Origin of the sequence: Cohnella fermenti (genome assembly GCF_004801405.1) — a bacterium.
Taxonomy (GTDB): domain Bacteria; phylum Bacillota; class Bacilli; order Paenibacillales; family Paenibacillaceae; genus Cohnella; species Cohnella fermenti.
On the sequence record NZ_SSOB01000018.1, the window covers coordinates 115344 to 157688 of the forward strand.

Below are 42345 nucleotides of genomic sequence, written 5' to 3' on the forward strand. Positions count from 1 at the left end.
ATCTTGACCTCGCCGGATGGTTCGAGAATCATGCCCCCCGGGAAAATAACATCGTTGCGGAAGCCGCCGCTCGTCTCATAAGAAGCTTCCGGCGCAAGCAGCGGCGCCTCCGCCTTGCCGACGATCCGGCTCGGATCGGCCAGATCCAGCAGCATGATGCCGGACGTATACCGCTTCTTCCAACTGTCTTCCCAGCCGTTCTTGCCTCGGCTCCGGTCGATGTCCACGGCATGGAACAGCGTCAGCCAGCCCTTGTCCGTTCGGACGGGCGGAGCGCCCGGGCCGACCTTGTCATTGGCATAGGCGACATCCTCGACCGCCAGCAGCAGCCGGGAATTGCCCCAGTAGCTCAGGTCGGGCGAGTCGCTTATCCACATGTCGAAGCGATCCCTGCCGCCCCGGCTGTACACGGGCATCGGGCGCTCCAGCCGGACGTACTTGCCCCCGATCCGCTCCGGGAACAACACCATGTTGCGGTTGTCCGGCAGCGACAGGCTCAGCACCTCGAACGAGCGGAAGTCCTCGGTAACGGCGATGCCGCCGCGCAGCCCATGCTTGGTGTCCACCGCGAAGCACATGCAGCACCGCCCGCCGATGACCGTAAGTCTCGGGTCGTACACGCGGATGACCTCCTCGTCCTGCCAGGACCAGATCGGCTCCGGCTGCACCTCCCACCGGATGCCGTCGTCGCTGAAGGCCAGACCGAGGTTGGTCGTATGATGAGGGGCAACGATCCCTTTGTGTTCATCGCCGTAGTCATTGCGGAAGACCATCACGTATTTGCCGTTGAACTTGGTTACCCCGGCATTGAACACCATGGCCGGGCCGTAAGGCACATCGCCCGGAGACAGAATCGGATTCGCGGAATGCCGGGCAACGACCGGACTGGAGAACAACGGACCTGCTGTAAAGTCGCTCATCTTCTCAATGCTCCTTTTCCACCAAAGCTTATCAATCGAATTACCCTTTAATCGAACCCGCCGTCATCTGAATAAACGTCTTGTTCGCCGCAATATAAACGAGCAGCATCGGCACAATGGACAGGCAGGCGCCCGCCATCATCAAGTGGATCTGCATGGCCGCGGAGGAGCCGTAACGGAGATTCGCCAGCCCGACGGCAAGCGTCTGCAGCTTCGGATTCGTCATCGTGAACACGAGCGGCAGAATGTATTCGTTCCAGGCATGGCGGAAGGCGAACAGCCCGGCCACGCCCAGCCCCGGCGTCAGGAGCGGCAGAATGATCCGGAAGAACGTTCGAACGAACCCGGAGCCGTCCACCATGGCCGCCTCGTCAAGCTCGCGGGGAATCGCCTTGAAGAAGCCGATCAGCATAAAGAATGTGCTCGAATGGGCGCTGATCAGAATCAGGATCACACCCCACAGCGTCGTATTCAGGTTCAGCACGACCATCAGATCGAATTGCGGGCGCAATACGATGGCGCCGACGGAGATAAACATCATCGAGGCCTGAGTCGTCACATACAGCGACTTGCCGAGGAATTGGCGCCGGTCCACGACATAAGCCGCCATGGCCGCGACCAGCAAGGTTCCCGCCGTCACCATGATGCTGACGAACGCGCTGTTCCACGTATAGCGGGCGAAGTTGGCCTGCTTCCAGGCTTCGGCGTAATTCGCGAACTGCGCCCTGGCCGGAAGCAGGCTGCCGCCGGTCATCATCTCGGCGCCGGTCTTGAGCGAACCGGACAGTGTCATGAGCAGAGGGAATAAAGTCAGCAGCGCCGTTATCAACAGAAACAGCCACATGACCGTGCGGCTCGCGATTGCCTTCATTGGCAGAACCTCCTTCAACGCCGTTAATCCAGCTTGTTCATTCTGCGGCTCAACAAGAAGTACAAGCCGGTAATCGTTCCGACAATAACCGCGGTCGCGAAGCCCACGGCGCTGCCGTAGCCAAGCTGCTGCTCTACAGGCGAGCCCGTGGACACGGGGAACAGCAGCTTGTACAGATAGAGATACATGACCTCGGTCTTGCCGATCGGTCCGCCCTCCGTGATGAGCATAATGCTCTCGTAGCCCTTCAGGGAGGCGATAATCGCGAGCATGACGACCAGTTGGGCCACCGGAGCCAGCATCGGAAGCGTAATGTTCCAGAACCGCCTCCCCGCGTTCGCGCCGTCGATCGCCGCACTCTCGTACAGATCGTTCGGAATGCTCTGCAAGCCGGCCAGGAACAGCAGCATATAGTTGCCGACCGCGCCCCATACCGCCACGAGAACGACGGTCAGCATCGCATGCTTCGGTCCGAGCCAGTCGATCGGCTGCGAGACGAGGTGCAGCTTCATCAAGGCGGCGTTAACCATGCCGTTGTAGGAATTGAAGATCGTATAGAACACGACGGAGATGACAGCGGTGCTAATAATAGTCGGCATAAAATAAATCCCGCGAAGCAGATTGCCGCCCCGCAGCTTGCCGTTCAGAAGCACCGCCAGCAGCAGCGACAACGGCAGCGTCAGCAGCAGCTTGCCCCCGGCGTAGATAAACGTATTGCCGACCGACTCCCAGAACAGCGTGTCGCGCAGCAGCCGCCGGAAGTTATCGAGGCCAACGAACAGCGGGCTGCCGTAGCCGGCATAATCGTAGAACATGTAGCGCAGCATCCAGATCAACGGGTAGACGCCCAAGGCCGCCGTCAATACGATGCTCGGGGACAGGAACAGCGTGTTCTCCCCCAGCCGCTTCCATCGCAATCTCATGATCCGTTCCTCCTTCGCACGCGGGCAAGACAAAGGGCTGCCGCCCTAAGAAGCGCGCGGCAGCCCTGTTTATGCCCGTTGCAGTCCCTGTTGCTATTCTTGTTGCCATCCTGCTGCTATCCCTGAGGATTCGCGGGGTCGAAGGCCGGGTTCGGCGTTACCGCAACCTCGCCCTTCTCCACCGCTTGGGACAGTGCGGCGTTGTACCTGGCGTTCAAGTCCTGCGTAATCGCCGCGAGATCGCCGCCGGCAAGCATGTACTTGAAGAAGGCGTCGCCATAGTTGGCTCCTTCCGGCGTAACGCTCGGCGAGACGGGCCAGAGGGAGTCGTGTTCCCCGACCAGGAAGCCTTCCATTCCGTTGATCTCCGGATTGCCGGCCTGCTCCACAATGCTCGGCACAACGGCAAGCCCGAAGCCCTTCTCATGGTAGGTCTTCAGAATCTCGTCGCCGTACATGTACTTCATGAACGTCCAGGCCGCTTCCTTATTGGCCGATTGCGCGCTGATGCCGAGCCACGTTCCGGCGGACACGATCTCGGAAGTGCCCTTGATCTGACCGTCCAGCGTCGGCGCCAGGGCGCCGGCCCAGTCGATGTCCGTCGGGAATTGATCCTGGTAGACGCCCGGCTCCGTCGAGAAGGAGAGGTACATCCCGATCTTGCCTGCGGCGAATTGCGCGCGCAGCGGGTCGATGTCCAACGATTCCGCGCCGGGCAGAATGCTGCCGTCCTCATACATCGTCTTGAAGTATTCGATGACCTGCGAGTACGGCGCGAAGTCGAATTGTCCGGTCTTCAGATCGAAGCCGAGGCCCTGGTATCCGCTCAAGGAGAGAATCTCCCGGATGGAACGGTCGAATGCCGACTTCGGGCTTTTGAAGTTCAGAGCGAAGCCGTAGATTCCGTCGGCCTTGCCGACCTCGGTGATCTTCTTGGCGTCGTCGACCATCTCCTGCAGCGATGCCGGAGGGTTCGCGATGCCCGCCTTGGCGAAGATGTCCTTGTTGTAGACCAGGCGCAGCGTATTGCCGGTGTTGGCCAAGCTGTATACCTTGCCGTCAAACCGGTTCACATCGTCGAGGATCAGCTTGCCGAACTCCGCCTTGATGTCGTCGGTAAGGAACCCGTCGATCGGCTCCAGATACCCCTTCTTGACGAACCCTGCCGTGTTGCCGCTCTTCAAGCGAAGCACGTCCGGCGCCTGCTTGCTGGAGAAGGCGATATCGACGCTCTGCGTGTAATTCTCGGACATGACCGTCAATTCCACCTGAATGTTGTCTTCGTTCGTCTCGTTGAACTTGTTGATCATGTCCTTGATGTATTCCTGATCGTGGCGGTCGTCCGTCCAGTACTTCAACTGCACGGGCGGTTTGTTCGACTCTGCCGGGGGAGTTGTCGTGTTCTCTGCAGACTGCCCGTTCGTCGCGCCGCTGTTGCTGCTGCCGCTGTTGTTGTCGTTGCCGCCGCAGCCTGCAAGTCCGATGGCCACTGCGAGGCTTAGACCGATCCCTGCCCATTTTCTCCGCATGCGTTCTACCCCTTCAATTAACATTTGTATTGGTGAGCTCATGTTTATCATAGGCCCTCGGGCTTGGAAAAGGAGTGCGGCAAGTTCACTCTTCAGGGTCGGTAATCAACGGTGTTGCGCCGCTCACGCCTCCGGCCGGTCCGCATGGTAGCCCGCCCGGAACTCCGACGGCGTCTGGCCGGTTATCTTCTTGAACATCTCGCTGAAGTATCTGCGCTCCTCGTACCCTACGGCCGACGCCACCTCCTGCACCTGCGCCCCCTCCACCAGCAGCAGCTTCGCTCGCTGGATGCGTTCCGAGGTCACATGCTGCGTAACCGTCATCCCCGTCACCTGCTTAAACAGGCTGGCGAAGTAGCTGGCGCTCAGATGCACATGGGCGGCGCATTCGCCGACAGTAATATCCTCGGACAAGCGCCCCTTGATATAGTCGATTGCTCTGTAAATCACCTTCTGCCCCTCGGACAAGCTGTTGCGGCGTACCAGCGCAGCTCCCTCCGTGCACAGCTCGAGCAGTTGACGCTGCAGGGAAGCGAGCGGCAGCCCCGCCGTCCCTTGCGCCGCCCGGAACCTCCGAATGAGCGGCTGGATGTCCGAATACGGGACCATCTCGTAGAAGGAGCGGATCGCCGATGCGGCCAGCTCGTCGTACAAGCTGAGCAGATAATCCGGATTCTGCCGGGAGACGAGCGGCTGCAGCGCTTCCGAGATCGCGGCCAGAATCGCCTCCGTCCGGCCGACGTTGCCGGAGCGAAGGGCCAGCAGCAGCTCGTCCTTGTGCTCCAACGCAAGCGGCTCCTGGCTGCCGCTCTGGCGAATGTCGTCAACCATAATCGCCGCGTTGCCTTCGGTGAACAGATGATGGGAGAGCGCCCGCTGCGCCTGGCGGTAAGAATCCGGCAGCTCGCTGATCTCTTCCACTCGGCCGCCGCCCCCGATCGATACCGTGAATTTGGTATAGCGTTCAATATTCCGGCAGCACCGCTCGGCAATATCGATCGGACGGGTCGACCCCGGATCGTTCAAGACGGCCATATACTGATCGTGCCCGGTACGGAAAACAACGCTGCGAGCGTAGTCGGCAAGCGTCTCCTGAATAATATTGAGCAGCGAGAAGCGGATCAGCTCCATCTCCCGGACGGACGGTTCGGCGGTCGGCTCGGCAGTCGGTTCCCGGAACGGATCGATCTCCATCAGCATCACGACGAAGCCTCTCGGCTCAAGCTCGATATTCAGGAATTCCCATCGCTTGGCCGCCTCCTCCCATGAGGTTCGGTGGCTTACGAGCAACGCGAAGTATTCCTGCCGCAGCGCCGGCATGCTCTCTCGCAGCTTATTCTCCATCTCCCGCACGCTCAGCAGCTTGATCCTCTCTTCCACAATCTCCGCCTTCGCCCGCAGCGCCGCAGCCATGATCTCCTCCTCCGAGAAGGGCTTCACGACAAAGTCGAACGCTCCAAGCTGCACCGCCTTCTGCGCGTATTCGAAGTCGGCATACCCGCTGATCAGAATGACCTTGCAGCCATGGTTCTCTTCCAGAATCGCACGCAGCATGCTCAGCCCGTCCATTCTCGGCATCCGGATATCCGTAATGACCAGATCCGGCCGCAGCTCGCCGATCAACTGCAGACCCTCTTCGCCGTTGCTCGCCGTGCCCGCGACCCGAATTCCCTGCTCCTCCCAGTTCATCGCGGTCAGCCCGTCCACCACGCTGCGAATATCGTCGATAATGCACAGACGGATCGCCTCAAGCTTGTTCATCCGAATGCCCCCCTTGCTTGGGTAAAGAAATCCGTATCTCGGTTCCGCGCTCCGGCGCGCTGTCCGCCTGGAGTTCCGCGTCATCCCCGTAATAAAGCTGAAGCCTGCGAAGCAGATTGGACACCGCGTACCCCTTCTTCGATTCCAGCCGGAAGAGCGTGCGCACCTGATCCTCGTCCATGCCGCAGCCGTTATCGCGCACCGCAATCGTCCAGCGTTCCCCGTCTCCGGCAACCTCGATCTCGATGCGGCCGCCGTCCTTCAGATCGCGGAAGCCGTGCAGAATGCTGTTCTCCGCCAGCGGCTGCAGGAGAATGCGCGGAATCGACAGCGCGGACAGCGCCGGGTCGCGCACCCGGATCTCGTATGAGAACAGGCCTTCGTAGCAGCTCGATTGCAGCTCCAGATACTGGCGCACATGCTCCAGCTCTTGCGCCAGCGTCGTAATCTCCCGGCCGTTGTTCAGCCCAAGCTGGAACAGACGGGAGAGCGACAGGACCATCTGCTGCGACGGCTCGATCTGCTTCAGCTTCAGCTTCCAGTAGATTGTATTTAACGTATTGTATAGGAAGTGCGGGTCCATCTGCGCCGACAGCGCCTTGATCTCCGCGGTCCGCTTATGCGTCTGCGCTTCCGTGACCTCGTCGATCAACACCACAATCTGCTCCAGCATCCGGTTAAACCGCAACCCCACCTGCCCCAGCTCGTCTCCGCTGCGGCTCTCGAAGCGGGCGGTCAGATCGTTGCTCTCGACCCGCTTCATCACCTTCAGCAGCCCTTGCAACGGCTTCAGCAAGTAGCGCGCGAAGGCGCCCGAGATAAGCGAAGTGACCGCGAAGGCGACCAGAGCGACCGCGACGATCAGCCACTTGACGACCACCAGATCCTTCAGCACGCCGGCCCGGGACTGGATCGTCGTCATCGTCCAATCCGCAATGCCCAGATGGGCGTAGTTGAGCAGGTAGGTTCTGCCGTTCATCTCAAACGAATGACTGCCATTAGGGCCGTTCATCATGCCCTGCAGCTTGCCCGTGTCCACCGCCTGGCGGACCAGCGACTGCTTCGCAGGGTAGACCGTCTCGCCTGCGGCGTTCAGCAGGAAGTTCGCCGCTTCCTCCCCGGCGTCCCCCTGCACCAGCTTGCGGAAGCCGTCCTCGCGAATATTCACGACAATGTAGACGCCGCTGACCGGCGTGTCGAAGATCGGCTCCAGAATAAGCGAGAGAACTCGCTCCTTGCCGGAGAACAGCCTATCCTCATGCCCCTCCACCCACAGGTTCTTCCGCTCCCGTTCAACGCGCTCGTACAACGAGGTATCCTCGAATGCGGTAAGCCGGTTGCGGTTCATCGACGAAGGATAGAATTCGCCGATCGGCGTATACACATAGATCGAGTGGATCAGCGGCTCGGCAATCCGCGCCTGCGAGAAAACATTGTCCAGATCGTTCAGATGCGTGTAATACCGGCTGGCGTCCCCGGAGACGACATCCTTCAGCATATCGTGGAAGGGCTGGCTGATCATGAACGTCATCATAATGAGCATCAGCTTGTTCAGCTTCTCGTCGACAATCTCCGCGGAACGGGCTACCGTGTCCTGCGTAAGCTTCAGTGCATTCTTCTCCAGGGTGACGGCCGAGATGTAATAAGACAGCCCGCCGGTCATCAGCACGGAGAGCACGATAACGGCCAGGAACGCGACCTTGAGTTTGTTGCGGAACGATTGCCTGCGAAGGGAGTCCAAGCTATTCACGCCTTCCGTTAAATATACCTACCCTGTGATTATGGCATAAAAATCAAAGCTGCCCCAACAGCCGATTCATGGCCAAGGGGCAGCTCCTTCTTATGCGCGCAGGCCGAAGTCAGGTAGAAGACAGAACGAGAGCGTCATCGAAGGCTGCGCCCGCCGAAGTGGTCCTGAATCCGATCTTCCCCGCCGTCAATTCGGTTGCGGGATTGGTCCATTCCGTCTTTAGAACGTCGTCCACATAACCTTTGATAGCGTTGCCTTTAACGGATGCCCTGATCGTGTACCACTGGTTCGCCTGGGCCGCGAAGGACGCGCTGGACACCAGCGTCAATTGTCCGCTCACGGACTTGTACAGCTCCAGCTTCTGATTCGCAGCGTTGATACGATACATGTAATAATTGTTCGCGTCCTGAACCCGGAACACAATGCCCGCATTGGCATTCACGATAGGCAGCTTCACCCTCGCTTCATACGTATAATCCGTCCAGGAGCTGCCCGCCGCAATAAGCGCAGCAGCCGTCTGACTCTGGGTCAGAACCTTCATGCCTGTCGTTGCTACGCCCCAGGAGCCCGAAGCGGAGGTCCACCCTGCCGTGTTGCCGTCCTCGAAGTCGTCGCTGAACCGGATGAGCGGAGTCACCCTGACATCGTCATAATGGACGCCTGCCGAGGTGGTGCGCAGTCCGACTCCTCCCGTCGTCAATTGCGTCACGGGGTTGGTCCATTCCAGCTTCAGCTCTCCATCCACATAACAGCTGATCTTGTTCCCCTCGGCAACCGCCTTGACCGTGTACGATTGCTTCTCCAAGGAGGTGAACGGAGTGCTGGCAACAAGCGTCAGCTGCCCGCCCACGGACTTGTACAGCTCCAGCTTCTGGTTCGAGCCGTTGATTCGATACATGTAATAATTGTTCGCATCCTGGACTCGGAACACAATGCCGGCATTGGCATCGGTAATCGGCATGCGTACTTTGGCTTGGTATGCGTAGTCCGCCCACGAGCCGCCGGCATTGGCGGTCATCAGAGAGGTCGTTGTCTGGCTGCCGCTGGACAGCACATGGTTCGTGTCGACAGTCGGCACGGTCCAGTTGCCCGTAACGGACGTCCAGCCCGCCGTATCTCCGTCTTCGAAGTCGTCGCTGAACATCAGCTTGGAATTGGCGAAGCGGACGCCGTCCACATTGCTGTTAACCGTCAGCTTCAAGTCGCTCAGACTCGTTGCAAGCTTGCCCTTGACATACACATCCGAGAACACGACGCCGTTCACCATTCCGCCCTTGGCCGCATTGCCGGAGATTCTGGAGTTGTTGCCTCCGAGCTGGCGAATATTGATATTTTTTAACACAACATTGCTGACATCGCCGGAGGTGCTGGTCGACACCCCAAGCCAATAATTCCCGAATTGATTGATCTCGACCCGCTCGATATCGATGTTCTCGAACGTAATATTTTGCGCATAGCCCTCCTCCGGAAGCGTGTTGTATTGGTAACCATGATCAATCAGCAGAGCCCGGTCACTTTGGAAAATATACGAGTTCCGAACGGTCACCCCAATCTGCGGTTGAGCGACTCCCATGCCAATCTTGAACGCCGCGGCTCTTGTCCAGGCCAAAGCGTCGTCGAAGACGACATTCTCCAGATGCTCCAGCGCCCCCGGCCAATCCTTGGACATCCCCGTCTGCAGCCAGGTTTTCGTCGAATAGGTGTCATCGTCCGAGATCGCGATCGCATGTTTAACCAGCACGTCCTGACTCTCGTTAATATCGATAACATCGTCCTCGATCTTGTATAAGTCCTGGAAGCCCTTCAGATTGGTTATGGTCACATGATCGGACCGAACGACCATAAACGACCAGAACCCGGCATCCCGCATAATCAACCCGTCAAACGTGAAGTTCGAGGTGGCGATCGGGACCAGCAGGTTGTTCAGGAACCCTTCGCTCTTGTTCGGCGCCGGCATGATTCGTTCCCGCATCTCGATGCCCTTGCCGTCGATCGTTCCCCGTCCCCGTATCGTGATGTTGCTGGAATCCGTGGCCGTGCGAATGAAGTACGTCCCATCCGCATTGCGCGAGTCCTTCCGGAAGTCATTCGTGTAATCCTCCCCCTTGCCGGTGCCGACAATGACGGCTCCTCCGGCCACGTAGAAGGTCACATTGCTCTTCAGGGTCAGGTTCCCGCTCTTGTACACGCCGGCAGGAACGAACACCGTGCCGCCGCCGGCTTGATAGGCATCATCGATCGCCTGCTGGATCGCGCCCGATGCCATCGCTGTCCCCGTGTTATCCGCGCTGTACGGCGCCTGAGTCACATTGTAGATCCCGGCACCCGAGGAAGGAGGAATATTCGTCTCCAAGGGATCTGCTGCGATAACAATCTTTTTCTTCAGGTCGTTGATTTTCACGATCACATAGGTGGAAGAAGCAAGCGTGAAGGTCAGCTTGTTCCCGTTCACCGTTCCCTCGATGTTCTTGGCCGCCGGGCTGATGGAATACGAGGTAATCGGAACATTCGCGGTAACTTCGATGCTGACAGTGCCGGCAAAAGAAAACTCGGCGTAGTCATAATCATCCTTGTAGCTGATCACGGGAATCGATTGGGTGTCCGCCTTCAATGTGTAGACGCTGGATGCGGTGTAGATGGACGGCATCGGGTAATTCTGAATTGTGGCCGGTGCCGCTTCGGCCGCTCTGGGCCCCAATCCGGCGAACATAACGACAAGCATGGCAAGCACAACGAACGGACTTACGATTTTCCTTGTCAGAGTATGCATAATTACCTCCTCCATAAGGGTTCAAGACTGGGAGTGAAGCTGGGTCAGAGCTGGGGGAAAGCTGGTTCAAAGCTGAGCAAAGCTGGTTCAAAGCTGAGGCAAAGCTGGGTCAGAGCTGGGTCGGAGCTGGGATCAACTTGGCCGAACTGTTTGTAAGCGTTAACATTTTTCCTGTCAACATGGATTATAATCCCTCCCCCGCCGGAAGGGAGTGGGGCAGGCTCACTCTTCAGGGGGACAAATTGACGGTTCTCCCTTCTTCTGACACGGCTATCACAGAAACACTTCATGCTCATTCGCTCGGTCCGGGTGCAGATCGCGAATTATAGTCGAAATTTCATGCTTATTCGCTCGGTCTGGCTGCAGATCGCGAATTATAGTCGAAATTTCATGCTTATTCGCTCGATCTGGCTGCAGATCGCGAATTATAGTCGAAATTTCATGCTTATTCGCCCGGTCTGGCTGCAGATCGCGAATTATAGTCGAAATTTCATGCTTATTCGCTCGATCTGGCCGAGGGTCAAGAGCTTCCGGTGCGCAGTTGTGTGCGATTGTAACTTGCCAGGTTAAATTCATCCGTTCAACTCAAGAAGATCGCCATCCACCCGGCCGGAGGGGCCGAGAAGATAGGCGATCTTGGATAGTTGCCGCTTATGTGCTTACACTTTGGAGAAAATCATCCGATCAAGGTTGCCGACATACATCAAGCTCGAGGTCGTGGAGCCCTTGAAGACAATGTACAGCGTCTGCGTTCCGGTAACCAGCCGGGCAAGGTTGGCCTCTGCCGTACGGTAGGTTCCCCAGCCGCTTCCCGTATTCGGCAGATTAACCGTTCCGAGAAGCTCCCCGCTCTCGTCGTTCAGACGGATCTCCGCGACGACGTCGGCCGGAGCCTTCTGGGACGGGGCGTCGTATACGATCGACACCTTGTTCTTGCCTTGAACGCCGAAGTCGACGCTGTCGAAGACCAGCCAAGCTCCATTATAGGTGTTGGACACGGTCTGTCCGCCGTTGTTGTTCTCTGTCTTGAGCGGATTGTTATTGAACGTGTTGACGGCCGTCGACCAGGAGCTGCGATTCTCGAACTCTACCGTTGCGTCGGGCTCCGGAGCCAGGTAAGAGAAGCTCGCCTTGTCGAAGTTGCCGATATACTTGTAGGTCGAGCTCGTCGTGCCGACCAGGACGAGATACAGGTCCTGCACGCCTGTCACCGTGCGAGTCAGATCGCCGGTCACGGTTGCGTAATTGTTCCAATTGCCGCCGGTTGGCGGTGTCGCAATCGTGCCGACCAGTTCGCCGTCGACACTTCCCAGGCGAACCTGGACGGCCGAATCCGCGGCCGTATTCGTGCTGTTGCCGACGTACAGAATCGATACCCGGTTGACGCCTTCGCTGCCGAAGTCCATGTTCTTGTAGGCGAGCCAGGCGCCGCTGAACGTATTCTTGATCTGCTTCCCGCTCTGGCCGTTCTCCGTGCCGATAGCGGTGCTGTTCGCCGGATTCAGGTCCGTCGTCCATTCGTCATAGCTCTCCAGCTCCAAGGACGCGTAGTCGCTGCGAGTGATTACGCCCGTTCCCGGATTCTCCGGCTCCTCCGGTTCTTCCGGCTCCTCCGGTTCCGTGGCCTCGAACGAGAAGCTGATCTTGTCGAAGTTGCCGATGTACTTGTAGGTCGAGTCCGTCGTGCCGACGAGAACGAGATACAGGTCTTGTATTCCGGTTACCGTGCGCGTCAGTTCGCCGGTTACCGTCGCATAATTGCTCCAATTGCCGCCGGTCGGCGGTGTCGCGATTGTGCCGACGAGTTCGCCGTCGATGCCGCCCAGACGAATCTGTACGGCCGAGTCCGCAGCCGTATTCGTGCTGTTGCCGACATACAGGAGCGATACCCGATTGACGCCTTCGCTGCCGAAGTCCATGTTCTGATAGGCCAGCCATGCTCCGTTGAACGTATTCGCCACCTGCAGGCCGCTCTGTCCCGCTTCCGTCTTCAGCGCCCCGTTGTTCACCGGGTTCACCGCGGAGGACCATTCGTTGTAGGTCTCCAGCTCCAGATCGGCATAATCGCTGCGAATATCCAGCTTGTCGAAGGCCAACTGATCGAAGTTGCCGATGTACGGATGCGAGCTGTCCGTAGTTCCTCTCAGAACGATATAAACGTTCTGGGTGCCGGTAAGCGTCCGATCGAGCCAGCCCGTGGCCGTGCCGTACGTCCCCCAACCGCTTCCGGTTGTCGGAAGGGCGATCGTGCCGATCAGTTCGCCGTTCGCCGAACCGATCCGAACCTCCAGTCTGGCGTCCGCAGGGGCCTTCGTCGAAGGCGCGTCGTATTGGACGGTCAAGCGATTCGCTCCATCGGTTCCGAATTCGACGTCGTTGAAGGCCAACCATGCTCCGTCGAACGTATTGGCGATGACGGTGCCGCCGTTGCCGCTCTCGGTCTGCATCGTCCGGTTGTTGAAGCCGTTGACATCCGTCGACCATGCGTCGTTCGCTTCGAATTGCAAGGTCAAGCCGCTTGGCTCCTCCGGTTCGCCCTGCTCGATCGGATCGAGCGGCGCCTCCGGCTCCTTCTCCGGAATCGGCAGGTACGGTGGCAATTCCTCTTCCGGAGACTCCGGATCGGCAGGATCGGTAGGATCGGTTCCCGGCTCCGTTGTCGGAGGGTTCTCGCCCTTCGAGACGAACGGCTCGGCAAGCCACTTCGACTCGTAGATGTTGCCGTTGAACTTGTCGACCAGGTACACGTTAACCTGGTACTGTTCGTCGCTTGCGTTGAACAACTGATTCAGCTCAAAGTCCCCGGTCGATACAGGGATTGCGCTCGTCATCAGCGCCTTGCCGCTGTCATCGTTGAGGTCCATCAATTGGATGACCGCAACGGCCGAATCGACGTAGTCGCCCTTCAGCCTGCCCGCGACGCTGACGTCCATGTTGCCGTCCAGCGTCACATTGGCGGTCAGGTCGAACACGTCCCACAAAATATCGGAGGTGTACGCCTTGTCCGAGGCGAGAGCTTCGCCTGCGGCGCGTCCCTGGTCGGCGTTGACCTTCGCTCGAACCTGCACTTGCCCGACCTCGTAATCCATCGGTCCAACATACTGAGGATTCGAGACCGCACTCTTCCAAGTCGCTCCGCCATCCGTGCTGAACTCGTAATCCGAAGCTTCCTCGATGCCCGGCACATAGGTCCAGCCGAACGTGTTCGCTTCGTCGTCGACGACCGGCTCCGTAGGAGCGGCCGGTTGCTCCATCCGGCGCACCGCTTCCAGGCTGAACTCGAAGGCGATATCCGAGCTCGTCGCGTTGACCTGGTGAACCTCCGCCGTCAGAATGTTTGTTCCTTCAACCAAGTAAGTCGGATCGATCGAATAGGCGTTGCGGTCGCGCTCGTCATTCACCGTCGCGGTCGCGTAAGTGCTGTACCCGACCGTTCCGGCAGGCATATTGGTGCGGATGACCTCATGCCCGTTCAGATAGACGACAGCCCCGTCATCCCGGATCAGGCTGGCATCCAATTGGACAATGCGATCCGCGTCCTCCGCCTCGAACGTCTTGCGGAAGTACGTCGTCGGATACTTGTTGTTCGCATCCGAGCCGTAGCCGACCGTCGTGGCCGGATAGCCGAACTTGTCGTAGCCGAGCATCGCCGCACCGGACGGCCATGCGCTGTCGTCGAAGTTCAGGGATGTCCAACCGTCTCCGGCGGCTTGTCCCTTGTCGTAGTACTTCCAGGTCGACTGTTCGGCAATCAGCGTCTGACGCGTCAGCGATTCGTCCACCGAGACATCGTAGTCGGTCGTCGGAGGCGCGGCGCTGGCGACGGCTCCCCACGCCGGATTCGGCTCGGAGCTCATCTCGAACTCCAGCGTTCCTCCGGCCATAATGTCGGCGTAGTTGATCCACGCTTGATTAAAGTTGTTGCCGTTGAGTTGCGCAGATTTAATGAAGCGATTGTCGCTGGACACGCCGTTGGCCTTGATCGTGAACGTCTTGCCGCCGTCCAGATGCAGCTTCACCTCGGAGAAGATGGGCGAGCCGATCAGGTAGTACGGGTCGCCCGGCGAGCCCGGGAACAGTCCGAGCGCGCTGAAGACGAACCAGGAAGACATGCCCCCGGCATCGTCGTCCATCGAAGGCAGATAACCCTCCGGATCGTCGCGGTAAACTCGGGATTTGATCGGATAGCTGTATTTTCCATGATTATGGTAGTTCTGGGTTACGACCTCTGTCGTGTACTCTCTCGCGTAATATTGCGTCAGGTACGGGTAGCCCAGATAGTTGAACAGGTACGGCGCGTGCAGATCCGGTTCGTTGATGGCGACATACTCGCCGATTGCGAAGAAGTGCTGCAGCTCCTCGGCCATCTCGGTCTTGCCGCCCATCAGCTCGGCGAGGCCGTTCACGTCCTGCGGAACGGACCAGCGGTACGTCCACAGATTGCCCTGGTACGCGTACTTGTCGACGGCCGTGACGTCGCTCTGGGCGACGGTCGAGCCGTTCGGCGTGAAGAAGCCGCGCTGGACGCCGGCCTCGTCGGCCTGGCCCGCATTCCACAGCTCCTTGTAGGACAAGGCAAGCTTCTTATACTTGTCGTAAGTCGCCTGATCGCCGAGCATCTGCGCGAGCTTCATCGGGAAGGAGGCGCTGTTGGCCTTCTCCAGCTTCCCGGAGATCTCGCCGTCGCTGACGGAGAAGTTGTCGGCGTCGACGGCCATGCCTTGAAGCGCCTTGTACGCATCGAAGTCCGTGAAGCCCTTCGCGTACGCATCGAGGATAACCGCCCCGTTGAACTCGTTCCGCACCGTCGGGCTCGGCCAGTAGCCGTCCCCCCATTGCGTATAGGAGCCGCGGGTGCTGTACAGGTCGACCAGCGACTTCACCATATTCTCGAACTTCTTCGGCTCGAGCAGCGAGAACAGGGAGTACTTGCGGTAATCGTCCCAGGTCGTCCAGCCGTTGTAATATTCGAAGTCGTCGCCGAGCTCGGACGCATTGCGCACGGTGTTCTCGTCGCGGCCCGCCCGGAAGGTGCCAAGGGAGCTCGTGACGTTCTTCGGATGAAGGAACGAATGATACATCTGGGTGTAGAACACGGTCTTGTTCTCTTCGTCGGAATCGGTAAGCTCGACCTTGTTTAACAGCTCGCTCCAGACTCCTCGCGTCTTCTCTCGCTGCGCGTCGAAGTCCCAGCCCTCGATATCGTGATCGCGCTCGTATTCGGCTTGCTCGACGCTGACCGGGGACAGGCCGACCTTCGCCTGAACGACGCCGCCGTCGATCGCGTTGAAGTTCACCCATAGGCCGCTGTTCGCGCCGCTGCGGGAAGCTTCCGACCCGACCGAATCGCCCGACCAGGATGTGTAAGAATCGAAGTCATGATCGAACTGTATGGCAAAATACATCTTGTAGTATCCGTTGCCGCACACGTTCTTCGACTGCACCATGCCCGTAATCTCGTTGCTGCCGGTGACCGTCAGGTTGGCATCGAGCATCCCGGCGTAGGAATTGGACAAGTCGATCAGCACGGAACCCGCTCCCGAGGACGGGAACGTGTACCGCTGGAAGCCGACATTGTCGGAAGCGGTAAGCTCGACTCCGATGCCGGAGCCCAGCTTGACGGCATAGTAGCCGGGGGAAGCCTGCTCGCTGGACTTGTCGTACAACTGCTTGTATTCGCTGCTGTTCTTGGTGAAGGAACGAGTCTCGGGCATCATCAGAATGTTGCCGCCGGCGCCGCTGCAGCCGACTCCGCTGAACCGCAAGTACGAGAAGCCCTTCAGATACTTGTCTTGGTAGTAATACCCGCTGAACGCGCCCCCGTCGCTGTCCGGTCCGACCGAGACAAGCCCGAACGGAGTGGACGGCCCCGGGTTCGTCTGCCCGTTATCGCCCAGCGTATTAATGAACGGATCGACGTAGTCGACCGGGTCCAGATTGATGATCGGCACGGCCGGCGTCTGATCGGCATTGACGCCGTACAGCTCGAACTCGTACAGCCGAACGGTCTTGGTGTCGTATGCGCCTTGATCGACGTAGAATCGCACATAACGGGCGGAGAACGTCGGAACGTGGCGGTCCACGATCGTCTGCGCGTTGTTCCGGACGATATCGACGTCCTCCCAGGTCACGCCGTCTTCGCTCTTCTCCAGGCGGAAGTCCTTCGTGTTCCAGAACGGGCTGTTGGAGGATTCGCCGATTGCGGCGTTCTTCACAACCCATTCATTGATGTTGTACACCTGGCCGAGATCCAGCTTCAGCCACTTCTTGCTCTTGGTCGAATTGTCGCACCACTTCGTATCGGTCCGGCCATCCACGGCGTTGGCCGCACTCTCGTTGCTGTTGCATTGCCCGGAAGCGGTGGCCGCGGCGTTAAGCGCCACGTTCCATGTCGCTGTCAGCACAGCCGGAGAATCCTCCGCTGCGGACGCGTTCATCCAGCCTGACGGCGACACCGTCAGGAAGAGGATGATGATCGCCATCCACAGCGCTATCAAGCTTCTGCTCATTCGATTCGCTCCTCCAAGGGAAGGTTTATTAAGAGCCCGTCGGCAACAATCGCTCGATCATAACGGCAATCTCGGCGCGGCTAAGCGGGTTGCCCGGATGGAATTGCGTTCCGTCTCCCTTGATCAGTCCGCTGGACGAGGCGGCCTTGACCGCTTCCAGCGCCCACGAGGAGATCTTCCCGGCATCGGCGAACCCGAGCTCCGCCGTACTCGTCACGTCGCGTCCGATAACCTTGGCCGCGCGAAGGAGTGCAACTACCGCTTCCTCTCTCGTGATCCGATCGTTCGGGCGGAAGGCTCCTTCGTACCCCGACACAATTCCGAGCGCCGACGCTTGCGCCACCTGCTCCGTATAGTAACGGTCGGCGGCCACGTCCTTGAACGGATTCGAAGCATCGGGAATGTCGACCTGTTCCGTCCAATCGACCGTCCGCATCAGCATAACCGCGAATTCGGCGCGGGTAATGCTGCGATTCGGCTCGTAACGGGAGTCGTCCACTCCGCTGACGATATGCTTCGCCGCCAACCCCAGCACGGAATTCTCCGACCAATGCCCCTTCAAGTCCGAGAATGTCTTCGCATACTCAAGAATGGAGTACAGCGAGAAGTGAGCGGTCCGGAACGTGAACGTTCCCCCTTCAAGCGTGCCCCTCACATATTGCGGCGCCCCGCCGTCGATGTAATACACGCCCGCCAGGTTGGCGGAGATCAGCTTCGCCTGTTCGTTCGTCAGCTTGATGGCGACGACAGCCGGCTTGTCCAATTGATGAACGCCGACGGTCTTGTCGCCCGATACCCATTCAATCTCGACGGCAATCGCAACTCCGGTCGGCTTGTAATCCTTGGCCGCGGCAAGAGATTGATTAACCAATGCCTGCACCTCGTCCGAATAGACCGCCTGAATCACGAGCCGAATTGTTGCTCCGTCTTCGACGGATGCCGCAGGGATGGCGCCCGCAGGCAATCGGATCGTACGGTTGTTCGAGGTCAGAACCAGATCGAGAGAGTTGCCGTTCAGCGCTTGGATCGCTTCGGCCGGAAGCTCCAAGACGGTCCCGGCTTGCACCGCGGACTCCGGAAGCTCGATCGTGACGCTGCCCGCGTTCGCTTGCGCGATCGCCTTGCTGATCGTATCGCTGCCGACCAGGTATCGCCCATCCTCGGACAGCGCCGGTTGGACAACCGAACCGCTCGCCGTTCCGGAGTTGCTCGGGATCTCCTTGCCGGACGAATCCGGTGTCGTGATGACCGGATTACTCGGATCAACCGGATCTGTTGGATCGACCGGAGGGTTGCCGCCGTTCTGAACGACCGCGAAGGTCTTCGTCGCAGATTCGGTCCCGTCGCCGGCGACCACCGTATAAGTGCCGTACGGAGCCGCCGCTTCGTCGCTTGGAATCGCGACCTGAGCCGAATAGAGGCCCTCCGAGACGGTCAAGACATCGATATGGAAGACGGCCTTCTTCGGATTCACGATCTTGACGACGATATCGCCGTTCCCTGACGCGGTTCCGGACAAGAGGATGGTCCCGCCTCGCTGAACTTCCGTCGCGCTAAGCTGAAGAGTGAGCGACGACGCGGCATAGGCCGAGAGCGGCGACAAGATGAATAGCAGCGCCAGCAGTGACGCGATGGTTTTCTTCACCGGATTCCTTCCTTTCTTCTCCCCGTTACTGAAGTTCGATCGGTCTGGCCAACTGAACGGGAACGTCAAGCTCCCCGTCGAATGTATCGAAGACGTAAGCTTTGATTCGATAGGAATCGCCGCTGACATTGAAGTACTGCGTCAGGCTCAGCTTGTCTTGCTTCAACGACACCGCGTTGAGAAGGACCGGCGTGTTGCCGTTCATCAGCTCGAGCACCAGATACGCATCGCCGCCGTATTCCGCGATACGCTCCGCGGTCACATCGATCCGGATCTGATCTCCCCGGGTGATCGTGCCGGTCAGCTCATACGTGTCCCGAATGTCATTCTCCGTGAAGCTCCGATCGGAAGCGAGCGCCTCCCCGGCCGGCGTTCCCGCCGCTTCGTTCGCCTGGACCCGAACCAGAACCGTGCCCGCCGGATAATCGAATGCGCCGAGCGGCTGCGGGTTCGCGGTGACCGGCTGCCAGGTCGCGCCGTTGTCGACGCTGTATTCATAGTCGCCCGCCTCGGAGTAGCCCGGCGCATTCGTCCAACCGAACGTGTTGTGCCCGTCATCGACGACCGGAGCCGTCGGAGCGAGCGGCTTGGCGCCTTCCGTGCTGACGAGCTCGGCTTCCGAGTTGTCCCGCTTGTCCACGGACTTGACCGCGAATTCGTAGACCTCGTCGGCATTCGTCCCTTCCATCGTAAGCTGATAGCTTGTCTGCCCTTCGACGACGGGAATGTACTGGCTCCAGTTCGCGCCGAGCTTGCCGCTCGTCTCGTAAATCCGGAACCCGCGGATCGGATCGGCGGAATCGCTCCGGTCGGCCGGCTTCGTCCAGGAGAGCAGCGTCTTCCCCGAGCTCGTGCTCGCCGCCTTCAATTCGCTTACCGGATTCGGCTTCTCGTCGTCGCGCACAATTGTGTACGTGTCGAACGGCTGGTCTTCGCCGGACTTGTACGAGTCGATCGTGAAGCTGTTCCCGGTCATCCGGATACCCGAGTAGATCGGTTGATAGGGCTGCTCGTAGACCGCCGCATACTTCTCCGCATTCTTGGTTTGCAGGTTGTAATACTTGGTCCCTGCCGAATTGTTGATCATATACAGCGTGCCGTCGGGATTGAGCGGATTGCCGTCGGCGTCGGTCTCGATGTCCGTTACGCGTTGATTCCCGTACATCTGATAGGATCTCACGAACGTATGGTCATGCCCCTGCAGAACGACGTCGATGCCCAGCTCGTCGAAGATCGGATACAGCTTCTCGCGCAGCGCCAGAATGTCGCTGTCTTCCGTGTGGTTGCCGAGCGAATAGATCGCCTTGTGATAAGCGACGATTTTCCACTTCTTGTCGGTCTCGGCTACCTCTCTCTTCAACCAATCGATCTGCTGATCGAACGAGGCCGACTGGCGGCTGTCCCAATTGATGTCCATCGTGTTGAGAACCATAATATGGGCATCGCCGTAATCGAACGAATACACGCTCCCCGGCGGCAGCGGATCGTCGATCGAATCGTTCGGATAGTTAAAGTGATAGTAATAGTTATCGTTATAAGGACCTTCATGATTGCCGACCGCGGCCATAATCGGAAGGTTCAGCAGCAACTGCTGCGGCTTGCCGAAGTAATCCAGCCACTGGGATTCCAACGAACCGGCGTCCACCTGATCCCCCGTCATCACGAGAAACTTCGCGTTCGGGAAGTCGTTCAGCCCGTTCCCCAGCGTGTTGGCCCACACCTCGTAATCTCCCGTATTCGAGCCCTGCGAGTCCGTCATATAGAGGAATTCGAAGGAGTTCTCTTCCTCCGCCTCCGTCGTGAAGCTTCCCGTCTCGCTCCACAGACCGTCGCTGCCTACCCGGTATTCGTAATCGGTTCCCGGGGTCAGGCCGTCGGCGACCGCCTTATGACTGATAAAGGAGCCGTTGGTTGAACTGGTCACCTTCAAGCTCAAGGCCTGCGTATCCTTCGGATCGCCCGTGAAGCGCAGCTTGGCTGGCGAGTCGAAGCCTTCGCCGGCCGGCACGACTTCGACAATGCTGTCCATCACATTCTCGGGCGCGTTCTGCGGATTCGCGTAGTTGGTGTACCAGGCGAAGGACCGGGCTGTCTTGGCGCTGCCGTACAGCGACATCGCAATCGCGATCGGCGCGTAAGGCGACGTGTCCGAAGCCTTCAGCTCCAGCGAGAAGAACAGATCGGAGCTTGTCCCCGCATTCTGGTGAACCTCGGCGGCGATGACGTTCCTTCCGGTCACGAGCAAGGAAGGGGAGATGCTGAACTCCTCGCTCGGCCTCTCGTCCCCGACTGCGCCGGAAGCCAGCGTCGTGTAGGCGATCGTCCCGCTCGGCATGTTCACGCGGTAAACTTCCTCGCCGTTCAAGTAGATAACCGCGCCGTCGTCGCGAATGAGCGTGCCCAGCAGTTGTTTGATCTCCGAAGTGTCCGTCACCTCGAACTCCTTGCGGAAATAAGTCGTGATATATTTACTGCTGGAGTTGGAGCCGTAGCCAATCCACGTGTTCAAGTCCAGCCCCTTGCCGCTGCTTGCATACCCCAGAGGCGCCGCATCCTGCTTCCAGGCGCTGTCGTCGTAATCGACCGAACGCCAGGCCGTCCCCTGATTCGAACCGTCGTCCAGGTAACTCCATTCGCTGTTCTGCGCGAACAGGACGCTGCCGGACTCCTCCTCCGCAACCGCGCTGTCCGTCACTCCCATCGTGAATACGAGAGTCAATAGCATGGATAACACGGTTAGCGAACTGACTGCTTTTTTCACTGCGATTCCTCCCATTCTCTGTCCAAGTCGACTGAAGCCAGCAATGTCTATTTATTCCGCGACCCGCTCGATTATAGATTCCTAGTATGCGGGGCATATTTTCCTTATGTAAAACTGGGGTAAACCGTATCACAATTTAAGACACTCCAGGCGCTTCTGCAGTCGGGTCGCTACGCATACAGAAAGGGCTGTCTCGAAGTCGCATCGACTTCGAGACAGCCCTTATGTCATTTTACCGGATTCGAATCCCTGTCCACGGCGTCTACCACAAATACAAGTCGTTCCCTTTGAGCTTAAACACGGCCTCCATGAAGTAATAATCGCCGTATATGATTGCGGTATGGCGGCGGTCGTTGTGATAAGCAGGCGAACCGTTGATCAGAATGCAGTCGTTCTCCTCGCCCCAGTCGCTGCGGGCTTCATCAAGCGTACGGAGCAGCTTGACCGCCGCGCGCACATACAGGTCCCGCTCTCTCTCGCCGACCGCCTTCGCGATCTCGATCAAGCCGCAGGCGGCGATGGCAGCCGCGGTCGAGTCTTCATAAGCGGGCTCCTTCGGCTGGCGGAAGTCGATCGGGATGATGCCGCTCTCGGGAATATTGGCGATAAAATAGTGCGCGATCCGCTGCGCCGTCTGCAAATATTCGCTTCTGCAGGTGTGGATGTAGCTCATCATGAAGCCGTATAGCGCCCAGGTTTGTCCGCGTGTCCACGAGGAGCCTTCTTCATATCCTTGTCCGCCATAGGTCCTCACGACACCTCCGCTCTCCGGATCGAACTCTACAATATGATGGACGGAGCCATCCGGACGAACGAACGCCGTCATGGCCGTATCCGCATGCTTCATCGCAATCTGCTTGAAGCGCGGATCGCCGGTCTCCTCCGATGCCCAGTACAGGAGCGGGATATTAAACATGCAATCGATGATTGCCCAGCCCCGCGTATCGCCTTCCGCCAGATCGTTCCATGCGCGGATGAAGCCTCCGGCCAGATTGAAGCGTCCTGCCAGCAGGTTGGCCGCGTGCAAGGCACGCTTGCGGGATTCCGGATTCCCCGTCACTTTGTAGTTGGCCACACTTGTCGGCAGCCACATGAACCCGACGTCATGATGCAGTCCGTAAAAGCCGCGCAAGCATTCGTCAAGCTTAGCCTCGGAGAAGTTGGCGATCTCTTTGTACTTCTCGTCGCCTGTCTCGTGGTACATCAGCCACATCATCCCGCCCCAGAAGCCGTTCGTCCACCAATAGATGCCGTCGCTATCCGTTCCTGTCGGGTTGTCCGCGATCCGGTTGTCGTGCGTGCCGTTTACGGTCGTATACGGGATTTTGTGCTTGGACTTCTCGCTTACCCAAGCCAGCTTCGTTCGGATTTTGCCAAGGACGCCCTCCAGCCATTGTTGATCGTTGCCCTGCAGAAGCATTATGTCTCGCCTGCCTTCACTTACTTGTTAATGAACGCATCCACTTGCTTTTGAACTTCGGCCAGTACTTTATCAAGACCTGCCGCCTTTTGTTTCTCGATGTAGCTGTCGATCGCTTGATCGATGTCGCCTTTTACTATGCCGACGAGCAGCAGCTTGCCCTCCTCCGATACGAGCTGATCGCGATTGGCGAGCTCCGTCTTAATGTTGTCGGTAATCGGCACAAGACCGGCGATAGGGGACACGAGAATGTTGGGACGGGTCGCGAATACGTACTCGGACTCGATCGCTTCCGCCGGGCGGGAGACCGTCGGGCGTACGAAGTCGGCGCGTTCGAAGCCCCAGTTGAACCAGTTCTGCCACAGCGGCTTCGACGGGTCCTCTCCCGGCGCGAAGTCGATGTTGCCGCTGGCATCCAGCGAGTAGGTCTTGTCTTGAATGCCATAGAAGAACAAGTCGTAGACCTCGCGGTCCGTCGTCAACAGATCCATGAACATAAGCATCCGCTCCGGGTTGGCGGCGTTCTTGTTGATCGCCATCGCGTTGTTCATCTGGGAGTCGCGAACGAACTTGTTGTCGGGATACACTTCGACGGCGGCGTTCACAGCGGATTTGTCCGTAAAATTCGTTTTCTCGTAGAGGGCCCCGTTCGTATTCTTCTGAGAGAATGCGTTCGAATTCTCATAGGGCTGATTCGTCTTGTCGTTCAGAATGTTCTTGGAGATGATGCCTTCGTCATACCACTTCTTGGCAAGTGTAACCGCTTCCTTGAACATCGGCGTCTGTTCGACCGGCACGACCTTGTGCGCAGGATCGTTGAGATCCATATAGAGCGAATGGAAGCCCATGTTCAAATACTCGTACTTCGGCTCAAGCAACGCGGACAGCGTGCCCTCGGACGTCGCCATGTTCTGATAGTACACCTGCACGCCGGGATTCGCCTTGTTGATCTTCTCCAGGAAGCTGTCGATGCCCTCAATCGTCGACAGATCGCCCGGCTCGACGCCCAGCTTGTCCGCGATATCCTTCCGGTATTGGAATACCGGCTTCGACGTCTTGATCTCCGTCCACGGCAATGCCATCAGCTTGCCGTTGACGCTGGCAGACGAGAGCATGTTGTTATCCTCGTACAGCTTGTACAGGTTCGGTGCGTATTGGGGAGCAAGCTCGCTTAGATCGAGGAACGCCCCTTTGTTGACCATCTGCGAATATCCGTACCAGTCGGCCGTGAACGCAGCGTCATACTCGTCGCCGGAGGAAGCCAGCATCGTCAGCTTCTGTTGATAGTCGCCGAACGGAACAAAGTTCAGCTCGATCTTGGCATTCAGCCGATCCTTTGTTTTCTCGTACAGCGCATCCAGCACTTCCTGCTTCGCCGGACGATCGTCGCCGGGCAGGAAAATTTTAAGGGTGACCGGCTTCAGGTTCTGCTCGGACGCCGACGGCGAAGGGCTGGCGGACGCACTGGAAGCGGCAGACGCCGACGGAGAAGCGTTGTCCGAAGAAGCGTCGTTGTTCGAGCTGCATGCCGCGAGCATGGACCCCATGACGGCAAGGGAAATCCCCAATGCCGCATATCGTTGTTTCGATTGCATAGCTATAAATCCTCCCCTGTTCGATTGTGCTTGCTCTATCTACAACGGTTTCCCGGTGTATTCCCGATTATCCCTTGACGGCCCCGATCGTCAGCCCCTTGATGAAGAAGCGCTGCACGAACGGATAGACGAACACGATCGGCCCGATCGTCAAGATACAGACGGCCATCTTGATGCCTTCGGAAGGCAGCCTCCCTCCCGTCGCCCGGATAATCTCCGCGCCCTGGGCCGAAGTGGAGATGAACTGAACGTTCGACTGAATGGTGCGGAGCAGCAGTTGCAGCGGTTGAAGCTCCGTTCTGTTCAGCAAGGTGAGGCCCAGCCACCAATCGTTCCAATACATCAGCGCAATGAACAGGCCGACCGTCGCCAGCGCAGGCTTGGCCAGAGGAGCGATAATGGTGCAGAAAATTCGGTATTCGCCCGCTCCGTCCATCTTCGCCGACTCGCTGATCTCGTCGGGAATGGTCTGGAAGAAGCTGCGCAGGAGAAATACGTTCCAGGCTTGACACAGATACGGCACGATAAGCGCGAAGAGATTGTCCTGCAGGTGCAAGTAGCGGACGCACACGATGTACCAGGGTACGATGCCGCCGTTGATAAGGATGGTGATCAGCGTGTACAGGTTAAGCGCCTTGCGCAGCTTCAGCCTCTTGAGCGCCAGCGGATACGCCAGCAGCGAAGTGACCGCGAGGCTGGCGACCGTGCCGCCGACGGTTACGATGATGGAAATTTTGTAGCCGTTCAGAATGCGCTCCCCATCTAGAAACAGCAGATGGTAGGCGGAAGTATCGAAGACATGCGGAATCAGATTGTAGCCGTGTGCAATAATCGATTCTTCGCTTGTAAACGAGCTGCTGAGCACGAGCAGGAACGGTAGGAAGCAGAAGAGCGAGAAGACGAGAATGACGAGATAGACCAAGCCCAAATTCCATTTTCGAATCATGGTTGTCCTCCTGTGTTGCCGTATCAGAACAGCGAAGAATCTTCATTGAGGCGCCGGGCCAGCTTATTGCAGAGCATGATGATGGCGAAGGAGATGATCGACTGGTAGAAGCCCGCTGCCGAAGCCATTCCGATGTCGCCGTTAAGCCTTAGGCTGCGGAAGATAAACGTGTCGATGACATCGGCCGTTCTGTATATGGCGGCGTTCTCGCCGACGATCGCATAGAACATGCCGAAGTCGGCATTCATGATCCGTCCGACCTGAAGCAGCGTAAGCGTCACAATCGTCGGCATCAGGAACGGAAGCGAGATATAGCGGGTCTGCTGCCACTTGGTGGCTCCGTCAATCTTGGCCGCCTCGTAATAGGAAGGATCGACGCCCGTCAAGGAAGCCAGGTAGAGAACCATGCCGTACCCCGTTGCTTTCCAGATGGAGAACAGCACGAGGATGATCGGCCATACCCAGGCGGTCGTGAACCAGTGGAAGGGGCTTGCGCCCAGGCTCTTCAACGTGTTGTTGATCACGCCGGTGTCTTCACTGAACAGGTTGTACGCGATAACGCCAACGACGATCCAAGAGATGAAGTACGGCAGGAACATGAGCGACTGCGTGACCTTCTTGAAGTACTTCCCGGCCAGTTCGTTGAACAGAAGCGCTATCCCTACTTGGAACAAAATCCCGAACAGGATGAACAGCGTGTTGAGATACAGCGTGTTGAACGTGGCCCGCATCGCCGACGAGCCTGTAGAGAAGAGGAATCGGAAGTTGCCGTAGAAGGGATGAATCCACGGACTTCCCCATATTCCGTCTCTGAAGTTGAACTCCTTGAAGGCGACCAGCAAGCCGAACAACGGCAAGTAGCTGAACAGGAAGATTAGCGCGAGTCCCGGCAGCGTCATCGAATAGAGCGACTTGTTGCGGTACAGTTCGGTTAGCAGGCTTTTCATTCTCATGCGTCAGGCGCTCCTTGCTTGCGTTTTTTCTCGGTTCGTCTCTTTACATGTCTGATTATAGGCAAATGATCGCAATGGTTGAACGCGCTTTTTTAAGCGCCGCCTACGGATTTTATAGAGATGAATGCGGTATCGGCGCCCCCGGCCGGACACCTAGCGTACACGAACAGGGGCATATACGAACAGAGGCATCCCGTCGGATGCCCCTTCTCTGACAAAGTACCTATCATCCCGGAAGCCAATGCCTCCGAACACGGGCCGGGTTGGCCACAGGTCGCAAAATGTAGTCGAAATTTCAGGCTTATTTACTCAATTCGGCCATAGATCGCGAATTGTAGTCGAAATTTCGGGCTTATTCGCTCGGTCTGGCCGCAGGTCCGGAGTTTCCGTTTCGCAGTTATGTGCGGTTGTAACTGGCTAGATTAACTTCATTCGTTCAACCTATATATAGTCGGCTTCATCGGCTGCATCGTCTTTATCGTCTTCATCGTCTTCATCGGCTTTATTAGCCTCATTAAATTCGGAGCCGATTCCTCAAGGAACCGGCCCCTTTGGACTTGGCTTATGGAGTCGACATCCGCAGCGCCCATTGCTCGTCCGCCTGGTCCATGAGTTGCCCGGCGTTCGGCCGGTTCAACGCCAGCGTGTACTGCAGCAGCCCGAGGTACCAATCGCGGAAGCCGTCGGGCATGGCGCCGTCTCCCCAATATTCGTTCATCTGGAGCGCATGCTTGGCCCTGGAATCCTCGGCGATCGCGATGAACGCCCGAGTCTCGTCGTCGTTGTCATAGTCGATTTCCTGCTTCGTAGAGGCGAGCCCCTTGACGAGCTGCAGGTAGCGGGCATAATGCTCCGGCTCGTAGAAGTAGCTCATGAAGGCCGAGAAGGCTTCCCGCTTCTCCGGTACTCTGGCGGCCTCCGCCGACAATGCAATGCCTTCCAACTGCGACGACTGCCGGATCACGACGCGCCCTTGCCGGTCGGGCGGGGCGAACACGCCGATATCGGCGTCCGGATTGGCCTGCCTGATCGCATCCAGCGCCCGCACGTCCGAATACAGCATGCCGGCCCGGCCAAGGGCCAGCTCCGTTGCCGCATCGGCATTCGTCGTGTAGAGCCATCCCGGGTTCACGTAACGCCTCGTCCACAACTCCTGCATGTCCGTCACCGCGGCGAGAGTGTCCGCATCGGCGAAGCGGACGGTGCCTCCGCTCTTCTCCGAATTCCAATCCGGATGATCGACGTAGACGTTGGCCCCGAAGAAGTAGTCCGTCCAGTAAGCCAGATGCCACACCTCCTTGCCCCCGACGACGATAGGGCTGACTCCCGCTTCCCGAATTCGTTCGCAGAGGCTCAGGAAGTCATCCCAGTTGTTCGGCAGCTCCGTGATTCCCGCCTTGGCGAAGACGTCCCGGTTATACAGAATCGCCGGGGGGAGCTCCCTATACAGCGGAGCCGCATAGATCTTCCCGTCGATGACGGCCGGCGACTTCAGCCGGCTCGCGATCTCCTCCGGAATCGGAGCGATGACACCGGCGTCTGCATAAGCCTCGGTCGACTCCATCTCCAGCATATCGGGGAACTCTCCCACCGCATCCTTGATCAGCAAGTAGTGCTCATAGGTGTCCGCCCCGATCTCCGAAGCGCTCGCTTGAATCCGCACCGATGCCTGGTCCTCGTTAAACGAATCGACGACCTCCTGGAGCGCCTGATTGCGAACGGAGTCCCCTCCTTTATAAATAAAGGTCAATGCCAGCGGCACCTCCCCGGCATCCGACACGTACGTACCGTTGTGCCCGGAAGCGCAGCCGCCAAGACCGAGCGCGACCAGCCATACTCCTGCCATCGCCGCCGCCCGCGCCGCATCGAAGCGGGCCGCGCTCTGCCCCCTTATCGATCTGCCCACGTGACTCCTCCTCTCCGGTCGCAGCTCGTCCGTCGGCCGGATTCAAGCCGCTTGGAATAGCGGTCGCGGTCGAATTCGCGAATGATCGGCATGCGAATCTGCACGGACGTCCCCAACTGCGGATAACTATCCACCGTCAGCCCGTATCGTTCCCCATACAATGCGCGGAGCCGGTCGTGCACGTTCTTCAATCCGCGGCCGCCGCTCGGCTTGCTCCGCTTCTCTTCCGATTGCTCCAGCTTGCGATGCAACGCAGCCAGCCTCGCCTCATCCATGCCGATGCCGTCGTCGATGACCCGAATCGCGAGCGTCCCCGGCTCCTCCGGAAGCACCTCCAGGCGAATCCGTCCGTTGCTCTCTTTGGGCAGAATGCCATGCTGAACCGCGTTCTCGAGGAGCGGCTGCATGGACAGCTTCAGCACGCCCCATTCCGTCGAGACGCCGTCGCCGACAGCGATCTCTAAGCTGACTAAATCCTCGTAGCGGGCTTCTATCAGATGGAAGTAGTCCCGCACGTTAGCCAGCTCCTCGTCCAGCGTCACCAAGTTCTCTCCGTTGTCGAGCACGTAAGCCAGTTGATTGGACAGCGAATGGATCATATCCGCCACGGGCATGTCGTCGCGGCTGACGGCGCTCATGCGGATAACCTCAAGCGTGTTGTACAAGTAATGAGGCCGGATCTGGCTCTTCAATGCGCCCAACTCGGCCTGCTTCTGCTTAAGCTCGGCGACGTAGGCCTCCTGAATGAATCGGCCGAGCTGCTCCGCCATCCGGTTCATTCCCCGCGTCAACTGCCCCAGCTCATCCTGCGAACGCACCGGCAGCGACACGTCCAGATCGCCGGACTCCATCCGCGACAGCTTCTGCATGATGGCCCGGATCGGCTGGCTGAATCTGCGGGACAGGACAAGCGACAGGAGCAGCAGCAACGCGAGACAAGCCGCACCGGTCGCGATGACCAAGCCCTTGAACCTTCCGACGGTCCCCAGGAAGTTCGTGCGGTAATACGTGCCGAGCAGCATCTGTCCCGAATCGTTGACGGGCTGCGCCATGACCCGCGAGCCGCGGCCGTCCGCCTCCCGCGCCGCCTGCTCCGCAGTCATCTCCCGGCCGATCAGCGCTCGATCGTTGCCGTAGACAACATTGCCCTGCCGATCCGTCAGGACGATCCGATCGCGCACTCCCAGGTCGAGTCCTTCGATCAGTTCGTCGAACGCGTCCACGTTCACGTCGAACAGGAAGACGCCCAGCACCTTGGGGCGGCCCTCCAGCAGCGTGGAAGTATCGAGCAGGTTGCGGGCGAAGGTGATCACCTGGCGATCCGGCCTCCCCGTTCCCTTCTCTGCACGCGCCGGGGAGATCTCAATTTCTTTGGGTCTCAGCTTGAGCTCGGAGGTCAACTCCTCGAGCGGAATCTTGCCTTCCCCGGCCGGCTCCGCCCGCCGGCTTCGCATCCAGATCTCCCGGCTGGTTTGCGGCACGAAGTAGGCGTTCTCGATATAAGGGTCCGAGCCGATGACGTAAGACAACCAATTATCGATGACCGAGCTTTGGTTGCCTCTCGCCGCCTGGCTCAGAGCGGGATACCAATTGACGTCGTACATAAGCTTCGAGATGTCGTTGTAGCCGTTCATCAGTTGCCCTGCGTTCTTGGCGAGATACAACGTCATCTGCTCAAGATTGTTCGCATTGAAGCGCTCGGACTGTTGGAAGTACGCATTCATGAGAAAATAGCCGAGCGCCGACAGCGGAAGCAGCCCCGCGAGCATAAACGACACGACGAACTTGGCGAATATGCTCCTTCTCAGAGCGGTGATCCGTAATCCTCTCATCGTCCGACCGCCTTGTCCCTGCTTCCCGGCTCAACCCTTGCGGCGTTACGTTCTCTTCGCCTGACGGTAGTCGTTCGGGAGCGCTCCATAATATTTTCTGAAGATCTCGCTGAATTGCCTCGCGTTGGAGAAGCCCGTCCTCTCGGCGATCTCGTACAGCATCGAGTCCGAATGCAGCAGCAGATGCGTCGCCTCCCTCATCCGGACCTCCGTCAGGTACTGCTTGAAGTTCTGTCCGACATGCTTCTTGAAGAAGCTGCTGAAGTAATAAGGATTCATATAGAACCTGGAGGCCATCGTCTCCAGGTTGATCTCCGACCGATAATTGTCCCCGATATACCGCTTGATCTCTACGATCTGCCTCGACTCCTGGCTTCCGGCCGCAAGCTCCTCCCTGGCGGAGCGAATCCGCCCGCGCATCCAGGCGAACAGCTCGTCCAGCGTCGGACAAGCCGACAACCGAATGAACAACTCCTGTTCCGCTTCGTCCCGCCAGTCATCCTCGCGTGGCAGCAGCCCCCGCAGCAGCTTGATCGTCAGCGTGTTGCACAGGCTCACCGCATAGGCTTTCCTGCCCCAGGCCTGACGGCGTATCTCCTCCAACAGCAATTCCAGATAAGGCTCCGGATCGCCGTCCGGCGCGAACAGCTCGCGCTGCAATTCCTTCTCCGTCTTCTCCCGATCGAGGCCGGACCCGGCGAGTGCGGGCGGGAGACTTCCCGAAGCCAGTACACGGTTCCATCCGAGAAAATAGGACAGTTCCAGCGCTTCGCGGCACCGCTTGTGATGAGTCGGCAGTTGTGCAGGCGAGCCCGCAGGGCTGACGCCGATCGTCACTCCCTGCTTCAAATATTCATTGATCCCGGCATGAACGGCCTCCGCCAACCGGAAGACGTTAAGGTCGGGCGCATGACGAAGCAGGAAGATCAGCCGATCCTCGCTTGGAAATGTCCAGCAGGCTCCTTGACCGCCGAACATCTCTTCCGCGATATTGCGGATCGCGAAGAGCAGCAGACGCCGGCGTCCCTCTCCCCAGCGCTCCGCCGCAGCGGCGATCGGATCGGGCGCAATCGCGAGCACCGAGAATACGGCGCGGGAATCGTCGCCCTGCAGCGCGTCGAGAATTGCTTCATCCGGCGTTCCCCCGGGCGATTCGAGCAGGCTCTTCAGATCCTCCCACTCGGCATGCCGCCGCTGCTTCGTCTCCAGATCGCGGAGCTTAACCTCGTTAATCTGTTGCCGCGCTTCGCTGCGAATATTATCGACCGTCTTCCGCACAATCTCCTCCAGCTTGGCGCGATTAATCGGCTTGATCAAGTAACCTGCAGCGCCGAAGGAGAGCGCGTCCTGAGCGTACGAGAATTCCCGGTACGCGCTGATGAACACGACGCGGGTCGGCCAGCCGCCTTCCCGTATCCGCTTCAACACCTCGATGCCGGTCATTCGGGGCATTGCGATGTCGGTAATGACGAGATCGGGCTTGTCCGCTTCGATCGCCCGGATAAGATCGTCCCCGTTGCGGCACTCTCCGATGATCTCAAGTCCAAGCTTGTCCCAATCCAGCAACTTCCGCAGACCGCGCAGAATGACCGGCTCATCGTCAGCCAAGTAGACCGTCAACATGCTCCCGATCACCTCGTTTGTGCATCATGTTCCGAGCTGGCCGGCCAACCAATCGTACGCGACCCTTCCGCTGATCTCGTGCTCTCCCGGGAAGACGTCAAAGGCGAAGCGCTCCTCGGCATTCTCCCGACGATAACGTTGACGCAGCTCTTCAATCGCGGATTCGGCCGAAGCAATCGGGAAGATCGGATCGCGATCCCCCGACTCGACGAATAGAGACCGCGGAGCGATCAAGCTTATCCATTCCGGAAGCTCGGCATGGACAAGCATTCCCGGCGTATAGTTGTCGACGCAATGGAACACCTCCATGATCGTGCCTTTGAACGTGCCCGGGAACCCGGTTAGAACCGCAGCCTGAATCCGTTGATCCAACGCCGCGCAGACGAAGGATAACAGGGCACCTCCGGAGAATCCCATCGCTCCGATACGCGCGTTGTCGACTTCCTCCCTCTTGGAGAGGTATTCGAGAGCCGCCAGCAGCTCCGCCGTACGCAGTCCCGTCAATGTCTGCCCATAAAGCAGCAGTTGCGTCGCCATCTTGTAGCAGGAGCTGTTGTGCCTGGGGTCCTTATGCCGATCTTCCTCCAGCATTCGCTCGCCGAATCCGATAACGTCCGGCGCAATGACGACAAGACCGCGCTCGACAAGCTCAAGCGCGAAGTGTCGATGGAGGCCGGGCGGTTCGTGATCTATCGCTCCGTCCGGCAACAGCCCGACGATCTCCCGGCTCCCGTAGCCGTGCCCGTGTACCGCCAGAACGCCGGGAATCTTCCCGATGCGCTTCTTGGGAATCAACAGGTACGCTCCGAACGAGAGTCCGTCCACTCCGCTCAATTTTACCCTTTCGCGAATGTAGCTCCCGCAATCCTCACTGGACAGCAGCTCCGGCTCCGATGAGGGGAGAGGACTCGCAAACTGTCCGAGCGCCGACTTTAGTGCGGCTCGGAGTCGCTCCTTCCTCTGCTCGGCGCTTTCCCGGTCCGCTGCGGCCTGATGATTGGCTATCGTCTCCTTATATATCCGTTCGAAATAATTGTCGGGCATCCACATGGCATTCGTCTCCTATTTTCATTAACGATCATTGCTGGAATCCCCCTAAACGTATCAATTTCTATCGATCGTGGGAATACATTTTTTTTAGCGTATCACGCATTTTTTTTAGAATATTCCGCAATAACCAGCCTGCATTGGCAAAGTTCCTTGAAGGCGTGAGATAATTCAAAAAAAAGGTCAACATGCCGTAACGAAATCCCGATTGCCGCTACTTATGTTACGGGAGGCGAACCGATGGAAAGTATGGAGCAACTATACGAGACACATGCCCAAACCGTGTATAGATACTTATATAGCATTACGCAGAACGCCGATCTGTCCGAGGAGCTGACGCAGGAGACGTTCTGCCAAGCGATGAAGACCATCCATCAATTCCGCGGCGAGTGCAAATTATCTGTCTGGCTGTGCCAGATCGCCAAGCGGGCGTGGTACAGAGAGCTGAACAGAAACAAGAAAAAACCTGTCGTCTCCTTGGATGAGCTGGAGATCCCCCTCCCCTCCGGCCGGAATCCGGAGAAGGATGTGCTGCGCAACGAAGAGAAGCTTGCCATGTTCCGAATGCTTCATCAATTGGATGCGAAGACCAAGGAAGTCATGTATCTTCGTCTCTCCGGCGAGTTGAGCTTTGCCGAGATCGGGGACATTGTCGGGCAGAGCGAGAATTGGGCGCGGGTCACCTTCTATCGCGGCAAACAAAAAATGACGAGAGGAAGATCCGAATGGAGCCAAGATTAAGCTGTCAGATCGTGCAAGACCTTCTGCCGAACTATATCGAGGGGTTAACGAGCGAGTTTACGAACAAGTCCATTCAAGAGCATCTGGCCTCCTGCGGCGAATGCCGCAGAGTCTTGGAGCAGATGACGCAAGATACCCAAGAGATTGGAGCGGCTCCGCCCAAACAAATCGATTTTCTGAAAAAAATCAAACGAAGACAGTTGATCATCGCGAGCGCCAGTGTCGCCGTTGCCGTCGCGCTCTTGATCGGCGCCTATTTTCTCTTTGGAACGAGAGACTTCCCCGTCCCGGCCAGCGATGTCCAGATCGGCGATGTGTATCGGACGCAGGACGGCACGATCCATTATCGCGTCACCGCCAATGTAAAGGGGTTTGTAAGCCGCGTATCCGCTCAGGACAACGGACATACGGAGATTTATCGGATTTACGAGCACAGACAACTGTTCTCCAAGGAGCAAGAAGGAGTTGTCGCGATGCCCGAGAATTGGGTATCGACTACGAATGCGAAGACAAACCTGGAGAAGACGGGCATCTACTTCGAAGGGATAAACAAGAATGACAGGATCACCATCTGGGAGCAGGGCATGACCGTTCCCCAAGCCACCGCCGAGCAAGAGGCCGCTTACCGGACGTATCTCGGAAGATAACCGGCAGGGCAATACAATAATATACAAACGATATTCTTACTCAGGGAGGGGAAGCTATGCCTTCTTTCGTCGATCGCGAGACGCCCGAACGATTGCTTCACGAGCGGTATATGCTGTTAAATACGCCGTTCCGACTGTTTATGCATCGCATCGCAGGGCTCATCCCCGTTCATTGGCACGAGTTCTTCGAGATCGCCTTGGTAACTTCCGGAACGGGAACCCATCGCTTTAACGGGCGTTCCCTCCCATTGAAGCGCGGGAGCTTGTTCCTGCTTACGCCCGCGGATTTTCACGAGCTGGTTAATGACGACGGCTGTGTCGTCCATCTTTACAACGCCATCTTCGTACAGGAGTTCATCCGCGCAGAGCTGCTTCAATGGATCTATCAAGCGGGCGAAGGAATCGCGGTCGAGCTGGAAGAGGATATCACGCTTATGCTTGAGCGGGAATTCGAGCGCGTGTGGGAAGAGAGCGAGCGGCCGCGCCAAGGAAGCGGATGGATCGTCGCGGGGGCCCTTGAGCGAATTCTCGTCGAGCTGATGCGGCGGCACGAGGACGGCAAGGGGAGGGATCATGCGGCGCACGTCCCGGCCATTCACCCTTCCATCAGCAAAGCCATTACGTACTTATCCTTCCGATTCCACGAGAACCTGACGCTGGAGACGGTATCGCGGCACGTCGGCCTGTCCGCCAACTACTTCAGCGAGCGCTTCCGCAAGGAGACCGGCGTAACCTTCCAGCGTTTCCTGCAGGAGCAGCGGCTTAAATTCGCCTTTTCCTTGCTGAGCATGTCGCAACTGCCGATTACGGAAGTCTGCTATGCTTCCGGCTTCGGCAACTTATCGCATTTCGAGCGGGCTTTCAAACACAAATACGGCCGCACGCCGAGACAAATCCGCAGCAGCGGCGCCTAGAGCCGAAGATATGCATACTTTTCCCGAAACTCAGACAAGAATGAACAACGCCTCCGATGGATAATGAAGAGGAACCAACCCACTTCGCATCCTCAAGGAGGCACTTGCATGTCAAGCGGCGCAATCGCGAAATTAACCCCGGAAGAAGTAACGTTTTATCAGGAGAAAGGGTACTTGCTTCATAAAAAACCGCTGTTCGGCCCGGAAAAAATGAGCGAGCTGAGCGCGATTTTCGAAGAGCAGTGGGAGGCGGTTGGCCGCAAGCTCAACAGCGAGCTGGATACGCCGCACTTCCGCGACGAGCGGCTGCTCAAGTTCCTGCTCGCAGACGAGGTGCTCGATTTGGTAGAGCCGCTCATCGGACCGAACATCGGCCTGTGGTCCAGCCATTTTATTTGCAAAGAGCCGTTTGTCGGCAAGCAGACGCCATGGCACGAAGATTCGGCCTACTGGAAGGGGCGGCTTACCCGCTACGACGGCATTGTTACCGTTTGGCTGGCGATCGACCGCAGTTGGCAAGAAAACGGCTGCATGCGCGTCATTCCCGGCACGCACACGGACGGCTTCTCCGAGTACGATTCGGTCAGCGGCAACGAGAACATTTTCGACACCGAGATCACAAAGGTGGATGATTCCCAAGCGGTGTACTTCGAGCTGGAGCAAGGCGAATGCTCGCTGCACGACTCCCGAATCATTCACGGCGCAGAGGCCAACAAAAGCCCCTATCGCCGATGCGGGTACACGATGCGCTACTTCTCGACCGAAGCGAAGGTCATTCCGGAGAAGAACCCGGGCTTCAAGATTTGGCTGGCAAGGGGCAAGGACATCGCAGGCAGCTCGTTCGTGAATGGGTAAGCGATGGAATCCTGCTCGCTCTACAAGTCCGGGAGCCAGAAGGTATTATAGGTATCGTTATCGCATCCGGTCAACTTGTAATAGGAGCCTCGATCCTTGTCCTCCGCGAGCTCAATGTCCCGACATATCGTGCTCGGACGACCTGCATCGCTGCCGAACCCGTCCCTTGAGTTGTCGAAGGTATACGTTATCGTCTCGGCCCCGTCATAGACCAGTTCATAGAAGATTGGGGCACCTTCAATCGTGTACTGGGTAATGCGCAGTTGATCCGGCACGCCCGCATCGAGATTCGCTAGGAACATCTGCCACTTGTCGAGATTGTACATCTCCCCGTGGACGTTTACGACATCGCCGTTCGCCGCCGCCTGGTCAGCTGTGTATGGGTCCGACACGGCGGGGAACGCCTTCGGCTGCGCCGGAGCCGCCGCCGTCTCTCCCGGCGCAGGCGCGGTGGACGGGCTGGCCGCATGATCGCGGGGACTGCCCGATTGCCCAGTACAGCCCGATACCAGCCCCCACACCGCTGCTAATGCTAACATCCGTTTGACCATATAAATTCACCTCACCTATAAGTGCCGCTCTTTTATATCAACCTACACACCATCCTTCAATGTCCGCCAGCGCAGCCAGGTGTCCCGCAGATGAGTAGTCGAGCCAGGCTTGCCCTTGTGTCACATAGACGTGCCCGTTCACGCTTCCGAGCGTAAACAAATGATCGGTGTACGGGGAGGAGAGAGAGATGGTCTTCAGTTCTCTCTTCTGTGTGAAGACGCTGGGAGAATACCCGCTCTTCTCTTTAAAGCGGCGGCTGAAATAAAACTCGTCGTTATATCCGACACTCGCGACAATATCGGAAACCGGCTTATCCGTTGTCAGCAGCAGCTCCTTGGCCTTGTTTATTCTCAGATCGGTAATATAGGACATCGGTGTTTTATCCATCACTTGCCCCAATTCCGCGAGCTTGCTCATCTGAATATTCTCCTGATAATTCTGCAGCATATACCCGACCGTCTCTTGAAGCCTCATTGTCGGCCCGACATTCCGATTCATGGGAGCCTGCTCCAGCAGATCCTGAAGCAAGTCAAACAATAATTGTTGCCCGTGATGCTGTCTTCCTTCTCCGTCCCTGATCCCTGTGCTCGATATTAGCAGGACCAAGGCCCGTACAGGGCTGTAGCCTGTCATTCGCACTCTGCCTTGCAACGGGAAGTCGTCTTCCTTTATATATTCGAGGCTGTTGGCCGTCTTATTCGACAAGGCATATCGGTCAAAAATAACCCAGTACAATAAAGTTGTTTTCTTGGATCGGAGCCGGAGCTGCACTCGAGTTCCGGGCGTAAACACGAAAGTCGCCTCGTTCTCCAATGGAATCGCGCCCCCGTCAAGGAGTAACTCTCCTTCTCCTTTAACGACATGAAGAACCGCTTGATGCGCCAATGAAGAAGCTCCATTCGCCCAAGCCGGCACACTTTGAGATTTATTCGCTTCCAGAATCTCGAATCGAGACTTTGCCAACTTCCTTCTGAACGCATTCGGCTCGGAGAGGAAGACCGGCGCTCGGAGCCGGCGGCCTCCCGGCGGCTTAGCCCCGGACCGCCTTCACCGCATTGTCCAACGCTTGAATGACCAGGTCGCACCATGCGTCGAATTCCGGGTCCTCCTTCTGCAGCTCGGGGTGGGCCAGCACATGATCGATCGTCTGCCGGATTCCTTGGTCGAACCGGACGGTCGCCGCGAAGCCGGGCACCAGCCGCTTCAGCTTCGCGTTGTTGAAGACGACGGAGTTCGCCTTGTCGCCGATCAGGCCGCCTCGGAAATCCTCCGTGCTGCAGGCGTCCAGGAACTCCGAGGACACGTGCACGGCCTTCAACGGGACGCCCAGCGCAGCGGCGATCGCTTCGTAGATCTGGTTCCAAGTGAGCGATTCGTCCGACGTGATCTGAACCGCTTCGCCGATGGCGTGAAGGTTGCCCATCAGGCCGATGAACCCGCGTGCGAAGTCGCTGTTGTGCGTCATCGTCCACAGAGAAGTGCCGTCTCCGTGAATGATGACCGGTTTATGCTCCAACATGCGCTTCGCGACCTGCCACGTTCCCTTGCCATGGACACCCAGCGGGATCGAGCGCTCGTCATATGTATGGCTCGGGCGGACAATCGTGACCGGGAAGCCCTCCTCGCGGTACAGCTTCATCAGGAAGTCCTCACAGGCGATCTTGTTGCGGGAATACAGCCAGTACGGATTCGCGAGCGGCGTGCCTTCGTCAATCCGATAGTCCGATAGCGGCTTCTGGTAGGCAGACGCGGAGCTGATGAAGATGAACTGCTTCGTCCGCCCCCGGAACAGCCGATAGTCCCGCTCCAACTGCACAGGCTCGAACGCGATAAAATCTGCGACCACGTCGAACTGCAGATTCTCCACCAGCCGGGCGACCGCCTCCTCGTCGCGGATATCCGCCTGAAGGATATGCGCTCCCTCCGGCAGCGAGTCGTTCCGATTGCCTCGGTTGAGCAGATACAGCTCCCATCCCTGCGTTAGCATCTGACGCGTAATCGCCGCGCTGATCGTGCCGGTTCCTCCGATAAAAAGTGCTCTCACAATGTCCACCTCCATTGATATCGTCCGCCAAAAAACGCGTTGCACGCCTACCATAGCACGCGTTCGGCATCCTGACAACCCGAAGCTCTCCGGCATGTAGTTCCATCGTGTCCCGACAGTCCGGCGAAATCGCGCTCTCTCTGCAGGTCGAGCATTGTTGCAAGAAGCTAATCAATACAAGCTCGGAACGCTCCCGCAATAGTCTGTTTGGAACTGGAACGAACAAGCTTCTCCATATATCGAAGGTAGCTGTTGTAGGACTCCATCGCTAATTTGCCCTCAATGAGGATCGCCAACAAAGATGTCTTCATACGAACCGGCCGCCAAGGTGTAATCTTAATATAGTCATAAACATCGCTCTGTTGGAAAAAGTAGTGTCTCTTTTCTTTTGCCAGTTCAACAATTCGGTCAAACGATTGTCTCTTGGAGATTTCACTCAAAACCGTACTAAACTCCTCTTGGTAACCTCCCTCATAAAGAGCGAACTGCTCCTCCAAGAACTTGTACAATTGCTCTTCAATTAGCTTCTCCTTAATGCTAAAAGAGATATGCTCATCTGTCTCCTCAACATTAAAGAGATTCAAATCCACAAATTTGCCGACTTCTCTGTTGACTTGCTCAATTGGTCCCCCTGCGATTTCTCTTTTTTGAATCAACATTTGATAGCAGATGCCCAGTTGCAAATATTGTCCCATGTAATAGTCCTCCATTCGATTGAGGAAATGCGAGCTTGACTGGGAATTGTGCCTTGATGAGACACCTTTCTATATGGATACATTATACATTTTTGCAAGCTGAATTGTCCGCAATTTTGCTTCAGTAGCTATCAAGTCGACAGCCGGAGCGAATTCATCTATCGTCCAGGGTTGGTTGATATCCTATCTTTACATTAGTAGTCATCCCTGCTTGAATGCGCAAATACTGCCTCTTCGCTGTGGTTGGATCGACTTTTAAGATATGAGCTGCCGCCCTGTAGGATTTGCGCTCTGTATTGATTAAATCAACCAACCGTTCTTCCCAAGTACGACCGAAGTTCTTGATCCGACCGATTTTGTAACAATCGTCTTTATCGGTATCTGGTCCTCTACGTGAGTACACGAAACCACAGTCACAGCTGAACGTGCCGACAGGAATTCCACGTGTTTCATAATCGCGTGTAATAATACATTTGGTCACTACACGTTGACGATAATGACTACCCGCGCTATTCAAGCACATCCAAGGACCTTCTCCGAACGGTGGCAGTTCTTTCGAACGGGAGAAAAAATCCGCTAGATTGCTGTCAAGAAAATGAGTAAGAAGGATGTGCTTAATGGAATGAACACTTGTCCGCCCCTTTCTCAACATTTTAGTTCCCTCCGTGGAGTAATTTAAAGTCGCATCAAGGACGGGTAACAGACCGTTTATAGAGCACAGGAATCGCTTGGTAATTTGCCTGAGAGAACCTACTCCAACGCCTGAGAAAAAGCCCCTGAGAGCAATTCGAATAAAAATGAGGCTACCATAGGTAGCCTCAAATAGAGTCATGTTGTCATTCTGGATATCGGTTCTGAGACAGTAGTAGAGCTCCTAGTAGCAGTATGGCCAATTCCGTCAGTCTAATACTTTATTTTCTTTGAACACAAACTGTTCGATGAAAATAAAGTATTAGACTGGAGTTGTTGATCTGGCGCGGTTCTTGAGTTTGAAAATCGTCAACTTCTGAGAAATAAGTTTTAGACTGGAGTTAAAGAATCCCCATTCAATCATTAAATTTAAAAAATAAAGTATTAGACTCTTACATGGTATCATCATCCTGTTCATTACTGTGAGCCATAATATATTTTTTATTGTTAAGGGACCACTCTAAAATAAGCTCCTCGGACAAACTTAAAGAGTGAGTTTTCTTAATGTGCTTTAAATAATGACTTCGCTCGTCTTCTGGAAGAATTTTGCAAGCAACTAGCATAGCTCTTCGGCTCCATGGATCTAATGTTGAGAATAGTTCTTTCAACTCCCGAATCCAAGTGGACGCTCCTGCTTCATACGCAGCAAATATAATCTTCCTTTTAGCCTCAGGCGATGAGTATTTGTACAGGGATAATAGCTTCTTTAAATGATTTAAATCGGAATTACTTGCGAATAAGTTCAAAATTGCTATATAAAAATACTCATTTGCTTGTATAAGATCATCTTGAAGGATTGTTATTACCTGGTCTCCTAGTTCAGGGAAGTCTCCATCAAAATTTCTACTTGCAGCAATTAAATAGTGGCACACATCACTAATAGCAGGTATTAAGGTGTTAATATTCTCTATCGTATATTCAATCCCACCTGGTGCACCTATTTGGCCTAGTCTTCTATATAACCACCGTATCTTTTTAAAATCCGGCTCGGGTACATTCAAATATTTCTCTAAAATTTCAGTGATGTTATAATCAGCAAACAATTCTTGGTCTTCTGAATCTAATTGATTGAAATCAATACCTTTATAAGAACCAGTGGTATATTTCCTTAAAGCCTTAATCATTTGGTCTTCGTTCTCGTTTAGAGGGTTATCATTTAACATCTTTTTGCATATTTTCACAAATTCCTTTGATTTGAATATCTCAGTCTTCTGTCCCTGAAGTATTAGCTTCTGTTGCTTATCTAAGATTTCAGCCATATGATATACAGTTATTTGCGCTTCTTTTTCATCATCACAAAATACATAGATATCATCTGCGTATCGGCAATAATCAATGCCTTTTATTGATAGACTATCGTCAATTGGAATTAATGTCATTTCAGCAATCAGATGTGAAGAATGGGGCCCTATTGGTATACCTCTTGAGACGGTTTTCGTAATGTCCTCCAAAAGACGCATAACAAATTTAATTATTGCATTCGGGAACCCGGATTCCCCCAATTGGTTCTCAACAGTATGATGGTATATTTGATTATAAAAATCTGATATATCCATTTGAACCACATATTTTTTTCTTCTACTTTTCTCTAAACATGATTCCCAAAAGTCTTTCCAAGAACTTTCATTGCTATAAAAGATTCCATCTCTTTCAGGAGCGAACCTGTAACTAAATACGGTTTTTTCTCCTACTGGACGCCGACGTTTTTCAATTAAATCACCAAATTCAAATATGACCGCCGCTAGTAATAGGCTGTCTATTGGATCCAACTGAGTCGCCGTCCTATACGATAACTCGGTTTTAGGAATAACGAATCTTCTTGATGTGTCGCCGCTCACTTCCGTTGACGGAAGCAGAGCGGCGATTTTTCATATCCACTGACGGAGCGAGTTGGCTATAATTGGCGGAGGGGCAGCGTGAGATTACCGACAATCATAGGGGGTACGGCGGAGAGCGGATATAAATAGAACAGGGAGACGTCAAGGTTTGGCCGCCTCGTCTCCCTGTTTTCCCATCCGGCTTTCGCCATTTTCATCGTAGTGAACACGGAGACAGATGTAAAGGATTATTTGAAGCGTTGCGGGGACGGTCTGCCGGAGGCGGACCGTCCCCGCCGGTGCGTGCACTGCTCGTCGCAACGCCTTCCCCATCGACATGGGACATTTCTGCGGTGGGTGTTCACGGTGGGGGAGTCGCTGCGACTGCCGGTTCACCGCTTTCTGTGTCCGGACTGCCGCAAGACCATGAGTCTACTACCGGCGTTTGTGGAACCCCACCACCAAAGCGCCGTGGACGTAAAGGAAGCGACCCTCCGTGCTGCGGCGGAAGGATGCAGCCTGGCGGAGATCGCGGAAGTGAGCGAGGTCTACGCAGGCGGCGGGTACAGTCAGAAGACGATCCGACGCTGGCGACAAACGTGGAACCGACGACGGGATGCCCATGAAGA

28 protein-coding genes (1 of these 28 cut by a window edge) are annotated in these 42345 nt (G+C 56.8%); 4 read left to right on the forward strand and 24 right to left on the reverse strand.

Annotated elements, in window-relative coordinates:
- The 18 genes from E6C55_RS15795 to E6C55_RS15880 form a co-directional block, all read right to left on the reverse strand.
- Window positions 1-920: the 5' portion of a glycoside hydrolase family 130 protein gene (locus E6C55_RS15795; RefSeq protein ID WP_136370771.1), read on the reverse strand. Its footprint begins 100 nt before the window's first position; 920 of the gene's 1020 nt are visible here — the first part of the coding sequence; its start codon is at window positions 918-920; its stop codon lies beyond the left edge, outside the window.
- Between the two features lie 40 nt (window positions 921-960).
- Window positions 961-1791 carry a carbohydrate ABC transporter permease gene (locus E6C55_RS15800; RefSeq protein WP_136370772.1) on the reverse strand — a complete coding sequence of 277 codons (831 nt, stop codon included), beginning with the start codon at window positions 1789-1791 and terminating at the stop codon, window positions 961-963.
- Window positions 1792-1814: 23 nt separating this feature from the next.
- Complete coding sequence (locus tag E6C55_RS15805) at window positions 1815-2714, reverse strand: carbohydrate ABC transporter permease (protein ID WP_136370773.1); 900 nt, start codon at window positions 2712-2714, stop codon at window positions 1815-1817.
- A gap of 116 nt (window positions 2715-2830) precedes the next feature.
- Window positions 2831-4243, reverse strand: coding sequence for an ABC transporter substrate-binding protein (locus E6C55_RS15810; protein ID WP_136370774.1), 1413 nt, complete (start codon window positions 4241-4243; stop codon window positions 2831-2833).
- Window positions 4244-4366: 123 nt separating this feature from the next.
- The gene (locus tag E6C55_RS15815; protein WP_136370775.1) at window positions 4367-6004 is read right to left on the reverse strand and encodes a response regulator; all 1638 of its coding nucleotides are present in this window, start codon (window positions 6002-6004) and stop codon (window positions 4367-4369) included.
- Window positions 5991-7745: a sensor histidine kinase gene (locus tag E6C55_RS15820; protein WP_136370804.1), complete on the reverse strand. Its 1755-nt coding sequence runs from the start codon at window positions 7743-7745 to the stop codon at window positions 5991-5993. The genes E6C55_RS15815 and E6C55_RS15820 overlap by 14 nt, the downstream gene beginning before the upstream one ends.
- A gap of 118 nt (window positions 7746-7863) precedes the next feature.
- Window positions 7864-10476 (reverse strand): family 16 glycoside hydrolase, encoded by a 2613-nt coding sequence (locus E6C55_RS15825; RefSeq protein ID WP_456318728.1) that lies wholly within the window; start codon window positions 10474-10476, stop codon window positions 7864-7866.
- A 707-nt stretch (window positions 10477-11183) separates the two neighbouring features.
- Window positions 11184-17033 (reverse strand): glycoside hydrolase domain-containing protein, encoded by a 5850-nt coding sequence (locus tag E6C55_RS15830; protein ID WP_136370777.1) that lies wholly within the window; start codon window positions 17031-17033, stop codon window positions 11184-11186.
- Between the two features lie 28 nt (window positions 17034-17061).
- Entirely contained in the window at window positions 17062-18678 is a 1617-nt protein-coding gene (locus E6C55_RS15835; RefSeq protein ID WP_168735670.1) for an S-layer homology domain-containing protein, read from the reverse strand.
- A gap of 25 nt (window positions 18679-18703) precedes the next feature.
- A complete protein-coding gene (locus E6C55_RS15840) occupies window positions 18704-21439 on the reverse strand; it encodes a metallophosphoesterase (RefSeq protein WP_230986706.1) in 2736 nt (911 codons plus the stop codon).
- Between the two features lie 262 nt (window positions 21440-21701).
- A complete protein-coding gene (locus E6C55_RS15845; RefSeq protein ID WP_136370780.1) occupies window positions 21702-22859 on the reverse strand; it encodes a glycoside hydrolase family 88 protein in 1158 nt (385 codons plus the stop codon).
- A 20-nt stretch (window positions 22860-22879) separates the two neighbouring features.
- Entirely contained in the window at window positions 22880-24454 is a 1575-nt protein-coding gene (locus E6C55_RS15850; RefSeq protein WP_136370781.1) for an extracellular solute-binding protein, read from the reverse strand.
- A 67-nt stretch (window positions 24455-24521) separates the two neighbouring features.
- Complete coding sequence (locus E6C55_RS15855; RefSeq protein WP_136370782.1) at window positions 24522-25400, reverse strand: carbohydrate ABC transporter permease; 879 nt, start codon at window positions 25398-25400, stop codon at window positions 24522-24524.
- 23 nt (window positions 25401-25423) lie between these two features.
- On the reverse strand, window positions 25424-26353 hold the full coding sequence (locus E6C55_RS15860; RefSeq protein WP_136370783.1) for an ABC transporter permease: 930 nt from the start codon (window positions 26351-26353) through the stop codon (window positions 25424-25426).
- 562 nt (window positions 26354-26915) lie between these two features.
- Window positions 26916-28259, reverse strand: a complete 1344-nt coding sequence (locus E6C55_RS15865; RefSeq protein ID WP_136370784.1) for an ABC transporter substrate-binding protein — start codon at window positions 28257-28259, stop codon at window positions 26916-26918.
- The gene (locus E6C55_RS15870) at window positions 28244-30091 is read right to left on the reverse strand and encodes a cache domain-containing sensor histidine kinase (RefSeq protein WP_136370785.1); all 1848 of its coding nucleotides are present in this window, start codon (window positions 30089-30091) and stop codon (window positions 28244-28246) included. The genes E6C55_RS15865 and E6C55_RS15870 overlap by 16 nt, the downstream gene beginning before the upstream one ends.
- A gap of 45 nt (window positions 30092-30136) precedes the next feature.
- Entirely contained in the window at window positions 30137-31714 is a 1578-nt protein-coding gene (locus tag E6C55_RS15875; protein WP_136370786.1) for a response regulator transcription factor, read from the reverse strand.
- A 24-nt stretch (window positions 31715-31738) separates the two neighbouring features.
- Entirely contained in the window at window positions 31739-32764 is a 1026-nt protein-coding gene (locus tag E6C55_RS15880) for a dienelactone hydrolase family protein (protein ID WP_136370787.1), read from the reverse strand.
- 237 nt (window positions 32765-33001) lie between these two features.
- Here E6C55_RS15880 and E6C55_RS15885 point away from each other — a divergent pair, with 237 nt between their 5' ends.
- From E6C55_RS15885 to E6C55_RS15900, 4 genes are all read left to right on the forward strand, one after another.
- Window positions 33002-33502: an RNA polymerase sigma factor gene (locus E6C55_RS15885; protein WP_136370788.1), complete on the forward strand. Its 501-nt coding sequence runs from the start codon at window positions 33002-33004 to the stop codon at window positions 33500-33502.
- Window positions 33487-34149, forward strand: a complete 663-nt coding sequence (locus E6C55_RS15890; RefSeq protein WP_136370789.1) for a zf-HC2 domain-containing protein — start codon at window positions 33487-33489, stop codon at window positions 34147-34149. The genes E6C55_RS15885 and E6C55_RS15890 overlap by 16 nt, the downstream gene beginning before the upstream one ends.
- Window positions 34150-34205: 56 nt before the next feature.
- Window positions 34206-35063, forward strand: coding sequence for a helix-turn-helix transcriptional regulator (locus E6C55_RS15895; RefSeq protein ID WP_136370790.1), 858 nt, complete (start codon window positions 34206-34208; stop codon window positions 35061-35063).
- A gap of 108 nt (window positions 35064-35171) precedes the next feature.
- Window positions 35172-35918: a phytanoyl-CoA dioxygenase family protein gene (locus tag E6C55_RS15900; RefSeq protein ID WP_136370791.1), complete on the forward strand. Its 747-nt coding sequence runs from the start codon at window positions 35172-35174 to the stop codon at window positions 35916-35918.
- Between the two features lie 20 nt (window positions 35919-35938).
- On the opposite strand, the gene E6C55_RS15905 is transcribed toward E6C55_RS15900, so the two are convergent.
- From E6C55_RS15905 to E6C55_RS15930, 6 genes are all read right to left on the reverse strand, one after another.
- Complete coding sequence (locus tag E6C55_RS15905; protein WP_168735671.1) at window positions 35939-36457, reverse strand: DUF4362 domain-containing protein; 519 nt, start codon at window positions 36455-36457, stop codon at window positions 35939-35941.
- A 49-nt stretch (window positions 36458-36506) separates the two neighbouring features.
- A complete protein-coding gene (locus E6C55_RS15910; protein ID WP_168735672.1) occupies window positions 36507-36968 on the reverse strand; it encodes a helix-turn-helix transcriptional regulator in 462 nt (153 codons plus the stop codon).
- A 532-nt stretch (window positions 36969-37500) separates the two neighbouring features.
- Window positions 37501-38514: an SDR family oxidoreductase gene (locus E6C55_RS15915; RefSeq protein ID WP_136370794.1), complete on the reverse strand. Its 1014-nt coding sequence runs from the start codon at window positions 38512-38514 to the stop codon at window positions 37501-37503.
- A gap of 167 nt (window positions 38515-38681) precedes the next feature.
- Entirely contained in the window at window positions 38682-39209 is a 528-nt protein-coding gene (locus tag E6C55_RS15920; RefSeq protein WP_136370795.1) for a hypothetical protein, read from the reverse strand.
- Window positions 39210-39363: 154 nt separating this feature from the next.
- On the reverse strand, window positions 39364-40056 hold the full coding sequence (locus tag E6C55_RS15925; protein WP_269145550.1) for a TnsD family Tn7-like transposition protein: 693 nt from the start codon (window positions 40054-40056) through the stop codon (window positions 39364-39366).
- 235 nt (window positions 40057-40291) lie between these two features.
- Window positions 40292-41668 carry an RNA-directed DNA polymerase gene (locus E6C55_RS15930; protein ID WP_168735673.1) on the reverse strand — a complete coding sequence of 459 codons (1377 nt, stop codon included), beginning with the start codon at window positions 41666-41668 and terminating at the stop codon, window positions 40292-40294.
- Between the last annotated feature and the right edge of the window lie 677 nt (window positions 41669-42345).

Bases quoted from the DNA above. Each gene is read 5' to 3' on its own strand.
- E6C55_RS15815 (WP_136370775.1), bottom strand. From the start codon at position 6,004: ATGAACAAGCTTGAGGCGATCCGTCTGTGCATTATCGACGATATTCGC.
- E6C55_RS15825 (WP_456318728.1), bottom strand. From the start codon at position 10,476: ATGCTTGTCGTTATGTTCGCCGGATTGGGGCCCAGAGCGGCCGAAGCG.
- E6C55_RS15810 (WP_136370774.1), bottom strand. From the start codon at position 4,243: ATGCGGAGAAAATGGGCAGGGATCGGTCTAAGCCTCGCAGTGGCCATC.
- E6C55_RS15870 (WP_136370785.1), bottom strand. From the start codon at position 30,091: ATGAGAGGATTACGGATCACCGCTCTGAGAAGGAGCATATTCGCCAAG.
- E6C55_RS15920 (WP_136370795.1), bottom strand. From the start codon at position 39,209: ATGGGACAATATTTGCAACTGGGCATCTGCTATCAAATGTTGATTCAA.
- E6C55_RS15860 (WP_136370783.1), bottom strand. From the start codon at position 26,353: ATGAGAATGAAAAGCCTGCTAACCGAACTGTACCGCAACAAGTCGCTC.
- E6C55_RS15800 (WP_136370772.1), bottom strand. From the start codon at position 1,791: ATGAAGGCAATCGCGAGCCGCACGGTCATGTGGCTGTTTCTGTTGATA.
- E6C55_RS15875 (WP_136370786.1), bottom strand. From the start codon at position 31,714: ATGTTGACGGTCTACTTGGCTGACGATGAGCCGGTCATTCTGCGCGGT.
- E6C55_RS15905 (WP_168735671.1), bottom strand. From the start codon at position 36,457: ATGTTAGCATTAGCAGCGGTGTGGGGGCTGGTATCGGGCTGTACTGGG.
- E6C55_RS15890 (WP_136370789.1), top strand. From the start codon at position 33,487: ATGGAGCCAAGATTAAGCTGTCAGATCGTGCAAGACCTTCTGCCGAAC.
- E6C55_RS15830 (WP_136370777.1), bottom strand. From the start codon at position 17,033: ATGAGCAGAAGCTTGATAGCGCTGTGGATGGCGATCATCATCCTCTTC.
- E6C55_RS15845 (WP_136370780.1), bottom strand. From the start codon at position 22,859: ATGCTTCTGCAGGGCAACGATCAACAATGGCTGGAGGGCGTCCTTGGC.
- E6C55_RS15910 (WP_168735672.1), bottom strand. From the start codon at position 36,968: ATGAATCGGAATGTCGGGCCGACAATGAGGCTTCAAGAGACGGTCGGG.
- E6C55_RS15805 (WP_136370773.1), bottom strand. From the start codon at position 2,714: ATGAGATTGCGATGGAAGCGGCTGGGGGAGAACACGCTGTTCCTGTCC.
- E6C55_RS15900 (WP_136370791.1), top strand. From the start codon at position 35,172: ATGTCAAGCGGCGCAATCGCGAAATTAACCCCGGAAGAAGTAACGTTT.
- E6C55_RS15895 (WP_136370790.1), top strand. From the start codon at position 34,206: ATGCCTTCTTTCGTCGATCGCGAGACGCCCGAACGATTGCTTCACGAG.
- E6C55_RS15880 (WP_136370787.1), bottom strand. From the start codon at position 32,764: ATGTGGATGCCCGACAATTATTTCGAACGGATATATAAGGAGACGATA.
- E6C55_RS15885 (WP_136370788.1), top strand. From the start codon at position 33,002: ATGGAAAGTATGGAGCAACTATACGAGACACATGCCCAAACCGTGTAT.
- E6C55_RS15850 (WP_136370781.1), bottom strand. From the start codon at position 24,454: ATGCAATCGAAACAACGATATGCGGCATTGGGGATTTCCCTTGCCGTC.
- E6C55_RS15855 (WP_136370782.1), bottom strand. From the start codon at position 25,400: ATGATTCGAAAATGGAATTTGGGCTTGGTCTATCTCGTCATTCTCGTC.